Annotated in this window: 48 protein-coding genes (1 of these 48 running past the window's edge); 20 read left to right on the top strand and 28 right to left on the bottom strand. The window is 52.9% G+C overall.

What is annotated here, in order from left to right:
• Together JNJ77_05870 and JNJ77_05875 are read left to right on the top strand one after the other, a co-directional pair.
• Positions 1-586: mu-protocadherin- cell-suface protein (locus JNJ77_05870; GenBank protein MBL8822096.1), on the top strand; the 586-nt coding region annotated here is incomplete at its 5' end.
• 521 nt (positions 587-1107) lie between these two features.
• A complete protein-coding gene (locus JNJ77_05875) occupies positions 1108-1899 on the top strand; it encodes a hypothetical protein (GenBank protein MBL8822097.1) in 792 nt (263 codons plus the stop codon).
• Between the two features lie 348 nt (positions 1900-2247).
• Here JNJ77_05875 and JNJ77_05880 read toward each other — a convergent pair whose 3' ends face one another.
• The 6 genes from JNJ77_05880 to JNJ77_05905 all read right to left on the bottom strand — a co-directional run bounded on the left by JNJ77_05880 (position 2248) and on the right by JNJ77_05905 (position 11017).
• Positions 2248-3411 (bottom strand): hypothetical protein, encoded by a 1164-nt coding sequence (locus JNJ77_05880; protein MBL8822098.1) that lies wholly within the window; start codon positions 3409-3411, stop codon positions 2248-2250.
• 85 nt (positions 3412-3496) lie between these two features.
• On the bottom strand, positions 3497-5038 hold the full coding sequence (locus JNJ77_05885) for an altronate dehydratase (GenBank protein MBL8822099.1): 1542 nt from the start codon (positions 5036-5038) through the stop codon (positions 3497-3499).
• Between the two features lie 75 nt (positions 5039-5113).
• Positions 5114-6022, bottom strand: a complete 909-nt coding sequence (gene xerD, locus JNJ77_05890; GenBank protein ID MBL8822100.1) for a site-specific tyrosine recombinase XerD — start codon at positions 6020-6022, stop codon at positions 5114-5116.
• A 169-nt stretch (positions 6023-6191) separates the two neighbouring features.
• Positions 6192-8675, bottom strand: coding sequence for a hypothetical protein (locus JNJ77_05895; GenBank protein ID MBL8822101.1), 2484 nt, complete (start codon positions 8673-8675; stop codon positions 6192-6194).
• A gap of 274 nt (positions 8676-8949) precedes the next feature.
• On the bottom strand, positions 8950-10005 hold the full coding sequence (locus JNJ77_05900) for a retroviral-like aspartic protease family protein (GenBank protein ID MBL8822102.1): 1056 nt from the start codon (positions 10003-10005) through the stop codon (positions 8950-8952).
• Positions 10006-10171: 166 nt separating this feature from the next.
• Positions 10172-11017 (bottom strand): PEP-CTERM sorting domain-containing protein, encoded by an 846-nt coding sequence (locus JNJ77_05905; protein ID MBL8822103.1) that lies wholly within the window; start codon positions 11015-11017, stop codon positions 10172-10174.
• Positions 11018-11277: 260 nt separating this feature from the next.
• Between JNJ77_05905 and JNJ77_05910 the strand changes: the two genes are divergently transcribed.
• Positions 11278-12165, top strand: a complete 888-nt coding sequence (locus JNJ77_05910; protein MBL8822104.1) for an alpha/beta hydrolase — start codon at positions 11278-11280, stop codon at positions 12163-12165.
• A gap of 76 nt (positions 12166-12241) precedes the next feature.
• Here JNJ77_05910 and JNJ77_05915 read toward each other — a convergent pair whose 3' ends face one another.
• From JNJ77_05915 to JNJ77_05930, 4 genes are all read right to left on the bottom strand, one after another.
• The gene (locus JNJ77_05915) at positions 12242-12631 is read right to left on the bottom strand and encodes a DUF4280 domain-containing protein (GenBank protein MBL8822105.1); all 390 of its coding nucleotides are present in this window, start codon (positions 12629-12631) and stop codon (positions 12242-12244) included.
• A gap of 328 nt (positions 12632-12959) precedes the next feature.
• A complete protein-coding gene (locus tag JNJ77_05920) occupies positions 12960-13784 on the bottom strand; it encodes a hypothetical protein (protein ID MBL8822106.1) in 825 nt (274 codons plus the stop codon).
• A gap of 72 nt (positions 13785-13856) precedes the next feature.
• Positions 13857-14921 carry a hypothetical protein gene (locus JNJ77_05925; GenBank protein MBL8822107.1) on the bottom strand — a complete coding sequence of 355 codons (1065 nt, stop codon included), beginning with the start codon at positions 14919-14921 and terminating at the stop codon, positions 13857-13859.
• 203 nt (positions 14922-15124) lie between these two features.
• Positions 15125-16051: a hypothetical protein gene (locus JNJ77_05930; GenBank protein MBL8822108.1), complete on the bottom strand. Its 927-nt coding sequence runs from the start codon at positions 16049-16051 to the stop codon at positions 15125-15127.
• Positions 16052-16286: 235 nt separating this feature from the next.
• Between JNJ77_05930 and JNJ77_05935 the strand changes: the two genes are divergently transcribed.
• From JNJ77_05935 to JNJ77_05945, 3 genes are all read left to right on the top strand, one after another.
• Complete coding sequence (locus tag JNJ77_05935) at positions 16287-16664, top strand: hypothetical protein (GenBank protein ID MBL8822109.1); 378 nt, start codon at positions 16287-16289, stop codon at positions 16662-16664.
• Positions 16665-16777: 113 nt separating this feature from the next.
• Positions 16778-17554: a hypothetical protein gene (locus tag JNJ77_05940; GenBank protein ID MBL8822110.1), complete on the top strand. Its 777-nt coding sequence runs from the start codon at positions 16778-16780 to the stop codon at positions 17552-17554.
• A 137-nt stretch (positions 17555-17691) separates the two neighbouring features.
• On the top strand, positions 17692-18987 hold the full coding sequence (locus JNJ77_05945; GenBank protein MBL8822111.1) for a WD40 repeat domain-containing protein: 1296 nt from the start codon (positions 17692-17694) through the stop codon (positions 18985-18987).
• Between the two features lie 95 nt (positions 18988-19082).
• Here JNJ77_05945 and JNJ77_05950 read toward each other — a convergent pair whose 3' ends face one another.
• Positions 19083-21686, bottom strand: a complete 2604-nt coding sequence (locus JNJ77_05950) for a serine/threonine protein kinase (GenBank protein MBL8822112.1) — start codon at positions 21684-21686, stop codon at positions 19083-19085.
• 106 nt (positions 21687-21792) lie between these two features.
• Positions 21793-22329: a TIGR00730 family Rossman fold protein gene (locus JNJ77_05955; GenBank protein MBL8822113.1), complete on the bottom strand. Its 537-nt coding sequence runs from the start codon at positions 22327-22329 to the stop codon at positions 21793-21795.
• A 260-nt stretch (positions 22330-22589) separates the two neighbouring features.
• On the opposite strand from JNJ77_05955, the gene purH reads away from it, so the two are divergent.
• Positions 22590-24161 carry a bifunctional phosphoribosylaminoimidazolecarboxamide formyltransferase/IMP cyclohydrolase gene (purH, locus tag JNJ77_05960; GenBank protein MBL8822114.1) on the top strand — a complete coding sequence of 524 codons (1572 nt, stop codon included), beginning with the start codon at positions 22590-22592 and terminating at the stop codon, positions 24159-24161.
• Positions 24162-25159: 998 nt separating this feature from the next.
• On the opposite strand, the gene JNJ77_05965 is transcribed toward purH, so the two are convergent.
• Positions 25160-25594, bottom strand: coding sequence for a hypothetical protein (locus tag JNJ77_05965; GenBank protein ID MBL8822115.1), 435 nt, complete (start codon positions 25592-25594; stop codon positions 25160-25162).
• Positions 25595-25731: 137 nt separating this feature from the next.
• A complete protein-coding gene (locus JNJ77_05970; protein MBL8822116.1) occupies positions 25732-26157 on the bottom strand; it encodes an FKBP-type peptidyl-prolyl cis-trans isomerase in 426 nt (141 codons plus the stop codon).
• Positions 26158-26930: 773 nt separating this feature from the next.
• Between JNJ77_05970 and JNJ77_05975 the strand changes: the two genes are divergently transcribed.
• Positions 26931-27293 (top strand): STAS/SEC14 domain-containing protein, encoded by a 363-nt coding sequence (locus tag JNJ77_05975; GenBank protein ID MBL8822117.1) that lies wholly within the window; start codon positions 26931-26933, stop codon positions 27291-27293.
• 206 nt (positions 27294-27499) lie between these two features.
• Here the strand turns inward: JNJ77_05975 and JNJ77_05980 are convergent, their stop codons facing one another.
• A complete protein-coding gene (locus JNJ77_05980) occupies positions 27500-28675 on the bottom strand; it encodes a DegT/DnrJ/EryC1/StrS family aminotransferase (protein MBL8822118.1) in 1176 nt (391 codons plus the stop codon).
• Positions 28676-28943: 268 nt separating this feature from the next.
• Between JNJ77_05980 and JNJ77_05985 the strand changes: the two genes are divergently transcribed.
• Positions 28944-29594 (top strand): phosphoribosylanthranilate isomerase, encoded by a 651-nt coding sequence (locus JNJ77_05985; protein MBL8822119.1) that lies wholly within the window; start codon positions 28944-28946, stop codon positions 29592-29594.
• 212 nt (positions 29595-29806) lie between these two features.
• Here JNJ77_05985 and JNJ77_05990 read toward each other — a convergent pair whose 3' ends face one another.
• A complete protein-coding gene (locus JNJ77_05990; protein ID MBL8822120.1) occupies positions 29807-30040 on the bottom strand; it encodes an addiction module protein in 234 nt (77 codons plus the stop codon).
• A gap of 364 nt (positions 30041-30404) precedes the next feature.
• On the opposite strand from JNJ77_05990, the gene JNJ77_05995 reads away from it, so the two are divergent.
• The gene (locus tag JNJ77_05995; protein MBL8822121.1) at positions 30405-32804 is read left to right on the top strand and encodes a PAS domain S-box protein; all 2400 of its coding nucleotides are present in this window, start codon (positions 30405-30407) and stop codon (positions 32802-32804) included.
• Between the two features lie 25 nt (positions 32805-32829).
• On the opposite strand, the gene JNJ77_06000 is transcribed toward JNJ77_05995, so the two are convergent.
• Positions 32830-35442 carry a hypothetical protein gene (locus JNJ77_06000; protein ID MBL8822122.1) on the bottom strand — a complete coding sequence of 871 codons (2613 nt, stop codon included), beginning with the start codon at positions 35440-35442 and terminating at the stop codon, positions 32830-32832.
• A 176-nt stretch (positions 35443-35618) separates the two neighbouring features.
• Between JNJ77_06000 and JNJ77_06005 the strand changes: the two genes are divergently transcribed.
• Both JNJ77_06005 and tpx read left to right on the top strand, forming a co-directional pair.
• Positions 35619-36602 carry a rhomboid family intramembrane serine protease gene (locus JNJ77_06005; protein MBL8822123.1) on the top strand — a complete coding sequence of 328 codons (984 nt, stop codon included), beginning with the start codon at positions 35619-35621 and terminating at the stop codon, positions 36600-36602.
• Positions 36603-36673: 71 nt separating this feature from the next.
• On the top strand, positions 36674-37210 hold the full coding sequence (gene tpx, locus JNJ77_06010; GenBank protein ID MBL8822124.1) for a thiol peroxidase: 537 nt from the start codon (positions 36674-36676) through the stop codon (positions 37208-37210).
• Positions 37211-37276: 66 nt separating this feature from the next.
• On the opposite strand, the gene JNJ77_06015 is transcribed toward tpx, so the two are convergent.
• The 4 genes from JNJ77_06015 to JNJ77_06030 all read right to left on the bottom strand — a co-directional run bounded on the left by JNJ77_06015 (position 37277) and on the right by JNJ77_06030 (position 40764).
• On the bottom strand, positions 37277-37981 hold the full coding sequence (locus tag JNJ77_06015; GenBank protein ID MBL8822125.1) for an immune inhibitor A: 705 nt from the start codon (positions 37979-37981) through the stop codon (positions 37277-37279).
• A 349-nt stretch (positions 37982-38330) separates the two neighbouring features.
• Positions 38331-38672, bottom strand: a complete 342-nt coding sequence (locus JNJ77_06020; GenBank protein MBL8822126.1) for a hypothetical protein — start codon at positions 38670-38672, stop codon at positions 38331-38333.
• 85 nt (positions 38673-38757) lie between these two features.
• Positions 38758-39783 (bottom strand): hypothetical protein, encoded by a 1026-nt coding sequence (locus JNJ77_06025; protein ID MBL8822127.1) that lies wholly within the window; start codon positions 39781-39783, stop codon positions 38758-38760.
• Between the two features lie 153 nt (positions 39784-39936).
• Entirely contained in the window at positions 39937-40764 is an 828-nt protein-coding gene (locus tag JNJ77_06030; protein ID MBL8822128.1) for a hypothetical protein, read from the bottom strand.
• Positions 40765-40979: 215 nt separating this feature from the next.
• On the opposite strand from JNJ77_06030, the gene JNJ77_06035 reads away from it, so the two are divergent.
• Positions 40980-41963 carry a hypothetical protein gene (locus JNJ77_06035; protein MBL8822129.1) on the top strand — a complete coding sequence of 328 codons (984 nt, stop codon included), beginning with the start codon at positions 40980-40982 and terminating at the stop codon, positions 41961-41963.
• A 109-nt stretch (positions 41964-42072) separates the two neighbouring features.
• Here JNJ77_06035 and JNJ77_06040 read toward each other — a convergent pair whose 3' ends face one another.
• A complete protein-coding gene (locus JNJ77_06040; GenBank protein ID MBL8822130.1) occupies positions 42073-42297 on the bottom strand; it encodes a hypothetical protein in 225 nt (74 codons plus the stop codon).
• 177 nt (positions 42298-42474) lie between these two features.
• Between JNJ77_06040 and JNJ77_06045 the strand changes: the two genes are divergently transcribed.
• From JNJ77_06045 to JNJ77_06065, 5 genes are all read left to right on the top strand, one after another.
• On the top strand, positions 42475-43710 hold the full coding sequence (locus JNJ77_06045; protein MBL8822131.1) for a nucleotidyltransferase: 1236 nt from the start codon (positions 42475-42477) through the stop codon (positions 43708-43710).
• 2 nt (positions 43711-43712) lie between these two features.
• Positions 43713-44186, top strand: a complete 474-nt coding sequence (locus tag JNJ77_06050) for a hypothetical protein (GenBank protein ID MBL8822132.1) — start codon at positions 43713-43715, stop codon at positions 44184-44186.
• A 98-nt stretch (positions 44187-44284) separates the two neighbouring features.
• A complete protein-coding gene (locus JNJ77_06055; protein ID MBL8822133.1) occupies positions 44285-45451 on the top strand; it encodes a class I SAM-dependent rRNA methyltransferase in 1167 nt (388 codons plus the stop codon).
• A 598-nt stretch (positions 45452-46049) separates the two neighbouring features.
• Positions 46050-47393 carry a hypothetical protein gene (locus JNJ77_06060; GenBank protein ID MBL8822134.1) on the top strand — a complete coding sequence of 448 codons (1344 nt, stop codon included), beginning with the start codon at positions 46050-46052 and terminating at the stop codon, positions 47391-47393.
• Positions 47394-47683: 290 nt separating this feature from the next.
• On the top strand, positions 47684-49030 hold the full coding sequence (locus JNJ77_06065) for a mandelate racemase/muconate lactonizing enzyme family protein (protein ID MBL8822135.1): 1347 nt from the start codon (positions 47684-47686) through the stop codon (positions 49028-49030).
• Positions 49031-49038: 8 nt separating this feature from the next.
• Here JNJ77_06065 and purQ read toward each other — a convergent pair whose 3' ends face one another.
• The 6 genes from purQ to JNJ77_06095 all read right to left on the bottom strand — a co-directional run bounded on the left by purQ (position 49039) and on the right by JNJ77_06095 (position 55542).
• A complete protein-coding gene (gene purQ / locus JNJ77_06070; GenBank protein MBL8822136.1) occupies positions 49039-49818 on the bottom strand; it encodes a phosphoribosylformylglycinamidine synthase I in 780 nt (259 codons plus the stop codon).
• 2 nt (positions 49819-49820) lie between these two features.
• Positions 49821-50330: a hypothetical protein gene (locus JNJ77_06075; GenBank protein MBL8822137.1), complete on the bottom strand. Its 510-nt coding sequence runs from the start codon at positions 50328-50330 to the stop codon at positions 49821-49823.
• A gap of 124 nt (positions 50331-50454) precedes the next feature.
• Entirely contained in the window at positions 50455-51774 is a 1320-nt protein-coding gene (locus JNJ77_06080) for a PQQ-like beta-propeller repeat protein (protein ID MBL8822138.1), read from the bottom strand.
• Positions 51775-51840: 66 nt separating this feature from the next.
• On the bottom strand, positions 51841-52398 hold the full coding sequence (locus tag JNJ77_06085; GenBank protein ID MBL8822139.1) for a transposase: 558 nt from the start codon (positions 52396-52398) through the stop codon (positions 51841-51843).
• A 66-nt stretch (positions 52399-52464) separates the two neighbouring features.
• On the bottom strand, positions 52465-54930 hold the full coding sequence (gene mutS / locus JNJ77_06090) for a DNA mismatch repair protein MutS (GenBank protein MBL8822140.1): 2466 nt from the start codon (positions 54928-54930) through the stop codon (positions 52465-52467).
• A 198-nt stretch (positions 54931-55128) separates the two neighbouring features.
• Complete coding sequence (locus tag JNJ77_06095) at positions 55129-55542, bottom strand: hypothetical protein (protein ID MBL8822141.1); 414 nt, start codon at positions 55540-55542, stop codon at positions 55129-55131.
• A 101-nt stretch (positions 55543-55643) separates the two neighbouring features.
• Between JNJ77_06095 and JNJ77_06100 the strand changes: the two genes are divergently transcribed.
• Positions 55644-56555, top strand: coding sequence for an NAD(P)-dependent oxidoreductase (locus JNJ77_06100; GenBank protein MBL8822142.1), 912 nt, complete (start codon positions 55644-55646; stop codon positions 56553-56555).
• Positions 56556-56761: 206 nt separating this feature from the next.
• Positions 56762-57671, top strand: partial view of a bifunctional oligoribonuclease/PAP phosphatase NrnA gene (locus JNJ77_06105; protein MBL8822143.1) — the 5' portion only. It continues 80 nt past the right edge of the window; 910 of the gene's 990 nt are visible here — the first part of the coding sequence; it begins with the start codon at positions 56762-56764; its stop codon lies off the right edge, out of view.

Raw genomic sequence — 57671 nt, forward strand, 5'->3', positions numbered from 1 at the left:
CTGGGCCGGGCTGACCACCTGGTTCAGTTGGAATGCCGCCAGCAATGCTGCCTGGCAACAGCCCATCTACTACGACTATGGCACCGGTGGCAATGTCTACATCAGCAATAACTATGCGATGGTAGGCGGCCAGCAGGTGGCCACGCGGGATGAGTTTGCCGAGAGCGCTGCGGTACTGGCCACCGTGCCACCACCCGCGAATGAAGAGCAAGCCGCTGCGGTCGAGTGGATGCCGCTCGGTACCTTTGCACTTTCCACCAGTGAAAAGGACACGGAACCCACCCGTGTGCTGCAACTGGCGGTCACCAAGGACGGCATCATTGGTGGCACCTGGTACAACTACCAGACGGAGCAATCCGTTTCCATTCAAGGCAAGGTAGACAAGGACACGCAGCGCGTCGCCTTCCGTATCGGCGAGAACGACAACCTCATCGCTGAGACCGGCATGTACAACCTGACCAAGGATGAAGTTCCCCTGATGGTGCACTTCGGCACCCAGAAAACGGAACAGTTCATGATGGTACGCTTGAAGTACAACGAAGAAGATGACAAGGAAGCGCAGAAGGAAGAGATCAAACTGCCATAGTTGTTCTCACACGGTAAACACTTAACCGGTGGTTGTGATGACCACCGGTTTTTTACGTTCAAGACAATCTAATAATTCACCGGCTCATAATTCCAATGGCGAGCTCGCGCAAGATAATTGACTCAGTACACGATTGGGAAACGAATTGAGACCATAGTGACAAAACGCTTTCCATTCTGCATAACGCAAACTATAGAATTGCTCAGAGATTTACGCTGGTCATGAACCTGGGTGTCAATGATTGCCACAACCCGGCTGATGTACTTGAGTTTAATTTAGTTACTGCTGCCATTCATCAGCTCAGTCTCGTATGATAACCCCACTGCGGCCCCGTGGCCGCTGGAGCAGTCAGGCCGCGTGTCTCCACCGCGGCGGTAGGCCGGCTTCACTTCGTTCTGCCTCAGACCCGGCACCTCGAACATTTTCCTTCGCAATCGTTGCGACACGGGCGGATTCCGCCGCCGAGCCGCACAGTCGGCGGCAAGTGAACTTAGTCGCTCTGCGAAGAAGGGCATAGTGCCATGGCAAAGCTCGAAGGGACAACTCCGAAGCTAGCGCCGGACGAGCCTCGGGTGCCGATGCCGGCGAAGGCGAAGCCCGGCCGCCTGTTCTATTCCGGGGCCGCCGCGTTGATCCTGGTTCTGATGCTCCTGGGCTTTCAGCAATATTACCTATACGGGAAGGGGTACCCCGGTCGCGACATCGCTCCGCCAATCCAGACGCTGGTCTTTATGCATGCCATCGTGATGACCACGTGGGTCGTGCTGTTCCTCGTTCAGCCCCTGTTGATCGCCAACGGTAGCCGCCGCGTTCACATGGCAGTCGGACGCTTCGGCGCTGTCCTCGCCGTCTGCGTGGTCGTTTTGGGGTCATGGGTGGCGATTCGAGGGGCGTCCCTGGTGCCGCCGGAGGAACGCATCTGGGGCCTGGCACCCAAGCCGTTCAATCTGTTCGCGGTTGTTCAGATCGTGAGCTTCGGCCTTTTCGTGGGCGCCGGTGTCTATTACCGCCGCCGACCAGACATACACCGGCCGATGATGCTCATGGCCACGCTGACGGTAATCAGCGCCGCGGTTGCTCGAATCGGTACCCTCAATGCCTTGTACGAAGGCACCGTGTTGGAAACGATTTTCGGCCCGGATATGTGGACGCTCGTCCTGGCAACGTTGCTTCTGGTCGTGAAATGGTTCATCATGCGGTCGTTTGACCGATGGTTCGCGATCGGATACGGCTGCCTGGTCGCGTCTCACTTATTGGTCTGGTGGGTCGCGAACACTGACGCCTGGGAACGGCTTGCGAACCAGCTTCTCTAGACAGTGCGGCCTCAAGGCGGGCAGTATTCTCGGGCGCCATAGTCTGCCGGTATGTCCGGCTGACTATGCTGAGGTGGAGTTACGCTTCTCTGAAGATGACTTTCCCTTGATGAACAAAAAGAATGGCATCTTATCACTGAGGGGCATGGTTAGGGCGAATACGCCCAAACCATGGCACCCGAGCACCATCAACGCCTGGGTGCCATGCCCACCTCGGGTGGGCATGTCGTAACTGAGAGTTCTTCTCTTGCATTCTCCATTATGGTTAGCTATTTCGCATGAGTGAGATAGGGAGTCAAACTACACTTACCATGCCCATCTTGAAGATGGGCATGGCACCCGTGCGAGCTATACTTTTTTGCGACTTCCTTTTGGTACAATTCGCACAGCCTCAATTGAGGTTTTTCTTGTACTCCCAATTATTTTTAGACTAGGGCATATTCGATTTACGTCTTCCCATTCGACTATACCCCTGGCTTGTAGTAGTAACTTTGTCTTTGATTCTGTCCAACTTCTTTTTCGATTCAAATCCATCGAAACATCTGCAGAATACCACTCCTCGGAACTATGCCCGGGGATTTGAATGATTGCTGCAAGCGCGTTGCCAAAAAACGAAAACAGAATTGTCCACGATTTGTCACTGTACACGACCCTTGCTGCATGTCCTTTATTCGGATGTTTAATCTCTTCAGCAAAATGTGGAGGGACGAACCCAAACGGCGGCACTACAGGATACTTCCTTCTGCGAACTCCAGTTATGTAATCAATTGCAGGATAAGTAAAACGATTAATTAGTGTTTTAGTACAAAGGTGACTGAGTAAGTTGAAGCCAATTTTCCCCAACGCTCGCACCAGTATGTCAGGATACCAAGAACGAACAATTAAAGGCGATTTTGAGCCAGGAATCGTTACGCTTGTGTTGAACGTGTGATCACTTGGCATTTTCTCAAGAGCATAAAGCAGCCTGAATTTATCTTCTTCAGAGACATAGCTTAGGATCATTTTTGACGATCGCTTCAACTCGCGCAGAATACACGGAAGGTAAAGACGAGGTGGATATTCGCAAGATTCGTGAAAGTCATACTGTGAATGCTGTTCATCAATTATGCTTATGGCTCCGCATGCTCGATGTTTAAGAACTCGCTTTGTGTGCTCTACCACCTTGCGATTGAACTCTTGTGCTCCATACTCCCTCATCTCTCTCTCGGTGCCGTAAATAGACAGTTTTCCATTTTCCAACATTATCTGCGGCCAGACTCGCATTGCCTCAAAACCACTTTCGTTGATGACCGGCTGAGCGCTGATTAGTGTCTTTCCATCATGTTCGTTGATCTCCCATGTGTCCGGTAAGCCTGTCTTTAGTTCCCGAAATGCAATGATTGATAGTGGAGAATGTGTAATCAATTGTGTGTCTAGCCCTGATAGAACGCCATTGTTACATTCTCTGCAAACTTTATTTTTCAAAACCCTTCTTCCACCAAGTTTTTCAGGAAATATATGTTCATCGCTCATTTGTATTCCATTTCGACCACAATAAATGCAGCCACTAAACACAGTCATTTACAAAACCCCCAGTTCTTTACCACTAATCAACACACTACAACGTCGGCCCAATGCTCCACGGTGCAAACTCCTCTTCGCCCACGCCGCTGAGTTCGCTTTTGGTCTTCTTCCCGTTCGCAACTGCGAGTATCTCTTCAAAAATCTGCCTGCCAATCTCTTCCACGGGCACACCCTGCAGGATCACCCCGGCATCAATATCCATGTCATCCCGCATGTGTTCAAAGAGGGGGGTATTGGTTGCAACCTTGATCGACGGAGCAGGCTTGCATCCATACACCGAACCTCGGCCTGTGGTAAACACGAGCACATTCGCTCCACCCGCAACAATGCCGGTCATGCTCACCGGATCGTAGCCGGGCGTGTCCATGAAGACCAGCCCCTTTCTGGTTACCATCTCTGCATAGTGCACCACATCCATCAGTGCAGTGCTGCCTCCCTTGGCGATGGCCCCCAGTGATTTTTCATAGATCGTAGTCAACCCGCCATCCTTGTTGCCAGGCGATGGGTTATTGTTCATGGTGACACCAAACTGCCCGGTGTAGCGTTCCCACCAGTGAATACGTTCGATGAGCTTCTCGCCCACTTCCCGATTGATGGCTCGCCGGGTCAGCAGATGTTCTGCCCCGTAAATCTCAGGCGTTTCAGCCAAAATGCTGGCACCACCCTGTTCAATCAGCAGGTCGCTGGCGATGCCCAGAGCCGGGTTGGCGGTGATGCCACTGTTGCCATCGGAACCGCCGCAGTTGGTGCCGAGGATTAACTTGTCTGCAGTCAGCGTAGTTCGCCTGATGTCGTTGATGCTTGGCAGCATGCGGGCAACTGCTTCCACTCCAGCTTCCACCGTTTTGCCGATGCCTCCGCAATCCTGAATGCTGAGCACGACGGGTTGTCGTCTGGAGCCATCGAGCTGAATCAAGTGTTCCTGTTCAATCAGGTGAACCGCCTGCCCGGTCTCACATCCCAGACCAATGAGAAGGTAGGCAGCAATATTCGGATGCCTGGCGAACCCGGCCAGCGTGCGGTCAAGCTGTGCATGATCTTCACCGCCATACTGCATGGCACAACCAGCCTTGTGCGTGATGGCTACCACGCCATCCACCTGCGGGAACTGTTGCAGCAGATTGGTCTGATGAATCCGTTGCGAAATGTATTTACTCACGCTGGCAGAACAGTTGACCGTGCTGATGATCGCGAGATAATTTCGTGTGCCAAAGCGGCCATCGCCCCGGTCGTAGCCTTGAAAAGTTCGCTGCACCTGGGGCAGGGGCTTGGGTGGTGGGCATGTCGAGCAGTAAGCGTAATCGCGTTCAAACAATTCAGCCTGCAGGTTGTGCGAATGCACGTGACAGCCAGGCTCGATATTCTCGCTCGCAAACCCAATCACCTGGCCATATTTGATAACCGGCTCACCAGAACCAATCTGCTGCAATGCAACCTTATGCCCCATCCGAATTGGCTGCTGAATATCGACAGCAAAACCATCTCCCTGCAATCGTCCAGGCTCGAGTTGTTGAACCGCCACCGCAACATTATCATTGGCAGACAGTTTCAACAGAGATCGCAAAGGTACGGGCATAATCTGCACACAGCAAGAAAATCAACCCTCGCAGGGTAACATGCCAGCGGGACGGGAGCCAGTGGTTTATTCTTCTCACCCCCGCGGGTGAAACTTCTTGTGAATCGCCTGCAGCCTTGCCCTGTCAACATGCGTGTAATGTTGCGTCGTTGCAATGTTGGCGTGGCCCAGCAGTTCCTGCACAACACGCAGGTCAGCGCCGCCTTCGAGCAAATGCGTCGCAAAGCTGTGCCGCAAGGTATGAGGCGAGACCTTGCCGGTGATGCCTACCCGCCGGGCATACTTGCGGATGATTCGCCAAAGCTCTACTCGTGTTAATGGCTTACCATGCCGACTGACAAAGACGTGAGCTGTTGCAGGTCGGCGTGCCACCAGTTCAGGCCGCTGATCTTTCAGATAAGTCGTGAGTGCGGTGATCGCTGGCTTGCCCAGCGGTACCATGCGCTGCTTGCTGCCCTTGCCCAGACATCGGCAGAAACCCTGCGACAGAAACAGATCGTTCAGCTTCAGCCCAGCCAGTTCCGTAGCCCGGGCGCCGCTCGCGTAAAACGATTCGAGAATAGCCCGGTCGCGCAGGTAAAACGTGTCATCCGCCATCGGTGCAGTCAGCAACTTGTTCACCGTCTGGGAACCGAGTACGCTGGGCAACCGTTCCCATAACGTCGGGCTGCTGAGCAGATCGACTGCTGAATTGCTCGTGCGACCTTCCAGCTTCAGGAACCGGTAGAACATCTTGAGTGCCACCAAGTGCCTAGCCACGCTGGGCGGCGACAACTGATAAACTTCCCGCAGATGTCCCACGTACTGACTGAACTGCGTCAGTCCCAACGATTCATGATCCTTCTGTTTGCTGCCTGCAAACCACTCGGTGAAGTGTTCCAGATCCCGGCTGTAAGCCAGCAGCGTATTGTGTGCCAACCCCCGCTCAGCCTTGAGATATTGCCGAAACGCTGTGATATCCTGTTGCAAGTCTTTCAGCGACATGAAGTCCACTCAAAACAGAAGAAGGCCTATCGGTATCGTCGGATGCTGCAGACGGGGACTTGAATGCGTTGCAGGCATTTTGTCGAAAAGGTTCCCCGGTCACGATCCATCTGTGGCTAACTTAAGATTCATGCAGTATGTAATGTGATTTGAACTTCAACGACTTGTCTTATTTCGCTGCCTGTTGCTCGTATGGCTCGATACGCAGCACTTCTTTTTCCTGGATGGTTTTAAAGCCATCCTGGTAGAGAACGCCGTATCGTCTGTTGCCTTGCTGCTCTTCAGCCTGGATGATGATGCCTCGGCGATTCACATAGTTGTTGTTGACATCCTGTTTGAGCACCATCCAGGCGGGCAGTGGCATGTCAATGCACTTGGATTCTCCATCGAGCGAGAAGGCTGCACGCAAGGCATCGACATCGGCTTTCGTTGCCGGGCGTTTCAGCGGTTCGAGCACTGGTAACACCAGGCGGTCGTGCACATTAAGCTGTTTCATTTCATGTGGGGTCATCGAACGGAATTTCTGAGCTGTGATCCATTGGTAATTACGGTCAAAACGCTGCTGGTGATTGAGGAAGAGCGGATGGTAATGCACCAGGCCGAAGACTACTTCTCTCATCTTCATCATCTGTTCATCGCAGCGGCGGGATTCTGCAGACTCCCGGCGAAGCTCAGCCTTCTGCAGTTCGCCGTAAAGCGAGCCTGCCCCGCGCCCATTGCTGGACAACTCCAGTATACTATTCTTCTCAACACGGTAGGTAATGCCCGAAGGCGAGGTATCATCCAGCGCACTTCGCAGAAAACTCAGGCAATTAGGATGTCCATAGAAATCACTGTTCCGGCCACGATGTTCATAAGTAAACCGCGAAGCGAAATAAGGATATAGTGGATGAGTCGGGCTGGTGAATGACATCAGCGCCTTTTCAGTCTCAGGCAGCCGGGCGGCGATCAGGGTCTGCATCAGCATACTGGACTCCAGGTTGGCGATGTTCCACGATTCGCCAATGGTACGTTGATCAACCGGGGCGAATGCCTGTTCAGGCTGTTTGCCTTCAGCGATTTCCAAGGCAAGCTTTGCCAGTGGTTTGGATTCGCCGAACCGATGCAGCGTCATGGCCAGCTTCAGACGCAGCCTCCAGTGGGTAGTATTGCTGATTCGCTGCTGCAATTCGGGAATGACCTGCCGATCTCCCAGATGGATTAGGGCTACGAGGAAGCAGCTTTCATAACTATGCAGCAGCCTGGCATTCATGTTGATGTCGTAAGGCTGGTTGCTGCCGGGCTTCAACTGCAGATCGTGATCCAGGCTGCGGAGGATGGCCTGGGCCACCGTCGGATTCTGGAAGCTTGCCAGCTCTTCACGCAGTTGTGCCGGTGGTTCAGGCCAGTAGGTGTAGTTCGAATTGGCATCAGGCAATTGAACGTAGCGTTCGTGTTGAGTGGACAATAGCGACCGCAAGGCATCAGCCCGCGAATGGTGATTCATTTTCAAATCGCAGAGTGTTTCATAGAAACGCGTTTGCTGTGGCCTGCCTTTGCTGGCTTCCCAGTATTTGCGTGCCTCTTCACCCAGCATGCGAATATGCTCGATTCTGGTACGCGGTTCCCAGGGTTTGTTCGACTGCGGAATGGATTTCAAAATCTGTCTTACAGCTTGGTAAGCCAATTCGCTCACATAAAAACGATCCCGGTTCGGAATGTGCCTGATTCCACCTTCCTGACTACCGCGAGCCAGCCGTGTGTCTTTCTCGATGCATTCAAAGAGTGCTGGCAGTGCACTTTCACCAAGTTTCACCATTTCTTTCTCGGATATACCACGGCCAGCAAATGGTGATGTATGATCCTCCAGATGCTTAATCAGGAACCGACACTTTTCCTGCAGAGGCCAAGTCTTGTAGGTATCAGGCAGAGCGGTGAGGGCAGGTTTGCCCAGAGTGCCTTCCCGCTCGCGACGAGCAATATCGGCCAGCACTTCCTCGCCTTGTGAAAATCGAGTAACCACATCACCTCGGTAGTATTTTTGAATAATGTGGAATCGTTCCAGTACCTCATCATCTTTCCACTGCTCCAAGGCATTCTTCATGCCAACGAAGGCCCACCAGCAAAGGTCATTGTGCATGGTGTCGCGAATGTCTTTCGGTGGAAACCGTTCGGAAGGGTTGTGGTACTGGCTTCGCCGCTCAAACTCTTTTTGCACGGAAGCGAGAATCTCAGCAGCCTGTTTATCTTTTCCCTGTCGATAGACCCAGGCGGCGAGAGCCAGGTCAGGCGGGCTTGGGGGATAACCGAAGCGTCGCAAGCGCCAGTTGTCTTTCTCCTCTGCCGTCGGATGGAATCGTAGCCTGATGGTTTCTTCCAGTTTGGCTGGCACCACGGTGACATCTTTCGGGAAGGTGACTCTGGCGCCTACGCCATCCATGTTGAAGAACTCGTTGCCTTTCTTCCAGACCTGCGTCTGAATTTTATGCACGCCCGTCACATGTTTCTGCGGCGTCAACTCCTGAATCACCACAACCCATTCAGCACCATATGGATCGAACAATCCTTCTTTGAACAACTGTTCTAAGAAGTCCTTGTCTTTCTGAGTAAGCTCAGCAATAGGTTTGGTATCCTGGGGCAAACTCAGCAGAACTATTACGATAATAAGAAGCACGACGATGCACCTGAGAGTTGGATACATCATAACAGGCGGGTGATGTGCCACAAGCCGACAGCGAATGAATTGCGATTCAGTCCTGTTGAGTGTCATTGACCCTGGCAGTCCGTGGAACCAGCCAGGGTTGGGTCGCACGGCGGGCTGCCAGTTGCAGGGAGAATCTCGTTGTCGCTCGGTCAGGATTCCGTGTTGGCTCTTTCTGTTGCAGCGGCCGCTTGTTACCGTGTCATCTCGACGGAGCGAGATGACTACCAACCATGCTGATTGAACATTACTTACTCTTACTGTTACTCGCTTCAATCTTCGACAGCCGAAGCTTCTTGCTGTCCGTATCCACTTCATATTTGAAATGATTCAGAAACGAGCCGCCCAGCAGTGATGGCGAATCGGGCAAGTCGTCGGGCATGACGATGCATTCGACATTCTTCACTTCAAACTTGCCTACGCGCACCGAATCGAGCTTGAGCATCCGAGCCTTGACGGTACGGCCATTGGCAATGGTCACCTTGACTTCCATATCCTTGTCGCTGGGCTTCAGGCCAACCTTGAGTGCCGTTTCATGTGAGAGGCTGATGGAGGATGCACCCGTGTCGAAGATCATCTTGATCGGCGCTTTGCCATTGAGCATGACATCGATGCGATGCGTTCCCCGCTGAGTCTCCAGCGGAATGTCTTCCATCAGCACCAGCGCTTCGTAGCGGGCGAACTCTTTCTGGTTCTGCAGATGCGTTCTGCTTGGCCCCAGGGCAATCTTTTTCTTTTCCTGCTTGCTGAGTTCGTCCAGCAGCTTGCGAACCGAGTCATCGTCCACGGCGATGGCATATTTCGTCTTGATCTTTTCCAGGTTTGTTTTCAGATCAACCACCGCTTTCATGAATTGATTGCGGGGCGTGGAATAAGCGTTCTTGGCTTTAGTCAGTTCCTCTGCCTTGTTGTCGATATCAATGCGGTGGGAGATATCATCGCCCAGGCTGTTGTACTGTGCCACCAGGCCGTTATGCACCTGCGTGGGCAAATTAGTGTTGGCCAGTTGCCTGCCGACCTGGCTGCGCTGCTGCATGAGAAGCTTGATCTGATCGCGATTCTGCTGGGTCAGTTGCTCCACACGTGTCAGCCTCTTGCGGGCTTCCATCAGCGAGTTGTACTGGTTTTTCAGATTGCGAAAGTCTTTGTCGAAGTCCGATTCTTCCTGCAGAATCAGCGTTTCACCTGAGAGCTTGAAGCCTTGCTGCTTGAGCACATCTGTCATGTCCGATTTGCTGTTGCCTTGTGCCAACAGTGCGACTGGCAGGATCAGGTAAAGCATCAACGAACCATAGTTCTTCATGGCGGCCTACTTTCCATTTTTATTGCACTTATGAGCGTAACACAACAGCAGGGGAGGTCAAGAAGCTGGTGGAATGGAAACTCTTTACTATTACGCATCACCAGTAAAAACAACACAAGCCCATGCTGTTCAGGCATGGGCTTGAGGAAAGTGTGTGATAGAAGAGTTATCTTTTCAATTTGCCTTCCAAGGCCAGTTCTCGTTTCAATCTGCGGCGATAGGCAAACCCGGTGGCGCCGACCACTGTCAGGCCGAGCAAGGCCCAAGTGCCTGGCTCAGGAATGGCAGCACTGGTGCCGATCAATTGAAAGGGCATACCTTTGGCGTTCAGCGATGTGCCATCAACCATGGCCACCCAAGATGTTCCGTTGAACTGCAAGGCATCGCCGGTGACTGCAGCGGTAGAAAGTGCCATGGGTGGAGAAAAAACCGCTCCCGTGCTGGAGGTCAGGGCATAATCAATCCAGTAGGTGCCGGGGCCAAGAATCACCGGACCCGTCAAGGTGGAGGTGGAAATCTGAATCCGGCGATTGCTGTCAGTGGGTGTAGCGGAGCTGGCGCGGTAGATCGAAGTTGCGCCATCCAACGCGAAGCCGGCTGAGGTCTGAACATTGGTGGTCGTATCACCCGCGAACACGGTTCCTCCCGTAGAAGGGTTGCCGTTGAAAAAGCGTATGGTGGCGCCGATGAGCGTGGGAGTGGTAGCACCTGTCGTGTAATCGAAGAAATTGGCACCGGTAATGGTCCAGGTAAAGCCAGCCGGCACGGTGAAATCATCCGCTATTCGAAATGCAGTGGATGTGTTAGCGGTAAAACCAAAGGTTCCCTCGGTACCCGAAATCAGTACGCTCAAATGATTACCCCCAAAGCCTGCATTAGGATTGGAAACCAGCCCATAGGTGCCAGCTCCAGGCAGTGTGGAAGCGTTATCAAAAAGGATCTGGCTAAACGCCTTGGGTGCAAAAACCAGTGCAAGGGCGATTGCCGCCACTTGCGGAATACGTTTCATCATGATGCAACTCCAGTTGTTTCAATCAATGGTGTGAGAAGTCAGGCAAGACAGAATGACTTTTATGAATTTTCTGTAATGACATTTTTTGTGAAATTATCGGGAAGTTAGACGGACCAGTCGGAATTTCCGGGGTTGGCAACTCGGTACTTCAGCAGATTTGAGCCAGTTTGAACTACCCCTTCACACCAATTTTCCTTGAAAATCAACGAATGACCAAGGAACAATACGTAAACTGTAATCACTTTTCGGAAACCCAGACTATGTTGATTCGACTGCTGATCTCTTGTTGCCTGGCAGGGTGCCTAATTCCCTCTATCTCCTTCGCGGCGGATGAAACCTTCAATTCCAAAGGCGTAAAGATTCGCTACGTCACCGATGGCAAGGGTGTGCCTGTGGTACTCATTCATGGCTGGATGTCTGATTCAAGCATGTGGGGTGCCGACCTGACAGGCAACACCAAACTGAAATCCATGGATGGATTCATGGCTATCGCCCTGGATTGCCGTGGGCATGGCAAAAGTGATAAGCCTCATGATGTAGCTCAATATGGCACCGAGATGGCGGATGATATCGTGCGATTGCTCGATCATCTGAAGATCGAGAAAGCACACCTGGTAGGCTACTCCAGCGGCGCGTTCATTGCAGGCAACGTGGCAGCCCGCCATCCACAGCGGGTACTCAGCGTGATCTATGGCGGGCAGGCGCCAGTTATCGCAGGCCAAGTGAAACCCACCGATTTTTCGGAATGTGAACTCTTTGCCAAGACGGTCGAAGAAGGCAAAAGCCTGGGATCCTACCTGCTGGCCATCATGCCTGCCGGTGAGAGAAAGATGACCGAAACGCAGGCTGATTCACTGGCCAGGATGCTGTACGGTAGAAAAGATGTGAAGGCCTTTGCTGCAGCAGGGCTCACCTTCAAAGACCTGGCGGTTGATATCGAAGAGCTCAAGAAATGCCAGGCTCCCACGCTCTTCATTCATGGCAGCAAGGAATCAGCCCATGTGAAGAACCGTGTAGCCATGGTGCATGAACTGCTGGGGCGGGGCGACGTTCGCATGGTGGAGGGCGGCAATCACATGACGACCCTGATGAATCCCCAATTCGGGAACCTGGTGAAGGAGTTTCTACGCGATGGGAAAGTGAAGTAGGCCAAAGCGATCAACTTCTTTCCAAACCTGATCGGGTATCACTGCTCTGCGCGTGCCAGTAAAGTATCGAGCAACATCAGGGAATGTCTTCTGTCATCTGCCCCGGCTGGGTGATCGAGATCACTCCGGCCCAGTTGCACATGCATTTGCTTGTATCATTAAGTGCAGGGAAATTGCCGATCTTGTGGGTTAACGAGCCAGGTGTCCATGGTGAAGCTGTCGCCGGTATGCATGGCATGGGCGTCAGTACTCCCAGGGCGGCTGCCGTTGCGGAGGCCACTACCGGGTTGGCTATCGATGTACACATCGCGAACGTCGGGATGTTGACGACTGGCGCATGATCCATAATCGTTGCAGCCAGCATCCCGCCCGACATTTCCTGAATCTGTGAAGTGACAATCAGTGAGCACGGTGCGGTCCCGAACGAACATGTCATCATCGCACCCATTACCACTTGCTTCGGCATCGCGTTGCTCCTGATGAATTTCTGGCAGGTTCATTTCGGTAGATAAGTATCATCGTAACCATTAGCCGGGCTTCTATCAAATATTATTCTCGTCGCATGGTCTGCAAGAAGGTTAGGATCAAACCGGGTATGTCGGATTCGCCAAAGTCGGGTCGCTGATGTGGTACGTCACCACGGTGAAGCTTGAACTGGAAGTGCGAGGTGAATTACGACGAGTGAAGGGTGTTACACCGCAGAGATTGATCCGGGTTTAGAGAACCGCATGTTGCGGCAGGGTCAAGCATGAACGCATACTTGACCTTGCCACTGTAATTCAGAAAGACCTGAACTATTTTCGATATCGCTTCATGACATCAGTCCAATTTGCACCGGGCCCAAAATCACCTTTCTGATGATGGAATGTTTCTGTCCGTAAAGTACCTGCTGCCAGTTCCCGCTGCTCACCTGCGAGTTGCAGAATGCAGGCATCCGATAGAGTTGATTGTTTTGTTCTAGTTGTGGTTTCCCTGGTAGAGGAAGTCTGTGATGCCATGTAGCGTTTTACTCTGAAAGAGAATTGATTACGCATACCCAGCAGTTTTGAATCCTGTGCGGTCAGTTCCGACCAGTCAACTGGCGTAAGCTGGTCAGCGTTGCTTCGGGCAGCGGCACTCAGCATCGAGCGAGCCAGGTTGAGTCGCCGGATGTAAGAAAGCATTTCAGTGCCAGGAATCTTCATGGCGACTGCAGCAACATTGGGATCGTTAGCTAATGCCCAGAAATGCGTCTGCGCGCCATCCATCAGAAGTTCGCGGTAGGCAGGCATTTCCCAAAGCGTTGGCTCAACCACTTCGAATGGATTGGAAATGGTAGAGAATGTTCCAAGGATGCCTCCCGCTTCCAGACGAGCCAGGGCAACCACCCACATGAGTCCCTGTTTTTTTGCAGCAGATTCGCGGCTAGTGGCATTGGCCATCACAGGCTGCTGGCGGAACCGGTCGGATAGCTGTGAATAGACCGTGAATTCAGGTCGGTTGGAAACATATCGGTCTGCGGCATCGAGTTCCTCCCGATTGGCTGTCCTCAGGAACTCATCGAAGTTGCGAAGTGCGGAAAAATATTCGAGTGTGCCGACAATGCGGTTTACCAGAAAAACATCTTCCGAACGCAGCATGGCAGTGCGTTCAATCGTTTTGGAGGTGGTGTAAACGTCAAATCCAACTGATCTGACAACTTGATTACGATGTCAGTAAAAGTGCGAAAGGGTGCTTACCGTGGTCGAAATCGGAATAAATTCATGCGTTTCACGGCGTCCTGTTTCCCTTCGAGCGACATTGATCTGATTAGTTTCAAACTGCCAGAGGTAATGATGCCGACGATCCACGTAGGGAATCGAGTTCATGCCGTTTGGCGGCGTAGGTGTAGGCATGACGAGTGGCATGATAAGGCCGAACATGGCCTGAGGCGATTGAGTTGCTGAGGGATCTTTCAGCAAGCCGGCGTTGGAAGTGCCGATGCCATAGCGTCCCCGCACCCACCAGTGCAACCCGGTGAAGAGCGCTCGTGACTTTTTCAGGAGTTCCGGCCCAGCCTGGGTGCGGGCGTGTTGAATAGTCTCTTTGACTTTCTGAGTCTCTTCAGCAGCCAAGGTAGTATCCTTGCTCAACAGTACAGGCAGCACATCGCCATCCATATCAAGAGCCAACGCAGCAAGCAGACGTTCTGAAACGTCATTGCCATCGGTCAGAACTTTATCAGCCAGGTTCACTCGTGCAATACGCAGGTCACGGTCGCGCAGTGCAAACTTGTCGAACACTTCCTGAATGCTTGCCTTGAGAGCCGCCCAGTCGGTCTGCAGAACGCTCAGGTCAATCTTGTTGTTCGGTTTGGGTTTATACTTTCGAGCAATGTTCAGCAGTTGCTGGGTGTAACCGAACAATCGACTTGCGCCGTTTATCTGATTGCTGTAAACATGCATCGACCAGAAGACCTTATCGAAATCTTCCAGCGTGACGGGTTCCTTGCTGCTCAAAGCTGTATGGTTATTACCATCAGCCAGCGTCTTCTCGATGCGTGATTTGAGTGTAGTCAGCAGAATGATTGCTTCCGGGGGCTGAATGCGTGGAGCCGCCCCAGCCAGACCCTGCTCGATGAGTCTCAAGCGCGCATCGGTAATCAGGTCTGCCGGCGTGGGAGGAACGAACGGCGTGTTCTGGGATGAATCGTTGGGTGGTGGTTCGTTTGCCAGGCATGCGTGGAGAAAAACAACCCCAGCCGCCAGAGATAACATCAGACCTGCGAAGTGCCTCATGGGACAATTCCTGAATCTGAAGGAAAAATGAATTGGAACTATCGTAGCCTGTGAACAGGTAGGCTGTCAATCAGGGGTACGAAGATTCTTGATGGTGGTCCTCTCTCGCCGAGAGAGGACCAGATCGCGCGGAACAGCATTATTGTCCGTTTTATCATTGCACAATCCATCATCTCTCGGAGAGAGATGACTACATACCCGAACTAACCCGCCAGATGCAGTACGCAGATTTGTTCCCGGCTGATGCTGACCACTGCGGGAGACATGCCGACACTTTCACCATCCGCCTGCATGGGATAATCACCATCCGTGTTTTGCAGTTCAAACTGTTTTGCCTGAAATAATTGGGTTCCTTGCAGGTTCACGTTTCTACCGAGTGCGATCTTCATCAGCCACCTGATGACGTTCAGGCGATCATGCCCTGGAAAAAATCGGGCATGCAATTGATCATGGCGGCTGTCCGCTTCGGGCACCAGGCCGAGCTTGCCTGCATACTCCTTGTTGTTAGCGATGATGAGATAACCCTTCTGTGCTTCAAGCACTGGTACGCCATCCGCTCGCAGCGTGATCTGCGGACTACGATGATGGAAGAGGCAAGAGAGGCCAGGCAGGATGTAACCCACATGCTTGATAGGTCCCCGGCGATAACTGTCGATATACCGGATGACTTCTGAATCGTAGCCAAGACTCAACATCGTAAAGAACGGGCGCCCGTTCACCAGGCCAAAGTGATGTCGGCTGAGTTGAGGTTTCCGCAGTGCCGCAAGTACACAGTCAGCTCGCGAACGCATTCGGAAAACCCGGGCAAACAGTGATTCATTTCCGCTGGGAAGCATGGACACCGGCGTACCGGCACGTGCCAAGGGCTGCAGCAATCCCATCATGGTACCATCACCACCCGCCACCATGACGAAATCAAACTGCTTCAGAAAAGTATCGATCTCATCAGCTTCATACTCCCGGCTCGATGCACGCAGAACGACCTCGATGCCATGTGCTTTCAATTGGTCGCTGACAGTTTTTGCTGTGCGTTTTGCCTTCCCCGACCCCGATTGTGGATTGTAAATGATGGCTGCCAACCTGCGCTGCAGGACAGGATGCGAGGCAGATGAGAGTGGATCATGCGTCATTGATTATCCTGGCTGTGCAATGTCCCCTCTCCCCATTGGGGAGAGGGTGAGGGGTTCTAATTCATGGCGTATGACCATCGTGATTGGATCATGACAGACCGATGGGCTTCGCCATGACAGTACCCCTCACCCCCGGCCCCTCTCCCCGTTGGGGAGAGGAGAGCAAGCAAAAATTTCCTTAGTTTGAGTAATAACCGTCTGTACTCTGACAGTGTATGGCTTGAGGCTATAAAACTTGTTCAAAAATCTTCTCTGGATCGACTGTATCGCTGGCGGCCTGGTGGGTTCCCTCACGCTGATCTTCTCAATCTGGCTGAGTCAGCTTTACGGTTTGCCTCGTGAACTGCTCATAGTCTTTGGTTTAGCCAATCTACTTTACGGCTGTTACTCCTTTTGGCTGGCGATGCGCCAACGTCGGCCAATGAATTTGATCATCTTGCTCGTCATCGCCAATGCAGTTTGGGCCGTGATCTGTTTCATCCTGGCTGTCAACTACGCAACGACAGCCACGGTTTTCGGGCAAATTCAACTCGTTGGCGAAGGAATTTTCGTTGGCGGATTGGCATGGCTCGAATGGAAACAGCGGACTATGTTGCTTCAGGTACATGGATGATCGTTTGATTCAAATACCTGAACCATCCAGTCGGCAATTGCATTATGGTTTATTTGCATTTACAGTAGATGAGCGAGAGCCTTGTTACCATCCTGAATCACACGAGAAACCTGATGAATTTTGGCTTATTGTGGTTGATCCTGTTCTTTTCCAGTCTGACAGCCAGAGCAGCATCCGAGGAAGTTCCTTTTGAAAAAGTGCCTCGCACCATCAAGAAAGAACCGGCGTATCAGGATAAGCCCCGTTACGCTCTGATCGCGTTAGGCGAGTCGTTGCAACATCGCCACTGGCTGGTGCTTGACGGCAAGACACTCTACTTTGATCGCAATGGCAATGGGGACCTGACTGAACAGGGAGAACGCATAGAACCAACAACCGATTGGTCGGATACTACACTAATTCATTTTCAACTGGGTGAACTCAAGCAGGATGATCGTACCCATATCAAACTGGGGGCTATAGTACGCAATGTCAGTGAAGTGCGTCAGCGTCCCGAAGCTCCGCCTGCTGAATCACTGGATAATAATGCACTCACATTGGAGATGTGGGGGGAGTTTGCCATCCCCGGCTTTCGTGGACGCTGTGATCATGGCCGCGTGCCCCGGCATGCAGGGCCGTTTGACCAGAATGGCTACCTTCTGTGGAAAAATACTCCTGTTGAAGCCAGCATCATTCACTTTGGTGAATTCTGGAGTGTGCAGTTGCAGGATCACCAACCGCTTCTCATCGGCGTGGAAAATCACATTGGTATCAACGTGGGCAGTCGTGGTTTTGGCACGGGAACATTCGCCAAGCTGGGCTACGAGAAAGTTGTGCCTGAAGGCATCCATCCCAGATTGAAGCTTCGAATCAATGAACGCACGGCTCTGGAATACAGGAGCACGCTCTAGAGTTGCAGGAACGATGTTGAACGTATCAGTTTTATGGCCCGGTGCGGGTCCCTGTCACAGCAAACTCTGGTCAGGCACTGGTGGAAGTTCAATTCCCATGGCCGACACTGCGTCATCAGAACTGTCTGAGCCAGGTGATGTTGCGGGCACTACCGACCGTTCCCACACGGGAACTGGTTTCCAGTCAACATCTTCGCAGCCTGCCACATCCAGACAAAGCCAGCAGTTTTTCTTCCATCATCTTCAGCAGCGATGGCAAGCGATTATTGGCTGGCGGATATCCAGAAGGTACCGTAGTTCAATACGATCTTGCCAGTGGTTCGCGGCTGCTGGAAATTGCCACTGGCAAAACGTGGCGAGGCAATTCACGCTATGTCAATCTGATGCCTGATACCAAAAGCTTCTTTGTCATCCATGAACGATTCGCCAGGATTGAACGATTCCAGAAAGAGGAGAAACAGTTCACTCGCTATGTTGGAGCCACAGGCATCAAGAGATGGAGCCTGGAAACCGGTGAATTGCTGTGGAAAGATACTCGTCCCGACCAAGGTCGGCTGATTTCGCTGAAACTCTCCCCTGATGGCCAGAAAATGGTGGTGATGGAAGAACCTCCCGGAGAATATCCGCGTGGCGAACATGGAATGCTGCGCAGCTGGCAAGGTGATACTTCTACGGGAAAGCTGCAGCCACTTCCTGAACAAATCAGTGGCTTGGGCGTGTTCTCATCAGACAGCCAGGCGTTTCTGACGAACACATTCGATAAACTCGGCTACAGCACCGGCATCCGCTGGCTGCATGGCATAACGTTCGACACGCTGGGAAGTTGGGATATCAAGGAACCCTTGAGCTATGCCGAGATGGGCTGGCCCTTGCCCGATCAGCAATTGCTCTATGTGCACACTATCTATCCTCGCTTGAACCAGGCTAACGCTGTCAGCAGACGGCTGATGTTATTGAGGTATGGCAAGCAAGGCGCTGTGCCGGAAGTGATGTTTGAAAATTTCAAGGACTGTTCCAGTCTTTTGCTGCATCATGATCGACAGTCGCTGTTTTACGTGAAAAAAGATAGCACTGACTTTACGCTCAAGCAATGGCGATGGGCGGATCGTCGGGAAGTTCTCTCCGTGGCGCTGCCTACCGAACCAGGCCGAGCTTACAATGATGTCATTGCTATTTCACCCGATGGGAAGTTGCTGGCACTAGCGCATTTTGCTCAAACGCCTAAGGAACTGGAAAACCTTGACGATCTTCGACCCGAAATGCTCAATCAACCACGAATCATTCTGGTCGATGTACAAAATGGTAAAGTAGCGGGCACTCTCGTCTCACCGCCTGCCTTCATCGGCGGTCTGGCTTTTAGCCCGGATGGCAAACAACTCATCTCCAGTGGCAGTGGCTGCCTGCATCTGTGGGATGTCAGTGAGTGGAAGTAAATGCAGCTGAAGTACCCAGATCGGCACCGAAATATGCGTCGTCAACAAGAAGCAGATGAAAGTGCACAAGCTGATTTGCTATATCCAGTAGTACACTATCGTTGCAGGAGTTTTTCACATTCTCTTATTTTGGAAGCATGACGCTTAGTATCCATCCGATAAATAGCCATCGCTTCCTCGAGTTTCTTATTCATGGCATCAGGCTTCTGGTATTGTTTTAAAAACTGTGCATGCAATAACAGTGCATTGGCAGTTCGAAAATGCTCGGCTGACCAGCGTTTTCTCTGCGCCAATTCATATTCTTCAAAAGCAGAAGCCACCCTGCCAAGAGGTTGTTGACTCGCGTTCAACATCTCGGCGTAATCTTGTAGCACCACACCAGCGTTGTAGTTTTCAAATCCGACGGTAAGTCGCATAATACGCAGACTGTCTTCGTAAGCCTGTTGCGCCTGCGTATAGTTTTTCTTGCCTGAATATGCTTTGGCCATCTGAAAAAGGAGTATGGCTTCGTAAGCATGGTCTGGACCAAACTCCGATTGCAATAAAGATCGACAGGTCTGAAATTGTTTCAAAGCAAGATCATGCTGGGAAGCTACAAGAAAAGTTGCACCACTCTTGAACGCACTGGTTGCTTCCACCAATTTTGGATAACCGGCTTTAACAGCGAGCCTGTTCAGGCTGGGGACACAGAGTTTCAATGCTTCCAGAATTTTTCCCTGATTCGTCAACGCGCTACCCAGCGCCAGAGTGGCGCGATGTTTCAAGTAAGAATCCTTTTGTCCTTTTTGATCCTGTCCGTCGATAATCTCCCGCAGGCGTCGCTCTGCTTCAGGATAATCTTCGGCATCAATGGCAACGTAACTTCGATACAGTTGAACATTCTGAAGTATTACATCTTCTTCTGAGAAACTTTTCTTCAGGATTTCGTAAGCCTGGGTCAGTTCCACCTCAGCAGCGCGTGTTTTTCCCTGTTCTGTATGCACCAGGCCCAGCAGCATCAGACAAGTGCCCAGATCAGCATGATCATTCGGGAGAATCTTCTTCTTCAATTCAAGCGATTGCAGCAAGAGAGATTCCGCTTTCGGAAACATCGAAATAGTACGGTAACCGTTACCGATCATTTGCAGAACTGCAGCATAGATAAACAGATCCTGGGATAATTCCCGTTGAGCTTTGGCTTCCGAAGCTCGTAAAGAATCAAGCAACTTCCGATTCTGACCAAAACTGCTGGGGTTAATAAACAAAGGATCATCATCATTGCTGCCCATGATGGATTCGGCCATCATCCTGGCGACCATCGCTTGCTTAACTTTGTTCTCGCTATCACGCGCTGCCGCTTCAGAACGTTGCGCCTTTTCCTGCGCAATCTCTTCTTCGAGGGCATGCGCTTGTGCCTGTCGCATGAATACCAGTGAGCTGATGAGGCCGGCAATGAGAGCCAGGACTACCAGCGCACCAGCAAGCACCTGTTGCCGGTTGCGGAGTATGAATTTCGAAAGGCGGTAGGAAAGTGTTGGCGGCCCTGCCTGAACAACTTCGTTATTCAGAAACCGTTGGATATCATCTGCAAAAGCAGTTGCAGTGTCGTAGCGACGGTCTCGTTCCTTGGCCAAGGCTTTCATGACGATCCAGTCGAGATCGCCCGCAATCATCTTGGTGAGCCGCTTGGGTTCCAGCCTGCGTTGAGCAGAAATGCTGGGCAATTTTTCGCCACTTTGAGAGAGCTTGGTGCTTGGCTTGTCTGGAACCTTTTCGCGAATCAGCCTCAACATCTCGGTAAAGCCTGCACTCCGCAACACTTTGCCATCGATGGGACGAGAGTCCGTCAGCAATTCGTAGAGGATACACCCCAGCGAGTAGATATCCGTTCGGGTATCAATATCGAGATTCGTCAACTCGGCCTGTTCGGGACTCATGTATTCGAGTGTGCCAATGATAACCCCTACTTCGGTGAAGATAGTACGCTGTGTGAGGTTATGATGCAGCGCCTTGGCGACACCAAAATCAATGACTTTCACGAGGGGCTTGCCATCATACAAGGCGACCAGCACATTGCTGGGTTTCAAATCCCGATGAATAATTCCCTTCTGATGTGCATGCTGGATTGCCGAGCAGACGGTACTGAAGAGTTTCAGTCTTTCTTCGATATTCAGTTTGGCTTGATTGCAAAAATCGTTGATCGGTATGCCTTTGACCAGTTCCATCACAAAAAAGGGACGCCCATCTGAAATGGTCCCGGCATCGTAAACCTTGGCAATATTTGGATGGTCCATCATCGCCAGGGCCTGACGCTCGATTTCGAATCGTGCCAGCACTCCTTTGGAATCCATGCCCGGTTTGATGAGCTTGATGGCAACCCTGCGTCGAACCGGTTCGGTTTGCTCTGCAAGCCAGACAGCTCCCATGCCACCTTCACCAAGCACGTGAAGCAGCCGATATTGGCTCCCCGTAGTTGACTTCACCTCCTGTACTTGTTTCTTCCCAGCGTCTTGGTTTGAGCTTAAGCCGAGTTCATCTGTCAAAACGGGTTCAGCCGGATTTTTGTTTTGAAGATCCAATTGCTGGAGTCGAGCTTTGATTTTCTCAACAAGATTCTGACAATCGCGTGTATGACAAAATTCTTCTACTGTAACTTGTGGATCAGCAGATTGTTGTTGGCGATACTGTTGAATCAGATTTTCGACGTTGGAATCCGACATTGTTTCCACTCGAAAGATATTTCTCCCAATTGAATCAATTCTTGTCCATAATGCAAAGAAAAATGAAACGATTGAAGCAATTTCCACTTAATGGTAGATACGAAAGCTAAACGACGTGCATCAATTTCAACAACTCCCCCATCTCCTTCGCTGTCACGAACAGCCTCCCCTGTTTTTCCGGAATGAACCCTGCCGCGACGGCTTTTACCAGCCAGGTGATGAGTTCATCGTAAAACCCAAAGGCGTTCAACAAACCGATGGGTTTATCGTGCAGTTTGAGTTGCTTCCAGGTAATGATCTCAAAGAGTTCATCCATGGTGCCATAGCCGCCGGGGAGGGCGATGAAGGCATCAGCGAGTTCTGCCATGCGGGCCTTGCGTTCGTGCATGGTGCTGACAATTTCAAGCCGGGTGATGCCATGATGAGCCAGTTCCGCTTCGACCATGGAGCCTGGAATCACGCCGACAATGTCGCCTTGCAGTTCGAGAGCAGCATCCGCAATCACACCCATCAGGCCGATGTTGCCTCCACCATAAACAATGGAGTGCCCCTGCTTGACGATGAGCCTGGCCGCCTGGGCAGCACAGTTGGCGTAGCAGGTTTCCAGCCCGGTTCGGGCTCCGCAAAAGAGTGCAATCCGCATCCTTCCCCCGTTCCTTTGTATTGCTATGCTACGAGTAACTCAAACTGAGCAAATTATCTTGCTCCCCTCTCCCCCTTGGGGAGAGGGGCTGGGGGTGAGGGGTATATTATGTGGCGAAGCCCATCATCTTCCTCTCAATTGAATAGAACACGAAGGGCTTACGCCATGTGTAAAACCCCTCACCCTAGCCCTCTCCCCGAGAGGGAGAGGGAATTCCACTTAGTATGAGTGAGTAACTCCTCTTCCTTGTGATTACACCTATGACTGACATCACCCTTCGTCGTGCCCTGTTGAGCGTAACGGATAAAACCGGGCTGGTATCTCTAGCTCAGGCATTGCACAAACTGGGCGTGGAACTCATCTCCACCGGTGGCACACGCAACACGCTCGCTGAGGCAGGTCTGCCCGTCAAAGACATCAGCGAGGTGACCAAGTTTCCAGAAATGCTGGATGGCCGCGTGAAGACGCTGCATCCCGCAGTGCATGCGGGCATCCTCGCCAAACGTGACAAGGCTGAGCACTTGAAGACGTTGCAGGAACATCAACTGCCCGTCTTCGATCTGATTGTCTGCAACCTCTATGCGTTTGAAGAAACCGTTGCCAAGCCGGGCTGCACCATGGCCCAGGCAATTGACAACATTGATATCGGCGGCCCCACCATGATCCGGGCTGCTGCCAAGAACCACAACGGCGTAGCAGTGCTGACATGCCCCAGTCAATATGCATCGTTTGTGGAAGAAGCCCAGAACAACGCAGGCAAAATCAGCCTGGCAACCCGGCAAAAACTCGCTGCGGATGCCTTCTCCATCATCGCTGATTACGACCTGGCTATTGCCAAGTACTTTGCTGAACAATCGAGCAAGGAAACCTTCCCGGCATCCTTGCGGCTCAGTTGGAAACGCAAAGCGACTCTGAGGTATGGTGAAAACCCGCATCAGCAGGCTGCTTTCTATGTTGAATCCAAACCGAGCCGGGCTTCTGTTTCTACTGCCCAATCGCTGGGTGGCAAGGAACTTTCCTTCAACAATCTGTTCGATCTGGACAGTGCGTTGACTCTCGTTCGCACCTTTGCCGAGCCAGCGGCCGTGGTCATCAAGCACAACAACCCATGCGGTGCTGCCGTAGCTGCCACGCTGGTAGAAGCGTATCGCCGTGCAAACGAGGGCGACCCGATCAGCGCCTTCGGCGGCATCGTCGGGCTGAACCGCGAAGTGGATGCTGCAACCGCTCAGCAAATGACCGAGCCTGGCCGGTTCTTTGAAGCCATCATTGCTCCCGGCTTCAGCGATGAAGCGATGAACATTCTCCGCACCCGGCCCAAGTGGAAGGATAGTGTTCGACTTTTAGCTACCGGCCCGCTCGAGGGAAATGCTTACGGCTTCGATCTGAAAAAGATCGAAGGCGGCTTGCTCGTGCAAAACCTGGACAATGCGGTGCTCGACTGGAGCCAGGTGAAGGTGGTTACCAAGCGTGCACCCACACCCAGCGAACTGGCAGATTTAGCCGTAGGCTGGGCAGTGGTGAAGCAAGTGAAAAGTAATGCCATTGTGCTGGCGAAGGATCGCATGGTGATTGGCGTGGGTGCTGGCCAGATGAGTCGCATTGATTCGGTGCAGATTGCCATCCGCAAAGCTGGGGACAGAAGCCAGGGTTCCGTGCTCGCCTCCGATGCCTTCTTCCCATTCCCCGATAATGTCGAAGCTGCTGCTGCAGCAGGCGTGAAAGCCATTGCCCAGCCAGGCGGCTCCGTCAAGGACCAGGACAGCATCGCCGCCTGCGACAAGCATGGCATCGCCATGGTCTTCACCGCCATGCGGCATTTCAAGCACTAACATATTTAGCCCCCGGCTCTTTAAGCCGGGGGAGGGTTCACGCGAGGTGCGTTACGTCTTTCAAGATGGCGTTATTGCTGGCTGTGATATGCCTTCGTGCACACCCGCCCCACACTAAAGGAAAACGGGGCCAAATGAAACTCGAGCAGTGTAATGGGTGACGCCGGATTCCCGTTCATGTTTTGTGTACTGTTTTTCATTTTCGCAATCTTTGCGAGAAAGATGACGCACTTCATGTTGTTTGGATACCGATTAATCTATACCGAGAAAGATTATCTATATCGTTGGATGAACAAGAACACCGATTTGCTTATTTCGCTAAGCAGACTTACCTGGTTAGCAATCGCCTGCATCAATCTATACATCACGATAATGCTTCTGAACCGTTAAACCGCAATGCCTCTGTGCCATGAAACCAATTGATTGCATCATTCGTCCGATGGTACATAAAAGTGTTTATTTAACTGTACTGCACGTGTGCCATTGCGTGCAGATACTCCTGCTAGCAATGCACAAGTGTGTAAGGGAAGATGGCATCATCATGCCTAAGCACGGCCAAACGATGACATCCGACAAAACTGAATGAAATTTCAATTCCTCTACCTGAATTCAGTGTGGCACCGGGTGTGTCTGGGTGCACTACTGGGTGGGTTGATGGGATTCGGTCTTTGTTACTACGCTTTATACATCCAAAAGCCAAGCAAGGTGTTTTTTTCGATTAGTGTTACAGACAATATTCCAGCCGAGACTGTGAAAGATATTTATCGTCAAGCAGAAATTGAGGCGCGGAGAATATCAGGCGACGATGTACCCATGAAAATCATGATTTTTGGTTTCGTATTTCTTCCGCTCACTGTTATCGCAGTCATCATCATCTGTGGCTTCTGCTGGCCACATGAACGAAAGAAACTTCATTCAGTTTGTCATTTACGCCATCTGCCCGTGTGTCATTGCTTGCAGATACTCCTGCCAGCAATACTCCGTGTGCCATGGCACCGTTAGGATGCATCACTAATTTCTGGAAGTTTTTGCGGAAATGAATTTGATTGACAGCGAGGACAACTGCGCGATGTTGTTCTATCACCTGTCCCTGCACATTTGAAATGAATTGCAGCACGGCATGACGGACAGATAGCACCTTCCAGGATACTCGCAATTCGTTGCTGACATTGCACACACATTTCGTTAACTACCTGCTGTGAAGTTGATGCTTCTCGCTTTTCTACGGGTAGTTCGTTTTTCTCCACAAGCCTGGCTGCTAAAAGTCCAACGACCAAACCTGCTACAGCAAGTACGACAGGAACGGTTAGCCAGAAGATAAAATCGTTCGAATAGTATGCGATCACTAATCCCACAACTAGAAACAGAGACATGAAGCTGCAACCGAGTGCAGTCTGGCTTTGCATATTTGTTGATTGATTCTCGTGATCCATCTCGGGTATTTCTGGAATGTTGCTACCAGTGTAGAGACCATAATCCTTCGAACCATGCTGCATTTCAAGCTAAAAAACCAGCCCTGACAATGTTGCCAGGGCTGGTGATGTACTCTGTTCTTCTGTCGCAGGTTTCCTTACACGATGGCCATGAGTTCCACTTTCATTTCGACCAGGTGAGCGTCCCAGCGATGGTGTGTTTCGACAAAAATCATTTCGTCATCGATATCGAGCACGCGAACCAGGCACATCTTGCCGTTGCGTGAACGCACCCGAACCCATCTACCAATGCTTAATTCTGCAGTGGCTTCGAATCGAGCACGATGAAGCTTGTGCACCTTGGCTGAATTGGGCTGGCCGTAGGCCTGTTGTTCAAAGCGTTTGACAGTCGTGGCGCCAACTGCCATGCCTTCGAGGGCCATACCGAGACCTGGCATACGTGGATGATCCACGCCGACAGTAACGCGAGTCGGGCCGCGTTTGCTGGAAGTAACCGTTGTTCCATCAACAAATCGTTTGACATAATTCACATCGACCACATCTCCGCGCCGTGCCGTTTTCATGACGGGCTCCCGTTCTTGAGTACTGGAAACAACAGCCTGTCTCGTTCGATGCAGGCGGCACACCAGGGTGCTGCGAGTTCATCGCGCTTCAGGCTCAAGCAGATCACGTCTCAAACTGGAGGCAGGAAAAATCCAGCAAGAAATGAACAGACAAAAGGCTCAACAGAAGTGTCGAGTAAAGGCTTAGGAAGGTAATGATACCATATTCTGTTGATCATTACCAGTTCAAAGTCTGACGAACATGTCATTCATTCATGCACAGAGCGTTACAACGCCATTACTTGGCATCGCGGCGGGCTTGCGTTCGTTTGCCACCTGACGAGCTCTGCCCAAACCCCCGGGAATCATTCCCGGTGAACTGGGTGGCTTTGCGCTGGGAGGCTGCTGAGGTCTTTTTTTGACTGGTACGATCGGCTGCGACCGCGTTTTTGATCATCTGAACCTGGGCGGGCCATGAGGCCTTCGCACTTTTCTTCGCGGGCATGGTTGCTTTCTACTCTGAGTAAGTTACTGGTGTTGTGTTATGTTACGGTATTACGGAAGTGCTGACGATGAATACGCAGAATCGCATGAGAATCATGATGTCCAGATGGTTTCCCGTAACCACACCTCGACGGAGTACCGCCGGAGTGTGGCACAGATTCCGAACAGGTACTTCAGCTGGACATTCAGTATGACACTACTGAATCATCTCGACGGAGCGAGATGACGACAAACTGATAAACTAAATCACATCATTGCATTGTCCCTGTTCAAAATGGAGAGAGCGCATCATGATCGAGCCACTCAGTCGCAGTTCGGGCAAGGTGCTGGGTTTCAAGATGTCGGGCAAGCTGCACGATGCCGACTATCAGCATTTTGTACCGACCGTGGATGCCGCGGTTGCAAAGCTTGGCAAAGTCCGCCTGCTGGCGGTGTTTCATGATTTCCAGGGCTGGGACATGCATGCCCTGTGGGACGATATCAAGTTTGCCACCACGCACTGCACGAAGATTGACCGCATCGCCCTGGTGGGGGACAAGAAATGGGAAGAATGGATGGCGAAAGTCTGCAAGCCCTTCACCATGGCCAGCATCCAGTATTTTGATGCAACCAAAGAAGTTGACGCATGGAAGTGGCTGGAAGAAGGGACGTAGATTCTTACTGTTTTGCTCCGAAGCTTCGAAGGAGCGACCTATTCGAGCGCTCCTCCGGAGCTTGACCATTCTTTCCTTGCTCACCAGGCCCTGCCGGGCCTGGCTAATACCGTTCGCTCCTTTGGAGCAAGAGACCGTTTCACACTGACTGTAAAACAAAAACAGCCCGGAGAACTTCCAGGCTGCGTTGTTGTAACTGGTATCGGCTAAGCAGCTTTCCGCAGGCCAGCATGTTTCTCGACAAAGTTGACGCAACTGGCCACCACGCGGCGCTGTTGTTCAAGCGTGAGTTCCGGGAACATGGGCAGGGCCAGCACTTCCTGGCAGGCCTTCTCGGTCACGGGTAGGTCACCCGTCTGGTAGCCCAGGTAAGCGAAGACTTTCTGCTGATGCAGTGGCAGCGGATAGTAGATTTCGGTGCCGATGCTGTCATCAGCCAGGTGTTTGCGGAGAGCATCGCGCTGTCCATCGGGAACGCGTACCACGTACTGATTGAAGCAGTGCTTGCCAAACGTCTTCACCGTAGGACGGACGAAATACTGATCGAGTTTATGCTCAGCAAGCATGCTGTCGTACCGGCTGGCAATCGCAGAACGGGCATTGTTCCACAGATCAACATAAGGCAGCTTCACTCGGAGCATGGCAGCCTGGATCGCATCGAGCCTGCTGTTCCAGCCCATCTCTTCGTGATAGTACCGTTGATACATGCCGTGGTTACGCAGGCAGACCAGCTTGCGGGCCCATTCACGGTCGTTGGTGACGATCATGCCACCGTCGCCGTAAGCGCCCAGGTTCTTGGTCGGGTAGAAGCTGAAGCAGGCCATCGCGCCAAGTGTGCCACAGCGTTTGCCCTGGTATTCGGAACCAGTCGACTGGGCAGCATCTTCAATGACATGCAGGTTGTGTTCATCTGCTAATCGCCAGATCGGTTCCATGTCAGCACATTGGCCATACAGGTGCACCGGCATGATGGCCTTGGTACGTGGCGTGATCTTGGCTGCGATCTTGCTCGTATCGATATTGAACGTATCGGGTTCGATATCAACGAAGACGGGCGTGGCACCCAGCCGGGCGACGCAACTGGCCGTCGCGAAGAAGGTGAATGCGGTCGTAATAACTTCATCGCCTGGGCCAATATCGAGGCATTTCAGTGCCAGGGAGATGGCATCGGTACCGGAGGCGCAGGCGACGGCAGCGGATGCACCACAATACCCGGCAAATTCCTTTTCCAGTGCTTCCACTTCCTTGCCACCGATGGCACAGCCGGAATCGAGCACGCGTCGGCATGCTTCTTCCAGGTGAACTTTCAGCCCTTTGTATTGCAGTTTCGCGTCAAACAACGGAACAGGCTGCAGTGGTGTCGGAAACTTGAGCGTAGACATGAGCAGACTCCCTCCCTCAAGCGTGGGGACATTCCCTGTCCCATAGCATTTGGCACCATAAGGTGAAGCGTGTATTCTGTCAAGAGAAAAGCCATTAGCTGTCAGCTATCAGCTTACAGATATCAGCCATGCGGGAAAAACTATGCAATTTGCTTTGCATCGTTCAATAATTAAGGGTGGAGTCGAGCATAGCTACACTTCCGCTTGTGCCTTATTAGCTGATAGCTGACAGCTGATAGCTTAATACTGACTACTCCAAGGTTTCCCCGTGAACACCAAGACTAAAATCTGTGGCCTCACCACCCCCGCCTGCGTTGAGGCCTGCCTGGCTGTCGGCGTCGATGCCATCGGGCTCAATTTTTATCCCCCTTCCCCTCGCTCAGTCACCCTGGAGCAGGGGGCCAGGCTGCGGTTGATGATTCCCTCCACCATTCAAGTAGTAGGTGTTTTCGTTCGACCAGATCAAGCCTGGTTGCAATCGGTGATGGCTGCCATCCCGCTCGATGTCGTGCAACTGCATGGCACCGATGCAATGTACTGGAAGACGTTCTCCCCCATTGCCATTCCTCTCTGGCTGGCGTGTGGCATCAAAAGCACGGATGATCTCGCCGAGGTACAGCAACAACTATCTGATTGCCAAGCTGCGGGGGGTAAGGTAACAGCCTTGCTGCTCGATGCCAAGGTGGATGGACAGCATGGCGGGACCGGCCAGACCGCACCCTGGTCGCTCGTTAAGCAGGTTCGATGTCCAGTTCCTTTGGTGCTGGCGGGCGGTCTGACACCTGACAATGTTGCTGAAGCAGTGCAAGAGGTGCAACCCGCCTGGGTCGATACCGCCAGCGGAGTAGAAAACCAGCCCGGCATCAAGGATGCAGACAAGGTGCGTAGGTTCGTGCAAGCCGTGCGTGATAATATTTAGCCCTCATCCCTTCAGGTCGGGGGCGGGTGCGTGCGGTCGAGAAATACGCATTGCGAAGGAAAAATACCGTGGTCACGATCACTCCCGCGCGAACCCGCCACAGGCTTAAAGAGCCGATGGCTAACTGGGAAATGTGTGTATTAGTCAATAGGGCTTAGTTTCAATTATCCTGCTATGTCAATACGTGAGGGAGACGTTCGCGTTGTGCCAACTTATGGATGCGCAGATGCATTGCCGTGGATCGCCTCGTGCATGCTCTTTTCCAGATCCTCAAGGGAGATCATTTCCGCTTTCCCTGAGCGCATCTCATCCAGACGACGATCCATTTCTTCCAGACTGATCGGTTCTTCCTCCAAGCCTTCCAAAAGCTCATGTGCAAGGATGATGCGATCTTCCATAGGAAGATTCATAACAACTTTTCTAGCGTCAGCCAGCACGGTGCTCATAGGTTTCTCTATCAGTCCATAACATCTTATCCTAATGGACATTGAGCGTTCAATAGAAGTTGTAGCTTGAATGTGCCATTTGATCCCGCACTCATTCATTGAAGCTGTGCCGCATTCCGCTGTTTACTCACGTCGGAATGTGGTTTTCGGCAACCGCAAACTCCCACACCTCGGCTGAGTAGAGCCGAAGTGTAGCATCATGCACACACCACCGCGCGAACCCGCCACCGGCTTGAAGAGCCGGTGGCTAAATGGGATTGATGGGGCAAAATGTTCCTTCCCTGCTTCACAGCCGGTTTCCATTTGCATCCTGACTGTCACCTCGCCACAATAGAGTCTTCTCGCGGCAGGGGTTACTGTCGTCATGGAATCAGCCACACCATTACTTTCGACCAAGTCGTGGTCGCTGGAGGAGATTGAAGAGCGGCATGCTGCCATTCTGGAGGCTGCCCTTGATGCCATCATTACGATGGATCATCAAGGAACGGTGATTGAATTCAACCCCGCAGCGGAAAGACTTTTTGGCTATCGGCGTGAACAGGCAGTAGGCCAACCCCTGGCATCACTCATCATCCCCGTCAGGCTGCGAGATGCCCATCAGCAAGGCATGAAGCGTTACCTGGCAACCGGTCAGGGCGCGGTGCTGAACAAGAGGCTGGAGATGCCGGCACTCCATGCGGATGGCCATGAATTTACCGTCGAACTCACCATCGTTCGCATTTCCACGCGGGGAACACCTCAGTTCACAGGCTTCCTGCGTTATGTGAGTGAATTGCGATGGAAAGAAGAATCGCTGCGTCGCAAGGCCAAGTTGCTGGATGAAGCCCAGGCCCTCGCCCAGATGGGCAGTTGGGAATGGGACCTGATCAGCAACCAGGTCACCTGTTCCGACCAGATGTATCGCATCTTCGGGCAGTCTCGTGGTACATTCCCTTCACGGTTCGAATCGTTCATGGAATGCATCCATCCCGAAGACCGCCTAGCAGTACAGCAAACCATTGAACAGTCAGTGAATCCGGGAATCCTGAATGTCGTGGGGCGCATCGTTCGACCTGATGGCACGGTTCGCATCGTGCATACACAGGGTGAAGTCATCCGCGATGCACAAGGCAATCCGGTGCGTATGACCGGCTACTCGCAGGATATCACCGACCGTCAGCAGGCAGAAGAGGCCCTACGTGCCAGCCAGAAGCAGTTGGCTTCCATTGCCGCTTCCATGCCCCAGGCGCTGTATGTTTTTGATATCTTCGAAAAGCGGATGATTTATTCCAACCGTGAAGTGTGGAGCGATCTGGCGTATACCCGGGAGGAAGTGGATAAACTCGGCCCGCAGTTTCTTACTCTGATGCTGCACCCGGAAGACCAGGAGAGACTGCCGGGATTGCTGGCACGCTGGGATACTGCCCGCGATGGTGAGGTGCTTGAGACCGAGTACCGCATCAAGCATGCCAACGGCACCTGGCGATGGCATCTCGGTCGTGACGCAGTTTTCAAGCGTGATCAGGAAGGGAAAGTCCGACAGATCATCGGCACCATCCAGGACATTACCGATCGCAAACGTGCCGAGGAGGAAAAGCAGAAACTGCAGGCACAGGTGCAGCACGCCCAGAAAATGGAAAGTCTGGGCATTCTCTCCGGCGGTATCGCACACGACTTCAACAACCTGCTCACCAGCGTGCTGGGATACACCGATCTGGCCATGAGCGAACTGCCAGCCAACTCGCTGGCCCATCAATATGTGGCTCATGCGGTCGATGGCGCTCGCCGCGCCGCTGAGTTGACACAGCAGTTGCTGGCCTATTCCGGCAAAGGCCGCTTTGTCGTGGAGCCTCTCGATCTCTCTGCCATCACCGAAGAGATGACCAGGCTGCTGCAGGTGTCAATCTCGAAAAAGTGCGTGATCCAATTCGATCTGCGAAAACCCCTGGCTGCCGTGGAAGCTGATGCCGCCCAGATGCGCCAGGTAATCATGAATCTGGTGATCAATGCCTCGGAAGCCATTGGTGATGAACAGGGCGTGATCGGCATCAGCACGGGCATCATGCAGTGCGACCGGGCCTGGTTTGCCGATGCCTGCGCCGCTGATGATTTGCCTGAAGGCCAGTACGTGTTTCTGGAAGTGAGCGATACAGGCTGCGGCATGGATGCGGAAACCAAGGCAAAAATATTCGATCCTTTTTTCACGACCAAGTTCACCGGTCGCGGGCTGGGGCTTTCGGCAGTGCTGGGCATCGTGCGCGGGCACCGTGGCGCCATCAAGGTCTATTCCGAACCAGGCAAGGGAACATCCATCAAGATGGTCTTCCCCTCGTCGCAGTTGCCTGCACGCGCCCAGGAACCAGCCAGCGACACTCCGACACCATGGCGTGGGCATGGCACAGTGCTGATCATTGACGATGAACCATTTGTCATCGAACTGGCCCGCTGCATGCTCGAAAAGATGGGGTTCACGGTACTGACCGCCCGCAACGGCCATGATGGGCTGCACGTTTTTGAACGGGAGGGGAACAACATCCGCCTGGTGCTCCTCGATATGACCATGCCCCAACTCGATGGCGAAGAAACCTTCCGCGAACTGCGCAGGCTCCGCAGCGATGTACTGACCATTCTTTCTAGTGGCTACAACGAACAGACCGCCACCAGCCGCTTCGCCGGCAAAGGCCTGGCGGCGTTTATCCAGAAGCCTTATACCTTCGAACAATTGCAAACCACCGTGCGCCAGGTGCTGGAAAAGGGAACTAAGCCCGGTGAAGCAGGAGAATGAACATTGGACAGAATTCTGCCCTGTCTCACTTATCATCCCGCTTGAGCGTCATCCCCTTTTGAGTATTGCGTGAACGGAGCATATCCACCGGAGCGGTGGGGATTGCTTCCGGGTAGAGGGTGACCGATTGCTTGTCCTCTGCAAGAGTGAGTGCCTGGATGGAATTCATACCGAATTGCTCCGGAAAAGGAGGCAGCAGGAACAGGAGATTGCCTATGCCCACACCCTTGAGGCTGGAAGACATGTTGGGCATCATGCTGGTACCTGCCCCGGAGCATTGGAAAATGCTTGCAGTGCTGGTTTTCTTGATCAGGGTGTTTCTACTCTTGTCGCGATCATGCACCCAGTAACCAGCGAAGTCGCTGCCATCGCCCTGCTGAAACCAGTTCGGATCGACAAACCCGAAATCGAGCCGCTCGAGTTTACCGTTGCGGGCCTGTTCTTTCTCCAGTTCCTGTCGACGTGCCAGTGGATTCATTCCCAACCCCATTCCCGGATTATTCACGCGGAACGGATTGTCTTTGGTTTTGTCATTGGTCTTGCCGGAAGTCTTACCGAAACCACCAAATCCACTACCTGTTTTGCTGAGAGTGGTTTTACCTTGAGACTTGGCAGATTCCTTTCGCGGTGAATTGGACGCCGTACGCGGACCAGCTTCGCCGGAAATCGCATCGAGCGTCCATTTGCCTGAGAGGCCATCTTCGCCGAGTTCAAGTTTTCCACTCCGTTCGCGGCCACGTGCATCGTGCAGAGTGAAACTGAGCGTATTGTTGCGTGCCTGGCCAGCAAGAACTGCTGTGACAGCGGTACCTCTGCTACCATCAATGGGCAAAGCCCCCAGACTGCTGCGGAAGGCCTTGCTGGAGAAGGTGCCGATCACCCCTTTCTCATTCTGATACAACGTCAGCACGCCATAGTCGAACAGCCAGTAGCCGGCGAACCGTGCGTCACTCGGTCGTTCAGCCAGGCTCGAACCTGTCAGTGTCAGGAGTTCACCATCGCGGGCCAGTGTGGCAGCAGGAAACTTCGCCTGCATTTCTGCAATCTTGCGTTCCCAATCCAGTGTCAGCAGTCGTCCCGCCTGTTGCCGGGAGACGATGCGTTCCAGGCTCTGAACCTTCGTATTCATGTCCATATCGCGGTTGGCATCAATCTTACCGGGTGACTCAAGTTTCTGTTTTTCCCATTCGTTCTTGAGGCTATCGACAGCCTTGGAAGCCTTCTGCTCCCCCTTTTTCCATTCGTCTACTCGGCGCTGCAGAATAGCACGGGAACGAGCCAGGTCAAAACGGCCATCGCCTGGCTTCAGATCCAGCCGAAGCACACCCACCAGGCGGTTGGCATCATCGAAGCATTCCAGTGCAGGCAATGCGGATTTGCTGTCACTGGTGATGGTGAAGCCGCCTCGTTCATCACGGTTCCAGGTCAGACCTGCGAAGGAAACCGTTTTGCCAGTCAATTTGGTTTTGGAACTCTGCCCCTTGATGCTCACCAGGGTGATGCGCTGCATGAGATCGTAACGCATGGGTGTTCCCAAAGTGCCCACCAGTTCCCAGTGCATTCCCGATGGTGCAGGCAGAGCCGTCCAGTCCTGTTCCTGGGTTGCCTTGCTTTCCCTGCGAGCTGCCTCCATATCAAACAGCACCGGTGGCTTCATCATCATCAGCACGTCACGATCTCGCACATCGATAGCTACTGTGCTCTTGACGAACAGTTTCACTATCTGATCGAGGTCATCATCAGAATTCGACATTCGATCCATCATGGCATTGATGCTGCGCTGCAGTTCCTGGCCGAGTTCTTGAGCCTCTTTGGCGCCAGGCATGTGGGCTACCTGCATCACGTAAGGCATCGGGTTCACTGCAACCACAAAGCTGCTGGCTAGTGCCTTGTCGGACAATTCCACCGTTCGGGCCAGCGACGGCGCCAACGCGGGCAAGATCACACCCATGACAGAATCGAGACGATTGCGTTCAAGGTTCACCAGGGTAACCGGGTGCGTATCTGCCAGTTGAATAGTAACCTGAGGTAATGCTCGCTGCTGGATGCTGGCAGGCCGAATCGGGCAGCCCGTTCGCAGACTGTGTTCGATGAGTTTGGCTTTGAGGGGTGCAGGATCGCCTGATGGAATGTTGCCCAACTTACGTATCATCCATCCCTTGGGCTTGGCTGGTTCAAACCCCTGCAGGTAACTGGCCCAGGAACTTAACCCGGCGAGTTCAAGCCGAGCCTTCAGCTTTTGTATGGTCTGCGGAGTGCCGGGCAGAATCAGAAAACCAGGGAGCGTGACTGAATCGATCCAGTGCTGTTCGACCTGGAAGTAAAGAGTGTCGATACCCTGCTCAAGAAAAAAGGCCCGCAGCGTGCGATAGTCATCGGCAAAGCTGTCTCGATCCCTGGCGCCGAGAATAGCTTGCCGAACGGGATTATCGGCAGGAAGTTTCTGCACCACCGGCCACAACTGGCTGGCCAGCTTCATGGCATTCTCGGCCTGCAGGCCTGAAAAGTGAAAGCGGTAAAACTGCTTGGTGTTGGAATTCACCAGGAACGTGGGGATTTCCTGAGCAGAAGGCGACTGGGCCTGTGCCGATAGGTAACAGTACACCGTGACGAGCAGAGGCAGACACGCACGTACCATTGTGATATCCCAACGTGGCATCGGTATTCGGGCTTACCAATAGCTAACACTGATATCTGCACGAAGCAAGAAGAAAAGCCAGGCGGTTCCAGTCCACGAATGAATCTGGTCGCATCTCGCCCCCGGTGTTACTTCCCGTAGGCTAATTCGGTACATTCCGTAAGGCAAATGCGTTCATGCGTGAATTGACTGCGATAGCTGACAAGCATGATGCCCAGGTATTCGTCGATTATCTGCTGACTCAGAATATTTCAGCAGTGATCAGGATGGATGAAGGTCATCCGGTAGTCTGGGTGCATAACGAAGATGACCTCGAGCCAGCTCGCGCCATCTGGAACGCATTTCAGCAGAACCCACACGACAGCAAATACCGTTCAGCACAGAAACCAGCCAAGGAACTCCGCAAGCTCAAAGAAAAAGTAGATGCGAAATATGCCCAGCTCTACAAGGACAGTTACGAGTTCTGGGGACGGCCGAGCCCCAAACAGGTGCCCATCACTATCGCCTTAATCATCATCAGTGTTGCAGTCACTTTCTGGACCGAGTTTGGCGGCAATGTGAAGAACCTGCTGACACTTACCATGATGGACAAGGTGAGTAATCAACTCCCGCTTCAAGTCAAAATTCAGCCCGAAGCACAGGCCGAAGCAAAAAAGCTGCAACTCGAATCGCTGTTCCAGGGAGAATTCTGGCGACTGATCACTCCGATATTCCTTCACTTCTCCACCTTACACCTGCTTTTCAACATGTATGCCCTCTATTCCCTGGGGGGAATGATCGAATGCCGACGCAGCATCTGGTGGTATGTGATGTTCATCTTGTGCACCGGTATCTTTTCCAATGTCCTGCAGTTCATGTTTCCCACCTTGTTTGACCTGCACGCAGCAAAGGTTGTCGTTTTCGGCTCGCCACTATTCGGAGGTATGTCGGGCGTGGATTTCGCTCTGTTTGGCTTCCTGGTTGCCAAGTCAGTTTATTCTCCCGAACCGGGGATGGTGCTGCCACGCGATACCATTGTGACCATGCTCATCTGGCTGGTCATCTGCATGACGGGTTTTATCGGCTCTATTGCCAACACCGCCCACGTTGCCGGACTACTGATTGGCTTCGCCATCGGCGGGTTCAGCAAGTTCAGAAAACGATTTTTTCAGCAGCGGTAATCCTTTGGACAACGCTGCCATCCGTCCATAACTCAATAGTGCAGATATCTTTCACCCTGGAAACTACCTCCATGCACAAGCGTGCCAATGCATTCACCATGATGGGACATTCGCTGACTCTGGTTGGCCCGGAACTGAAAAAGGGGGACAAGGCTCCCGATTTCAAAGTTCACAAGTTCGAAAAAGGCAAAGGCCTGGTGCCTGTGTCGCTGCAGGATGCCCTGCAGGGCAAGCCCGCACTTTTCAGCGTGGTGCCTTCGCTCGATACTCCCGTCTGTTCCGTGCAGACCCAGAAGTTCAACAAGGAACTGGCTGCCTTTGCCGAGAAGCTCAACAGCTACACCGTCAGCCTCGATCTGCCCTTTGCCATGAACCGGTTCTGTAGCGATGCAGCTCACACCATTGATCAGTTGCACAATCTTTCTGATTACATGGATCGCTCATTCGGCACCGCGACCGGCACCCTCATCGATGAAGTGAAACTACTCTCCCGCGCGGTGTTTGTGGTTGATAAGACCGGCACCGTGGCCTATGCCGAGTACGTTGGTGAGGCAGGCAAGGAACCCAACTACGAAGCGGCGCTGAAGGCGATTCAGAGCGTGGTGTAAGATTGCACCGGAAAGTAAAAAAGGCATGTCGAAATCGACATGCCTTTTTTGTTATTGAATCAACGATTACTGACGGGCAAATCGGAGTGCTTTACGGCGTTTGCGACGCAGATGCACCACTCCGCCACCAGTAACCAGTGCCGTGACTATCAAGGCTATGGTTGCTGGTTCGGGCACAGCGACGATAGACAGGTTATCCATTCCGAAACCGCCTGCCTCTACGGAGCCATCGCTGCCAAACTGAAAGCGGATATCAACGGTCTGACCAGCGAACGCTGAGAGATCAAATTCAGCAACGCCACTGGCACCACCTGATGCCCCAATAGTATCATAGGCGAATTGTCCCAGCAGTGGATGATGGTCATGATCCAAATCAATGAATTGCATACCCGAAGTGGCAGTGGGATTCAGCAGACTGTTGGGTGGATTCAGGCCACCCGTGACCGATGCCTGGACATTGAAGCGATCAAAGTGTGTTTCAAACTGACCAACATAGTCAAAGGTCATGGTGATGGGACCGAAGGCAGGTAGTACCAGGCCTGTGATCTGATAGAACGAATACTCATCCGATGAATAGGTGGTGGCATGGCCCATCATGTTGGTGCCATTGTTGGAAAACCCGGTGTTGTTAATCAGGAAGGAGCCGCTGACCGATTCCAGCCCACCTAAACCTGATTCAAAATTCTGGCTGAACACCGTAATCTGGGCTGATGCGGTTGATACCCCTATAGCCAGGATGGCTAGTGCCAGCAAAGACCCCAAAAATTTCATAATGCAACTCCGAGTTGATGAACGGTAAGTAGTGTGAAAATAGTTCTTGAAATGAAGCTAATCAACAAAAAATTCAAATTTTCTTCACAATTTACTAATCAAGCAAAATTTGCGCAATTTTCCCATATTGCCTGATTGTAACCTTTTGACATTAATTCATTTCCCTGCCGATTTGTTGTTACTTGCTTCCAAGCCGAAAACCCTCACATCTGCGCATTCCAGCGGGCTGTCTGCAGGTAGGTCAGCCGATGAATCCCGATCCGCCTATGAAGAGTATGATCGCCATATTGGAGGTTCCAATGTGTTACTGAATGAGACCAGGGAAAGTATGTGCTGTCAAATGAAAACCCTACCTCACCCCAGGCAGTTTCAACCATCCCCGCTTGTATATCTCCCAGCCCAGCGCGGGTAGAAATGCAATCGCGCCCAGCAGCACGACAAGAATATGAAAGCCCAACAGACCCGAAGTGCGTGACAGCTCCCGTGCCGCATCAATGCTGTAATAGCAGGCTACACTTCCCAGTATGATCAGCAGGATCAGGGCAAACAGCGATTGTGCATCGGCTTTACGAATCGCACGCACTTCGAGCCAGACCAGCAGGTACGGGCCAAAGATGGCAATCAGAAGATAAATCCATCCCAGGAGATAGAAACCGCCACGTGAACCACCGCCTCCCAGATTGGTAAACATGAGTGCTCTCTTGAATTCCCCTCACCCCAACCCCTCTCCCCTGGTGGGAGAGGGGAGAATGAGGCGCTCATTCGGCAAGAATCATTTACGCAACCCGCCTCTCCACCCAAACCCGCATCTGCTCATGCCAGTGGCCGGGCTGCAGATAGCTCTGGTCATCGCCGTCATCATCTTTCATCGGCGGTACGCGTTTCCATTCACCTCCGCGGGGATCTAACTCGAATTCTTCGATCTCCAAGTCAGGATCCTTTTTGCGTGGGCCGACCAGGTCGTCGTCCAGTAGCTTGATGATGAACATGCCGAGAGCAAAGTTCAGTATCCAGTTGATCACCAGCAGAAACCGCGCCTCCCACGGATCAAGCCCGAAGATGGTCATGAACCCGACGAGCCAGACCAGCAGTGTCAGATACGGGCCAATAATCGGTATCATGCGGACGAGGTTGACAATGAATACCAGGAACAGCGAGCCGATGATGGCAGTCTTGGCATCGCCAAAATTGATGCCACCCCCCAGGGCACTGCTGATAAACATGCTCGCCACCAGTATCACCAGCGTAATGGGAACACTGATGGCAAAAACGGTCAGATGCTGAGCCCAGTCAATCGGATCGCCATCACGTGTACCTACCCGCATCATCATGATCAGGCCGAAAACCAGCCCGCCGGTGGTGACCAGTGCCCCCAGGCCACCGGCAATCCACATCCACAAGGGGAGACGCTCTGATTCCTTCGTCTTGAGTTTCTTCTTCTTTTTCTTTTTCTTGGGGACGGGAGTCGGCTCTTCAGGCGGTGATTCAATTACTTGCGCTTTGACTGGACGAGGCTTCGATGGTGAAGGCGGGCTGACAGGTGCTTCATCGGGCAACACTTCAAAGTCGCCGAACTCTGCATCGTCTGGCAGCACCTCCGCCAGTTCCGGCTCATCGTCTGTAACCGGAATGGCCATCAACGGAGTACCCTGGCCTGGAGCGGAAACCGGTGGCAATACCATCGGGGACATTGGGACACGCACCGGTTGACGGCATTTCGGGCAACGAACCTTCTTGCCCTGCAGCGATACTTTCGCTGCCAGCCTGGTCGAACATCGGGTACAACGAAGATCGGTCCGCATGGGTGGAATGCCTCGATCCGTGTGGAGAGTTTACACTCCCTGAGCACAGAATTTCAAGAAAGATGCCGTAAAAACTTCGCAAAGATCATTTCTTTCCCCACTCCCCCGGAAGGAGTGGGGGCACGGAGATTGGTGGCTTCACTCCATCAAGTCTCAACGCACCAGGCGTTGCCAGAGCCGGTAGAGTTCGCGATTGTTGCTGTGTTCCAGAGCATGCAGCGTTGCTATCTGGTTAATCCTGTTCCGTTCGATTTGCGGGATAGCTCGTAACGCCTGAGCTGTATCGTTAAACCCGCCATCCGTAATCTGGCCATTCACGATATCGACAAACATCAAACCAGTCTCGTAGTCAGTCGGATTGCGGACCGCCAGGATGCGTTCGAATACCATGACACCCCGAAGCGTTCGCATAATGGACTGTATCTGGGCTATTTCTGCCAAGGTTCGATGACAGCATGCAGGAAGTTGTTGCCGAGCGGCAGGTTGAGATTCCCGCTGTCGTGGAATGATGTACTGCATGGGTTCATGGGGTTCATCAATCTGCAGGCGATTGCCTACCGTGCGTTTTTTACCAAGCACCTCCAAGGTGTTGTTGGTCGTGGTATCGTCCAGCCTCAGTTGAAGGTCGGCATTGGTACTGGTGATTGCATTGACGATGACATTGCATCGATGCGTCACCAGTTTCCGGTTCTTCATACCAGCCAAAGTGATCCTGCATTCTTCGGCGCCATCACGTGCCCATCGCCTCTGTACCGTGATGCATGGAGAAACAAAATTGCCATGCTGCGGATTTGAACTCGCGAGCGCGGTATTGGGTTCAAATCGGCATTGGTGATGGACATACCAGGCTACATTGGCCGACAGCCAGCGTGCAATGGCATCAGCTATATCCACGCCTGATTCGAGCGGTGGCTGCACCGTTCGCACACTGTTTCCGCTGAATCGGACAATCAAATCCCGAAGGGCTTCTGCGTGTGTCATGGCATGATCTCCCACTGGCTAAGTTGATGAACTACTATCCACTCGCAATGCCGTCCGGTTGCCCGACAAGAATCTTTGATTAATTTGTTTCGCTGAGAAATGTCTCTGAACACTGCACATCACAACATCATCCATTCCAAGCGATTGTCCCATATTCCTGAAAATTCATGAATGATCTGACGTGTTTTTACTCAATATGTCGCATGAATCAGTAGATGGCAGTGACCACATTAAAGGCATACCTCATGGCGATTCCCGGACCGTTTCCTGAAAAGGCTGAGAAAGATACTCTGGTCGAGAACCAGATTCTATTTCAAATGCTGAAACCGCTGACTCAGGATGCACAATATGCATCCAGTAACTTTGCCGTCATGTATCTGCGTCCCACCCAGGCCAACTACGCTGGGTGGAATCTCGACAAGCCTCGTTTCAGCGCCAGTGTGCTGAAGAGTACGGTGCTGTATGCCGCCTACGAGTTGAGAAATCGAGCGAAGCTCGCTGCTCCGGGAATGAAAGCGGATGTCGTGCTGGGCAATCTGGAAGCAGCGTGGAAGCCGATAGTTCAGCATGCCGTGGCAGGCCCGGCGAATTTCCCCAAACTTGCCGAAATCTTTGAGCCCTATACCAGCACGGTCGACTTTCGAGATGATTTTCTTGCGGATTTGAAGAGCATGGCGACCTACTCGAACACCGAAGCATCGGGACGGGTGATTGCCAAACTGGGGCACCAGTACATCAACGGCGTCTTGGCCAAGCAGGGACTTTATTCCAGGCAGAAAAGCGGGCTCTGGGTGGGAGGCAATTACAACCAGATTGCCTGGCATCCATCACCCGGACACAGTTCGTACTATACTGCAACGCCGCGAGCACTCCTGCGATATCTCAATCTGCTCTACAACAATTCGCTGATCACTACAGAAGTTTCGAAAGAGATGAAATCAACCCTGGCTAACTTTTACTCGGAAAGAATCTGGACGAACACGCCGGGAGAGTATGACGATGCGAAATCTTACGGAAAGCTGGGCTGGGAGTATATGAAAAACACCAAGATTAAGATCTTATATGATGCAGCGGTCATCGCCCGTACTTCGAGCAGCGGGAACTTTGACTACGGAATAGTCATCCAGGGACTTACGGCTTCGATATTTTCGAAACTCGTCGTGGAACTCGACAACATCATGGTGGGCTTTCACCCGTAAGCGCCATGACAACCGGTATTTTTGTCAATGCATTGTCATTTGTTCGAATCAACGGCCTGAAATGAAGGTAACCGTCCTTAGCCATCAGATGGCACCCTGCGTCGATTGACTATTGATCGATAGCAGTCAGCATGCAGTATTCACTACCGGCACAGTCAAAAATCAACCAGGCACGGATGAGGTCAGCATCGGTGGCATCCTGTTCGAGGATGATAGCGTCTTTCTGGCCATGGCGAATCTCCACCGCCTGGTAATACCGGGCCATGAATCGACGAAGGAATGTAAGGAACGACGCAGAGAGATTGTCAGACTTCACGGTGATGCAAATGTTCATAACTGTCTCCATGGGTACGAAGCAACTCTACTCCATGTTCACCAGGTGCTGTCAAGCATCTATTTGATAAATGATGGCGTGTACACTACTATACATGTTAAAATGTTCATATATCCCTTGTCTGTTCACTACTGAACTCTGCTACGATGAGCCGATAGAGCATGCGGAGGGACATTCATGCCACTTCCATTCCGGGTCTACGGCCACGTTGATGTTGATGCGTTTTATGCGTCAGCAGCCCAGGTGCGCAATCCGTTCCTGATGGGTAAGCCGCTGGGTGTGCTGTCGAACCAGGCTTATTTTGTGATCGCCAAGAGTCTTGAACTCAAGAAGTATGGCGTGAAGACTGGTGAGCCATTGCCGGACGCTATCGCCAAGTGTCCACATGCCATTTTCGTAAAGCGGGACTTTGCCTGGTACAACGCGTTGAGTGACCGCTTCCACGCCTTCATGCGGAAAATGGTTTCTCCTGTTTGCGAAGAATACAGTGTGGATGAATGCTTCTTTGTGATGCCTCAGTATGAAGATGCCAGCACGTTTGCCGAGAAGGTGCGTGGGTTGGTGAAGAAGTATATCGGCCTGCCGGTGACGGTGGGATTGGGTCGTTCCAAGACTCTCGCCAAGCTCATTAGCGATACAGCTAAGCCCAATGGTGCGAAGGCGGTGCTGACGGAAGCGGAAGAGCATAAACTTCTGGGCAACCTGGCCGTCACGGAAGTTTCAGGCATTGCCGGGCGACGGGCCAGGAGAATGGAGCCTTACGGCATCAAAACATGTCTCGATTACATCAACACTCCCGTTGCGAGAATCCGACAGATACTCACTGTGGAAGGCGCCAAGCTCTGGAACGAGCTGCGGGGCGACCCGGTTTCGAAAGTACAGACAGAACGACAACGCTACAAGATTCTCACCCGAGGCGGTTCCATTGGCAGTGCTACTAATAAACCTGACCGTGCCTGGGCTTTCGTAGTCAAGAACCTGGAACGACTAATCGAGGAGTTGCATCGGCATCAACTCAAGACCGGCAGGGTTGAGTTTCATCTGGAGCAGCGTAGTTACGACTATCAGATGTATCATTTTGGAACCGGTTCCAACCTCGAAGCGCCAACAGATCGGTTTGATCTCTTGGTGGAAGTCTTCGAGCAGTTGTTCCGGCGTACCTATCAGAGACACTTACTGGTGTCGCGGATGCACTTGCTGGCTCACCGACTTGAATCTGCAGCAACTGCTCAACGGGGCTTGTTTGACCCGCCTGATGAGCCAGAACGAACACTAGCAGTTACCAAGAGGCGAATCAACACGGATGTCAGCCGATTTGCGATTCGGAGCGGTGCCACCTTGCCTATTAAAGACTGGTATGACGACCCGGCCCTGGGCGAAGAGGCGATTGCTCCGCAAAGAACGGTGTGGTAACCATGTGTGATGCGGTTTCAATCTCGCTGAAACATCTGCCGACGAAATACCATCACCATCCTGCGATCATAACCAGGGTGACAGGCCGTGGTGGCGAAGAAGAAGTGCAGTTCTACTACGACCGCAAGCCTTATCCGCCGCTGTTACCTATCGTGCTCGAGGATCAATTCCGCATAGTACGCTGGGGAAATCGGCAGCGACGCAGTAAGGTGTTGCCCCATACAGGTCGGGTCGAAGTCTGGGAACTGGAGCAAGGCATCTGGCAGCATACCGATATTCAGGAGGTGCTGATTACGGGCAATGCCGCCTTGCATCGCGGTGTCTGGTTCCCATTGCTGGAAGGCATCAAGGGAATCTATCTACGGGATGAACACGGTACGCCCACGGTATTTATGTTGATGGACAAGCCCTCGGACTACTATGGTATCATGACCAAAAGCAAGGTGATGCCAGTCATCGTAGGGGATATTATTTAATAAGACGCTCATGGTTCAGGTGCATCGCGGCGAATCGTGAGGACTACTATCTCATTTTCCCAATCAACATCAGGCAGGTTATCTCATAAGACAACCTCATGGATACACTGCCTGTCATCAGCTTGAAAATTGAAAGGCGTTCGTCGCATCCGTGGATCTTCCAGAAGATGGTGGAGAAGCCGATGCAGAAGCCGCCGCCCGGCACCATTGTGGATATCGAAGACATCTCTGGCCAATGGGTGGGCCGTGGTTTTTACAATGGCCACTCGCGCATCAGCCTGCGTGTGCTGACATCGAATCGCGAGGAAGTCATCGATGCCGATTTCTTCCGCCGCAAGATCAGTCAGGCAGTTGCACTACGTCGGGAACTGCATCAACTCGATACCGTGACCAGTGCTTATCGGCTGGTTCATTCGGAAGGCGATGGCCTGAGCGGCCTGGTGGTGGATCGCTTTGGTGACATCATCGTGCTCGAGTTTTTCTCGGCAGGCATGTTCAAGTGGCGAAACACCATCATGGAGATTCTTGCAGAGTTGTTCCCCGGCACATGTTTTTACTGGTTTGCTGAGGAGCATGTGCAGAAGCAGGAATCGTTTGACTGCTGGCCGCCTGAACAGCCTGAGGGGGTGAACATTACCGAGCATGGGTTGCGATTCCGAGTGCAGCCCGGTGCCAAGCATAAGACAGGTTTCTTTGTCGATCAACGCGACAACCGCAATTACCTGACGCAGTTCACCGCGGGAAAAAAGGTGCTCGATATCTGCTGCAACACTGGTGGCTTTGCAGTCTATGCCAAGGCCAAGGGTAAAGCGGAGGAAACCATCGGTCTCGATCTCGATGAAGAATGCCTGGAGACAGCTAAACAGAATGCCAACCTCAACCAGGCACGTGTCCGCTTCGTGCAGACGGATTTGTACCCCTGGCTGCGTGATTCCATTGCCAGGCAACAGTTTTTTGATGTCGTCATTCTCGATCCAGCCAAGCAGACCCGCGATCGCGAAGGCATCGACGATGCACTCAAGCAGTATCTCGACATGAACCGATTGGCGATGCAGGTAGTGACTCCCGGTGGAGTTTATCTGACTTGTTCCTGCACCGGGTTAATCAACGAAGATTTGTTTATTGACTGCATTCGACGATCAGCGTGGCAGGCAGGCCGCACACTGCAGATTTTTCATCTCAGTGGCGCCGGACCTGATCATCCTTATTATGCTCACGTTCGCGAAGGCCGGTATCTGAAGGCGGTGTGGGGGCGGTTGCTGTAGTATTAGCCAGTGGGAAGCCATTTACGAAGTTGCGATGGATAGATTTGTCAGCTTGACTTGAGCCGCCGTTCATGCATTATCAGCAGATGAATGACTTGAAGATAATGTAACTTTTGCATCATGACGCTTCGTGTTGCCATCGCGAATTCCTACCTGGCATAGCTAGGCGAAATGGCGAGATCGGTAACCATTTTCTCTATCTCTCGCAGAATACCTGCCTTATACAGGTAGTTTGAAATGATGTAAAAGGAAGTGAGCTAGAGTATCGTTTTAGTGCAACTTATAAACAGGTAAGAGTTTACGTCGAATCCATAATGAAAAAGAGTAACCAACGTGTAGTGCAAGTTTCAAAGAAGGTTGACTTTAACGGCTATTCCGTGGTGGAAAGTTTCAAGGTTAGTACGGGTGGTGACGATAAAGTGGATTGAAACCATAGTGGCGTTGGTATCGACGCGACAGTTGCCGCTGGGGGAGTTGGCCAGGGGAAGGCCGCAGGCGGCAGACCGCACCACAACTGGGGAATCTAGGCACGCACGAAACTGTTTCGACCTTGACTGTTAAGGAAGCAACAGAGCGGCGGCCCAAGGAGACGACGGCAATGGCTCGATGGAAAACGCTCTTGCTTGCCGGGGCGCTAGGCTGCTGGCCGGCCCTTGGCTACGCCCAAGCAAACTTGCCGGTCCCACCGGCGGGACCTGGCGGAGATTTAGGCGTACCAGCCTTGCCTCCAGGCGCGAACACCGGAACGATCTCTGCACCGGTTGCCGTATCAGGCAGCAGCATGAGTCGCCCGGCTCGCGTGTCCCTCTCTGACATGGGTTCAGGCTCTGGAATGATGGGTGGCGTACCCGACGTTACCGGAATGCCCAAGCCCGAAGGCATGATGTTCACCGGCATGAACATGGGTATGTCGCCGATGATGGGTGGCGACCAGGCCCAAGGTTCCTTTATGCCTGCCAGTGCCAACTGCTTTGCTCCTGGATGCCCCGTGGGTGTTGAACCCTGTGGCACCACGATCCATGCACGTGGCCCCAGTGGCTTCATGCTCGATGCAGGTATCATGTGGTACCGCGTCAAGCGAAGTGATCCTTCTTTGCTCACTCGCCAGTTCATCGACAACGGCGGTTTCGGCGACGTGACCGTGGGCGTTCAGGAAGATTACGGTTCAGCAACCGGTGCAGGCTGGTGGGTTGGCGGTGGTTACCTGGCTCCCAACGGCTGGTTCGGCATGGTGACTTATCGCAAGTACACCGACACCGTTCACAGCGACCGCGTGACTAACGATGGCCTCGATCCTAACTTCTCCATCGAATACATCGGACCTGGCCCGCTGGGCAGTGGTGCTGGTGGCGATGTGCCAGGCAATGGCTTCATCGACCGAGGCTTCGCTGTTGACTGGACCAACGTTGACGCGATGATAGGCACCGTGATCAGCCCGGCTGAATGTCTCGACATCGTCTTCAGTGGCGGTATCCGCTTCAGCAAGTTGGAACAGAACTACGATGTTTTCATCAATCGTGATCTGGGTGCCTTCAACGCTCAGCAACTCTATACACGGTTGCAGGGTGCTGGCCCTCGCATCGGTCTGGAAACACGTGTCTATCCTTGCTCGCCATTGACACTGTATGCCAAGGCTTACTCATCGATTCTCTATACAAATCGCGTAGAAGAAGCTAACACCATCTTTGCTGACGGGTTAGGCAACTTCACTCAGGGCTTCACAACCTATACCCGTGAAGAACTCATGCCAGTGATTGAATTGAGCCTGGGCTTCGACATCAATCTGTTCAGCGGCCGATTCATCATCGGTGCTGGCTATGACATGAACTACCTGTTCGAAGCTGGTTCGACCTACTCCGAACAGACGACTAATCCCCGCTCAGCCCGCCATGTCAACCTGGCGATTGACGGAGTGAACCTGCACGCCACCTGGCTGTGGTAACCGGTTAGCAGTAAATGAAACAAGCCGCGAGAATCTTCTCGCGGCTTGTCTGTTTTTGATTGGTGTACGGAGTGTTGTGGCATGGTCGTAACTGTACTCAGTTTCGACCCTGCAGTTTCGCGACCATTTTGCATTTCTTCAGGGTCGTGATGGTACTCCATCTCGACCCTGCCAAAGCTAATCACCAAACTTGTGGAGAAGCATTTGACCTGCTACTGCAATTCCATTGCATTTACCTTGCATTTACGGTCTACTGAGACAGTTCATCTCGAGACCCGTTGAGTTCGTCCATGTCGGTTGCGGTACGTATTGTTGATGTACAACTGGGTGAAGAGACATTCCGTTACCGTACACCGATCAAGTTTGGCGGCGTGGCGGTGGATCGTGCCACGCTGCTCAATGCACATGTAGTGATTGAAGACAAGCAAGGCAGGCAGCAGGTGGGCTTTGGCTCCATGCCGCTGGGCAATGTCTGGGCCTTTCCCACCACACAATTGACATATGATCAAACGCTGCAATTGATGCAGGAACTGGCTGAGGATGCGGCACATATCGCCCGAACGCACAAGCTCTGGGGCCATCCGCTGGAACTACATGAAGTACTGGAGCCAGCCTGGCTGCAGGCAGCACGACTTCGTTCCGAAACTTTGCCGGTGAAAATACCAGACCTGACAACGCTGGTGGCTACCAGTCCCATTGATGCAGCCATACACGATGCCTATGGCAAGCTGCATGGCCGCAGCAGCTATGAGTGCTACGGCGCCGATTTTCTCCATCGCGATGTAGGCAGTTTCCTGGGCAAGGAGTTTGCCGGGGTCTGGATTTCAGACCATATCACGACAAACCCTGTCGCCAGCCTGCCTTTGTACCATCTGGTAGGAGCGCTGGATGCACTCACGCCAGCGGAAGTCATCACCAATGGCAAATCGGATCAGTATCCCCAGCACCTGGCAGATTGGATTCGTCGCGACCTGCTCACGCATCTCAAGATCAAGCTGAATGGCGATGACCTGGCCTGGGATGTGAACCGGGTAATTCAGGTCAATCATGTCGCTGAGAATCTGCAACATGAACGCGAGACCACTGAGTGGCATTACTCACTCGATTTCAATGAGAGATGCCAGTCGGTGGGGTATTTGCTGGAGTTCATCCAACGGCTCAAGAGCAAGTCGGCACAGGCGTGGAGCCGGGTGCAGTACATTGAACAGCCAACGGCACGGAACCTGAAAGCGCATCCGGAAAACAAGATGCACGAGGTATCGAAACTGGTGCCGGTAGTGATTGATGAATCACTGGTGGACCTGGAAAGCCTGCAACTGGCCCGTGAGCAGGGTTACACGGGTGCAGCATTGAAAGCCTGCAAGGGACAAAGTGCCTCGCTGCTGATGGCCTGTGCTGTCCGGCACTATGGTATGTTTTTGTGCGTACAGGATTTAACCTGTCCAGGCGCCTCGCTGATTCATTCCGCAGGCCTGGCAGCACACGTCAAAGGTGTGGCAGCGATTGAAGCCAACGCCCGGCAGTATCTTCCCGCAGCCAATGAGCGGTGGAAACGCAGCTATCCCGGACTGTTTGAGCCGGTGGACGGAAGATTACTGACCGGACAGCTCAAGGGGTTGGGGTTGAGTGTCTTGTAGTAGTACACTCAACGACGCAGGTAGGCTACCGCATTCTGGAAAAGTAGAAGGCCATCGCCTTGGGGGGCGAGACCCCGGCGGGTCCAGCGTGGATGCTGGTAAGGCAGAATGTGTCTGTCGGGGTGGGGCATCAGGCCCAGCACGCGGCCGGATGGATCACAAGCCCCGGCAACATCGCCCTGTGAGCCATTAGGATTGTAAGGTTGATTGGCCCGCTGGCCTGCACCAGCAATATATCGTAGTACCAGTTGGTGATGACGTTCCATCTCCTGCCAGGTGGCCTGGTCGCGTGTGACGAACCGGCCTTCACCATGAGCGATCGGCACTTCCATGGTGACGTAGCCTTCGAGGAAGGGGCACTGGTGTTCCGGGTTGATGCCCAGGGTTACCCAGCGATCCTGAAAGCCATGCGGCAGATTGTTAGCGAGCGTGGCAGGAACCTGTTGGTCTGCATCGGGCGGGATGATCAGCCCGGCTTTGAGCAGCACCTGAAAACCGTTGCAGATGCCGAGGATCAGTTTGCCTGCATCGCGAAACTGATTGAGTGCATCGGCGAGGAACGTCTGCAACTGGACCGCGAGGATTTTGCCAGCAGCGACATCGTCGCCATAGGTAAAGCCGCCTGGAATGAGGAGCAACTGATAATCGTGAAGCAAGGCGGGCCGTTCGCGAAGACGGTTGATGTGTACAAGGTCAGGTTTGGCGCCGGCCTGTTCCAGGGCGAAGGCAGCTTCCTGGTCGCAATTGGCTCCGGGAGCACGCAGAATCAAAGCACGGACGTCGGCCACGGTTATCTCGCCAGGCCAGGTTGCTCCGCGCGTTTGATGAGTTCCCGGCGAAGCTCTTCCCAGCGAGCCTGGATATCGCTGGTCATACGCATGTTATAGATGCCTGGCTGCCCGGTGGCAGGTGCAGATTGCACCATCGCCAGCAAGGTGCTGACCTGGTTCTTCAAGTCGCCGATTTCCAGTTGCCCCATTTTCTGAAAACGTTCAACGAGCGGCTCGCGATGAGCCACGGCCAGGTTGTTGAGAGTGGTGTAGGCGGAGTAAGGTTGCTGAAGCAGATTCAGTGCAGCCAGGTATGGATTATTGTTCGGGTTCGAGGCTGGCGTGATGATGCCCATCGCTTCGCCCAGGTATTTGACGCCGACCAACCCTGCGATGAGCATGATGACCAGCACCAGCCAGGGCAGCATCGGGTGCGATTTCTTGTTCTGCTTCAGCCAGAGGAGTACCCCTGCACTGAGCAGCAGGATGACCATGAGGGCAATGGATAATTCAAGAAGCGAGTTAGTCATGCTGCAACAGTCCCGGTGGAGCTATGGGGAAGTATAGCATGGGAAAGCGTGAAACCGTTGGGCAATACAAACTCAACAGACTTTCAGCATCATTTGACTAGTACAAATCAACCCGCTCCTTGCATCACTTCCCCAGCGATACGCACACTATTTCCTTGTCATTCCGTGCAAAGCAGCACTTGTCAGCAAACGCAGGGTGGCTCCAGACGACATCTCGGCCAAAGCACTCGTTAGTAGGCTCCAGAATCTTCGCCCGGCTCAGTTCCTCATAACCATTCGGGCTGAGCTTCGCGATAATCAGGTGCCCCGTCTCGCTGAAGAGAAAGAACTTGTCGCCGTTTTTTACCAGGAAGGTAGTGCCGGAATTGGTGGGTCTGCCAGACTTCTTACCCGTTGTCGGCTCATAGGCTTCCCAGAGACGCTTGCCCGTTTTCAATTCCACGCAGCGAAGCTGGCCAGGCTGATCGATGCCATAGATCAAACCGTTCTCGATGATGGGCGTACTGTTCACCGGACAGACCGAAGAATTACGATCACCTTTCCATAGCACTTTCGCTGCAGGTTTTGAAGTATCGAGTTCCAGGCAGGCAGACACAAACCCGATACCACCCGCAAACAGGTAGTTGCCTTCCAGTCTCGGGCTCATGATCGACATGTCGTATTGAGGCACCAGCTTTTCCGACCAGTATTCCTTGCCGGTTTCGGGATCGAGGCTGGTGATGTTTTCCGCATTCCAGTGAATGAGTTGCCGCGTGTTGCCTACGGTGTAAATAACGGGTGGGCAATAACCCTGTTCCTTGGCAGTTACTGATTTCCATAGTTCCTTACCTGTCTTACGGTCGAAGGCCACCAGCGTGCTGCCTTCGCCACCCACGCCGCAGATAAGCTTCTCGCCATCCACCAGCGGATGACTGCAGAAACCCCAGGTGGGCGATTTCGTGTTGTACTCCTTTTTGAGTTCTTTCGACCAGACTGCTGAACCCGTATTTGCATCGCGGCAGCTCAGTGTGCCCTCAGCCCCTAAAACGTAAACCAGTCCATCGATCACCGTCGGCGTACAGCGTGGCCCGCTGGCATAGGAGATTTCATAAGGACAGGCGTACTTGTATTCCCACAACTTCTCGCCCGTTTTGGCATCGAGGCACAACAGCCGTTCCTGGCCATTGAACTTGGCACGCACATTCGGACTATTCCCCAGCTTGCCTTCACCACGAACATAATCAAAGACATACACTTTGCCGTTGGCAACTGCTGGTCCCGCATATCCACCCGCGAGAGGCTTCCGCCAAAGTATCTTGGCGCCCTCAGCCGGGAACTGATCGATGGTGCTCGTTTCGTTCCAGCGTCCATCGCGGTTAGGCCCCATCCATTGCGGCCAATCTTCCGCAAAGCTGAGAGTAGGAAGTGTTAATACAATAAATATCCAAGAGGAATATCGCAGCATCAATCAACTCCTCACGAGCCGGGAACGTTAGTGACCGGAGTATTCTATTGTTAGCGGTACGATAACTCAAACCAATCGCCCTTCCTCGGCACACCACACTACTAGTGGATTAGGCTGGCGTTCAAGCACATAGCGCGTGGCATTCTTAACGGCGCTATCGTCTTTCAACTTGCGAGTTGAGCCTTTGCTGGTCCACCATGTTCCTGAGGCAGGCTTTCCGTATTCTCGATTCAATACTCGTGACGCATATGCTTTGAAATCTGCCAGGACCCGAGCAGGGCCTGCTTCATCAGGCACTAGGACTATCAAGTGATAATGGTTAGCCATGATCGAGATAGCCACCAGCGTCCATTCCCGAAACACGGCAGTTTCTTGAAACTGTAACAAGACTTGCTCTGCCTGGGGCAATGACAAATAGACTGGTGGCCCTTTCATCAATCGTTCCGCGCTGCGCTGAAGCCCCGGTACGTAGTCCTCATAGGGTTGGCCCGGCAGGTCATGTTCTTGTCGAGAAGTTGTTTCTGCTTCATTCGGTCGCTTATCACGAACCGACGTAACTGAACCTCGGGGATCGCCTGGAAGCCAGGTGCCGTAGGTTGTGTTGGTGATAAGCCAATAGGCCATCATCCTTCTCCACTCTCTAACGATCTCCGGTCACTAACGTTCCTGGCTCGCAAATACGTCTACCCCTCACCCAAACAACCCGGGCTGATCTTCCGCCTTCTTCCGCTTCCGCTTCACCGTCTCCATCGCCTGAGCTGGCACTGACATCGGCTTGTTCTCCAGTTCATCTAATACTTGTCTTGCACGTTCCAGTACCGGCCCCGGCACGCCTGCCAACTGGGCGACATGAATGCCAAAACTCCGCTCCGCTGCACCGGGCGAAATGCGATGAATAAAGGTTATCTTCCCCATCTCTTCATGCACCGCAGCATTCCAGTTGCGAACGCCGGGCAGCAACTCAGCCAGCTTGGTCAACTCATGGTAATGGGTCGCAAACAGCGTTCTGCAACCAATTACATTGGTCAGGTGTTCCACAATCGCCCACGCCAGCGACAAACCATCATAAGTGCTCGTGCCTCGACCAATCTCATCCAGAATCACCACACTCTGGGCAGTCGCATTGTGAAGAATGTTGGCTGTCTCTGCCATCTCCACCATGAAAGTGCTTTGGCCACGCGAAAGATCATCGCCGGCGCCAACACGCGCGAACAAACGGTCTGCCACGCCGAGCCTTGCGGCATGCGCGGGAACAAAGCTGCCCATCTGGGTGAGTATCTGCAGTAACGCCACCTGGCGGATGTACGTGCTCTTACCCGCCATGTTCGGGCCGGTAATCAGCCAGAGCATGCCGCCCCGTTCCGACAATTTGGTATCATTGGGCACGAACGTGCCGACAGGCAACGTCTTCTCCAGCACCGGATGTCTGCCTTGAACCACTTCGCACACAGGCTGATCCACCAGTTCAGGCATCACCCATTCGCTGCCATCCGCGAGTTCCGCCAGCGAAAGTAGAACATCCAGCGTAGCCAGCGCTTCCGAAGTAGCCAGCAACTGCGGTGCTGCTTTCGCAGTCAAATTGCGAAGCTGCACGAACAGATCGTATTCGAGAGCTTTGCTCTCGTCTTCTGCCTTGAGCACTTCCTCTTCGTGCTTCTTCAATTCAGGTGTGATGTACCGTTCGCAGTTCTTGAGTGTCTGCTTGCGCTGATAGTCCGCTGGTATCTTGTTGGCATGGGTGTTAGTGATTTCGAGGTAATAGCCAAACACCGAATTAAATCCGACTTTCAAACTATTGATGCCGGTGCGTTCAATCTCCTGTGCCTGGTAGCTGGCAATCCATTCCTTGCCGCCTCGAGTCAGTTCACGCAGATGATCGAGTCGGGCATGAAAACCCGCCCGAATGAAGCCGCCTTCCTTAGGCGACAAAGGCGGCGCTTCAGCCAGGGCAGTGTGCAGTTGCTGCTGCAATGTGGTACACGGGTTCGTCCGCTCCTGCAGAATGCCAATGAGCGACGATTGACACTTTCTCAATGCTTCCAGCACCGGCGGAACAGCACCAAGCGCCAAACCGATGGCTGACAGATCGCGTGGACTGGCCCGGCCTGTGCTTGCCTTGGTCGTCAATCGAGGCAGATCGGGAAACTGTTTCAGATGATCTCGCAGCGAACGCCGCAGCGCATGTTGCTTGCGTAACTCTGCGACCGCATCGAGTCGTGTCTGAATCTGCGACCGATCGGCCAGCGGTGCGGAGAGCCATTCATGCAACAGCCTGGCTCCCATCGATGTGCACGTGCGATCCATCGTATCGAGCAGTGAACCTTCACGTCGACTTTCGCGAAGTGTCCGCACCAGTTCCAGACTCCGCCTTGTCACCTGATCCATCAGCAGCGTCTGGCCACTCTGGAAAGGCTCCAGCCTGGTGATATGCTGCAAGCTGTTCTTCAGCATGTCCTTCAAATACAGGATGAGTGCCCCAGCTGCCTGCAGGCAAGGCTGATGATCCTGAAAGCCAAACCCCTCCAGCGTGCTGATGGCAAAATGCTGATGCAGCGCCTGGCTCGCCGTATGCCCATCAAACTGCCAATGTGCCCGAAACGTGAGTGTAAAACCCGAATCAGGCTGCCTGAGCGGGTTCAGCACCTCGGCAGGATAGTCGCCCGGCCAGATGCACTCTGATACGCTCAATCGCCCCAGTTCCTCGAGCAGTTCCTCCGGCTCGATATCGCGTGCTTTGAAAACACCACTGGAAAGTTCCACCCACGCCAGGCCCCATCGGCCTTTGTTGCCCGGAAACACCGATGCCAGGTGATTGGCCTGCTTCGGATCGAGCAGGTTCTCTTCGGTCAATGTGCCCGGCGTAACCACCCGCACCACTTCGCGTTTAACAATCCCCTTCGCCTGAGCGGGGTCTTCCATCTGTTCGCAGATAGCTACCCGATGCCCCAGCTCAATCAATTTCCGCAGATGCACTTCAAGGGCATGATGCGGAAATCCTGCCATCGGCAACTGTTTATCCCGGCTCGTCAATGTTAGATGCAGTTGCTTGGAGATGCTGACCGCATCGTCGCCAAAGAGTTCATAAAAGTCTCCCATGCGGAAAAGCAGCACTGTCCCCGGATGCTTATCCTTGGCATCCTGGTACTGCTGCATCATGGGGGTGAGAGACATCGGGTGTGCAGTCCTGAGTGCTGAGTCCTGAGTGCTTAGGATACAGGATGAGTTTGCGACGTGAACCGAAAAAATCAGCACGATTGTCACATCATGCGACAGGGTCGAACATGAATTTGTTCGACCCTGCCAAGGTTCAAGGTATTTTCTCATTCATACAGTACGATGAAATAGTGCTGCACCTTAATCATCGTCTTCGTGTTCTGGATGGAAGACGACGGCGGGTTTACCTTCCTCCATCACGATTTCCATGGTGATATCGCTAGGCTTGAATTTACTCTTGAACCGATCGTGCTGCAGAACAAATTGTGAACTTTTACCCTCTTTGATGTTGTGTGCTTGAAAGGCGAGAGGCTTGTCCAGTCCTTTGAATTTCACAACGATGGTTTCTGCCTTGATGGGAGTCTCGTTCTTGGCTTTCTTGTCGAGAACATAGATAGTTGCTTTGCCTGTCTTGGCGTCCAGACACCACTCGGCATGGTGTTTGTGTTTGCCATCGCAAAAGAGTTCACCGCCATGCGGGCCATCATGTGCAACGGCATTGCCTGTCAGCAGCATCAGGCTGCACGACATCATCAGTATGCAACGCAACATCATCTTAACTCCTGCAGGAAGATAGACTTATTACGCATCCCCTCTCATCTTGTTCGTAGTGGTTCATAAGTTATCGTCAACGCACGTTGCAGAAAGGAATAGCCATGAGTTTTGGGTTAGCCCAGCCCGGCAGGACGAAAATCGGCTGGATTGGCACTGGTGTGATGGGACGCTGGATGTGCCAGCATGCGATGACTGCAGGTTTCCAAGCCACCATTTTCACCCGCACGCCAGCCAAGGCGCAGCCACTGGTAGAGCTGGGAGCCAAGCTGGCTGCATCGCCTCGTGAAGTGGCGGAACAGTCCGACATCATCTGCGGCATGGTCGGCTTTCCCAGCGATGTGCGTGAAGTGTTCCTGGGAGAGCAGGGGACGCTATCCGGCTGCAATGCTGGAAAAATCCTGGTCGACATGACCACCAGCGACCCGACGCTCGCCCGCGAGATAGCTTCTGCTGCCACTCAGAAGGGTGTAGGCTGTCTCGATGCACCAGTCAGTGGTGGCGATGTCGGCGCTCGTGAAGCCCGACTGTCCATCATGGTCGGCGGCGAACCAGCTGTATTTGAAGCTGTCAAACCGCTCTTTGAAACGATGGGGAAGACCATCGTCCTGCAAGGCCCGGCTGGCTCGGGCCAGCATACCAAGATGGTCAACCAGATTCTGATTGCCAACAATATGATTGGCGTGTGCGAAGCATTGCTTTATGCCTATCGGGCCAAGCTCGATCCTGTTACGGTGCTGCAATCGGTAGGCAGTGGAGCCGCTGCCAGTGCAGCACTGAATGTATTGTGGCCTCGCATGATCAAGCGTGATTTCGAGCCAGGCTTCTATGTGGAACACTTCATCAAGGATATGGGCATTGCCCTGGCGGAATCGGAACGGATGAACCTTTATATGCCAGGGCTGGCACTGGCTAAACAACTGTACCAGGCGGTGCAGAGCCAAGGATTTGGCCGCAAGGGTACACAGTCGCTGCTGCTGGCACTGGAAGCAATGACCGGAAGCAAGAGTTCTTGATGCCGTGCCATTTGCAGAATCATCTGCAAAAAGTAAATCTCTTGGCGCTACTTGGCAACTTGGCGGTTCATTTCTCCAATAACCGCCAAGCCGCCAAGAAGACGCCAAGGGTTGATCGATAACAGCAACTACGCACCTTGGTGCAATTCATATTCACTGTTAGTAATAGACTAATTCTTATCTTTCACCATCGAATGGAAATGCGAATGCCTCTTGATTGGACGCCTTTTATTGATTTCGTACGCGCACCGCAGCGGTTTGTCATCTCGACGCATATGCGGCCTGATGGCGATGCATTGGGGTCGGCATTGGGGCTGGCACATGCACTCAGGCATCTGGGAAAGCAGGCCCAGGTGGTGATTCCCAGCCCGCTCCCGCCTCGCTATGTCAACATCATCGCTGAAGGTGATGTGGTGATGTATGACCCAGCCCAGGAAGCCTTGCTGGCTGGAACCGAGGCGATCATCATCGTGGATACCGGCACCTGGAACCAGCTAGGCAAGTTTGGTGACTGGATGCGCAGGCAGAATGTACCCAAGTTTGTCATTGATCATCATCGCACGCAGGATGATCTGAATGCCACCCGGCTGGTGGATATCTCAGCAGAAGCGTGCGGACGACTCATTTACGATGCAGCCAGAGCGCTGAACGTGCCTTTGAATAAAGACATTGCTTCGTATTTGTTCATGGCCGTTGCCACCGATACCGGCTGGTTTCATCATCGCAATGTGCTGGCAGAAACATTCAGTCTGGCAGCAGTCCTCACTCAAGCCGGCGCTGAACCAACGCAACTCTATCAGTTGCTTTACGACACCAATTCCCTGGCCCGGCAGAAGCTGTCAGGCCATGTGTTGCACTCCCTCGATATTTCTCATGGCGGCGATGTCTGCTATGCCAGCATCACGCTGGCTGATTACCTGCGAACGGGTGCGGTGCCTCTCGACAGCGAAGACCTGGTGAACCTGACTCTGACAGTAAGCGGGGTGGATGTAGGCATCCTGTTTCTGGAGCAGCCGGTGGGTGGGACGAAGGTGAGTCTGCGCAGCCGGGGCAAGCTCGATTGCAGCAAGCTGGCAGAGAAGCTGGGAGGCGGCGGACACAGCGCCGCAGCCGGGG

The organism is Planctomycetia bacterium (genome assembly GCA_016795155.1).
Lineage (GTDB): Bacteria > Planctomycetota > Planctomycetia > Gemmatales > HRBIN36 > JAEUIE01.

Bases quoted from the DNA above. Each gene is read 5' to 3' on its own strand.
- JNJ77_05875 (MBL8822097.1), top strand. From the start codon at position 1,108: ATGGCAAAGCTCGAAGGGACAACTCCGAAGCTAGCGCCGGACGAGCCT.
- JNJ77_05880 (MBL8822098.1), bottom strand. From the start codon at position 3,411: ATGAGCGATGAACATATATTTCCTGAAAAACTTGGTGGAAGAAGGGTT.
- JNJ77_05885 (MBL8822099.1), bottom strand. From the start codon at position 5,038: ATGCCCGTACCTTTGCGATCTCTGTTGAAACTGTCTGCCAATGATAAT.
- xerD (MBL8822100.1), bottom strand. From the start codon at position 6,022: ATGTCGCTGAAAGACTTGCAACAGGATATCACAGCGTTTCGGCAATAT.
- JNJ77_05900 (MBL8822102.1), bottom strand. From the start codon at position 10,005: ATGAAGAACTATGGTTCGTTGATGCTTTACCTGATCCTGCCAGTCGCA.
- JNJ77_05905 (MBL8822103.1), bottom strand. From the start codon at position 11,017: ATGATGAAACGTATTCCGCAAGTGGCGGCAATCGCCCTTGCACTGGTT.
- JNJ77_05910 (MBL8822104.1), top strand. From the start codon at position 11,278: ATGTTGATTCGACTGCTGATCTCTTGTTGCCTGGCAGGGTGCCTAATT.
- JNJ77_05915 (MBL8822105.1), bottom strand. From the start codon at position 12,631: ATGCCGAAGCAAGTGGTAATGGGTGCGATGATGACATGTTCGTTCGGG.
- JNJ77_05920 (MBL8822106.1), bottom strand. From the start codon at position 13,784: ATGCTGCGTTCGGAAGATGTTTTTCTGGTAAACCGCATTGTCGGCACA.
- JNJ77_05925 (MBL8822107.1), bottom strand. From the start codon at position 14,921: ATGAGGCACTTCGCAGGTCTGATGTTATCTCTGGCGGCTGGGGTTGTT.
- JNJ77_05930 (MBL8822108.1), bottom strand. From the start codon at position 16,051: ATGACGCATGATCCACTCTCATCTGCCTCGCATCCTGTCCTGCAGCGC.
- JNJ77_05940 (MBL8822110.1), top strand. From the start codon at position 16,778: ATGAATTTTGGCTTATTGTGGTTGATCCTGTTCTTTTCCAGTCTGACA.
- JNJ77_05945 (MBL8822111.1), top strand. From the start codon at position 17,692: ATGTTGCGGGCACTACCGACCGTTCCCACACGGGAACTGGTTTCCAGT.
- JNJ77_05950 (MBL8822112.1), bottom strand. From the start codon at position 21,686: ATGTCGGATTCCAACGTCGAAAATCTGATTCAACAGTATCGCCAACAA.
- JNJ77_05955 (MBL8822113.1), bottom strand. From the start codon at position 22,329: ATGCGGATTGCACTCTTTTGCGGAGCCCGAACCGGGCTGGAAACCTGC.
- purH (MBL8822114.1), top strand. From the start codon at position 22,590: ATGACTGACATCACCCTTCGTCGTGCCCTGTTGAGCGTAACGGATAAA.
- JNJ77_05965 (MBL8822115.1), bottom strand. From the start codon at position 25,594: ATGGATCACGAGAATCAATCAACAAATATGCAAAGCCAGACTGCACTC.
- JNJ77_05970 (MBL8822116.1), bottom strand. From the start codon at position 26,157: ATGAAAACGGCACGGCGCGGAGATGTGGTCGATGTGAATTATGTCAAA.
- JNJ77_05975 (MBL8822117.1), top strand. From the start codon at position 26,931: ATGATCGAGCCACTCAGTCGCAGTTCGGGCAAGGTGCTGGGTTTCAAG.
- JNJ77_05980 (MBL8822118.1), bottom strand. From the start codon at position 28,675: ATGTCTACGCTCAAGTTTCCGACACCACTGCAGCCTGTTCCGTTGTTT.
- JNJ77_05990 (MBL8822120.1), bottom strand. From the start codon at position 30,040: ATGAGCACCGTGCTGGCTGACGCTAGAAAAGTTGTTATGAATCTTCCT.
- JNJ77_05995 (MBL8822121.1), top strand. From the start codon at position 30,405: ATGGAATCAGCCACACCATTACTTTCGACCAAGTCGTGGTCGCTGGAG.
- JNJ77_06000 (MBL8822122.1), bottom strand. From the start codon at position 35,442: ATGGTACGTGCGTGTCTGCCTCTGCTCGTCACGGTGTACTGTTACCTA.
- JNJ77_06005 (MBL8822123.1), top strand. From the start codon at position 35,619: ATGCGTGAATTGACTGCGATAGCTGACAAGCATGATGCCCAGGTATTC.
- tpx (MBL8822124.1), top strand. From the start codon at position 36,674: ATGCACAAGCGTGCCAATGCATTCACCATGATGGGACATTCGCTGACT.
- JNJ77_06015 (MBL8822125.1), bottom strand. From the start codon at position 37,981: ATGAAATTTTTGGGGTCTTTGCTGGCACTAGCCATCCTGGCTATAGGG.
- JNJ77_06020 (MBL8822126.1), bottom strand. From the start codon at position 38,672: ATGTTTACCAATCTGGGAGGCGGTGGTTCACGTGGCGGTTTCTATCTC.
- JNJ77_06025 (MBL8822127.1), bottom strand. From the start codon at position 39,783: ATGCGGACCGATCTTCGTTGTACCCGATGTTCGACCAGGCTGGCAGCG.
- JNJ77_06030 (MBL8822128.1), bottom strand. From the start codon at position 40,764: ATGACACACGCAGAAGCCCTTCGGGATTTGATTGTCCGATTCAGCGGA.
- JNJ77_06035 (MBL8822129.1), top strand. From the start codon at position 40,980: ATGGCAGTGACCACATTAAAGGCATACCTCATGGCGATTCCCGGACCG.
- JNJ77_06040 (MBL8822130.1), bottom strand. From the start codon at position 42,297: ATGAACATTTGCATCACCGTGAAGTCTGACAATCTCTCTGCGTCGTTC.
- JNJ77_06045 (MBL8822131.1), top strand. From the start codon at position 42,475: ATGCCACTTCCATTCCGGGTCTACGGCCACGTTGATGTTGATGCGTTT.
- JNJ77_06050 (MBL8822132.1), top strand. From the start codon at position 43,713: ATGTGTGATGCGGTTTCAATCTCGCTGAAACATCTGCCGACGAAATAC.
- JNJ77_06055 (MBL8822133.1), top strand. From the start codon at position 44,285: ATGGATACACTGCCTGTCATCAGCTTGAAAATTGAAAGGCGTTCGTCG.
- JNJ77_06060 (MBL8822134.1), top strand. From the start codon at position 46,050: ATGGCTCGATGGAAAACGCTCTTGCTTGCCGGGGCGCTAGGCTGCTGG.
- JNJ77_06065 (MBL8822135.1), top strand. From the start codon at position 47,684: ATGTCGGTTGCGGTACGTATTGTTGATGTACAACTGGGTGAAGAGACA.
- JNJ77_06075 (MBL8822137.1), bottom strand. From the start codon at position 50,330: ATGACTAACTCGCTTCTTGAATTATCCATTGCCCTCATGGTCATCCTG.
- JNJ77_06080 (MBL8822138.1), bottom strand. From the start codon at position 51,774: ATGCTGCGATATTCCTCTTGGATATTTATTGTATTAACACTTCCTACT.
- JNJ77_06085 (MBL8822139.1), bottom strand. From the start codon at position 52,398: ATGGCCTATTGGCTTATCACCAACACAACCTACGGCACCTGGCTTCCA.
- mutS (MBL8822140.1), bottom strand. From the start codon at position 54,930: ATGATGCAGCAGTACCAGGATGCCAAGGATAAGCATCCGGGGACAGTG.
- JNJ77_06095 (MBL8822141.1), bottom strand. From the start codon at position 55,542: ATGATGTTGCGTTGCATACTGATGATGTCGTGCAGCCTGATGCTGCTG.
- JNJ77_06100 (MBL8822142.1), top strand. From the start codon at position 55,644: ATGAGTTTTGGGTTAGCCCAGCCCGGCAGGACGAAAATCGGCTGGATT.